Here is a 57,671-nt window from a genome sequence, read left to right as displayed (position 1 = left end):
TGGACCGGTTCGCGCTGGCCACCGTGCTGCTGGAGCTGGTGCGCAGCTGGGGCCGGCTGCCGCCGATCTCGCCGGTGGGTCCGGCGCCGGGGCAGCAGGGGCAGGTGCGGCGCCGGGAGGCGCGGGGCCCGGTCGCCGGGGAGCCGCGGATGCTGTCCCGGATCCGGGCGCTGCTGGCGAAGGCCGAGTCCACCGAGTACCCGGAGGAGGCCGAGGCGCTGACCGCGAAGGCGCAGCAGCTGATGGCGCAGCACAGCATCGACGAGGCGCTGCTGGCCGTCGACGGCGCCGACCGGAACGCGCCCGGCGCGCTGCGGATCGGCGTGGACAACCCGTACGAGGGCCCGAAGACGATGCTGCTGGACGCGGTCGCGGCGGCGAACCGGTGCCGGGTGGTGTGGGCGAAGGAGTTCGGCTTCTGCACCGTGATCGGCTTCGACGCCGACCTCGACGGCGTGGAGCTGCTGTACACCTCGCTGCTGGTGCAGGCGACGCACGCGATGCAGCAGGCCGGCGGCCGTCAGCACCTGGACGGGGCCTCGCGCACCAAGGCGTTCCGGCAGTCGTTCCTGGTGGCGTACGCGGCGCGGATCCGCGAGCGGCTGACCGAGGCGACCGAACGGACCACCAGTGACGCGGCGGCCGGCCGGCACCTGCGCGAGGACGGCACGGCCGAGCAGCTGACGCCGGACGAGCGGCTGCTGCCGGTGCTGGCGGCCCGTTCCGCCGCGGTGGACGACGAGGTGGGCCGGATGTTCCCGAAGCTGGTGTCGCAGCGGGTGCGGGTGAGCGACGGCGAGGGCTGGGCGGCGGGCCGCGCGGCGGCGGACCGGGCGGCCCTGCACGGCCGGGCCGGGGAGATCCGCCGCTGAGTTCCGGGCTACTGGTACAACAACCCGGGGTAGGACAGCGCACGGCGGGACGGCACGGGGCCGGAGAGCAGAGGGGCGGGCAGCGGTGGGCGAGGAGACGGGGTACCGGGACCGGGTGCGCGGGGCGCTGCTCGCCGGCGCGGTCGGGGACGCGCTGGGCTGGCCGGTGGAGTTCCAGCGGCTGGACCAGATCCGGGAGCGGTTCGGCCCGGACGGCGTGACCGGTCTGCCCGGCGGCGGCCTGGTCGCCGAGGTGACCGACGACACCCAGATGACGCTGTTCACCGCCGAGGGCCTGATCCGGGGCTTCGTCCGGGGCTGGTCGGGCGGCGGCGGTTCGGTGCCGGAGGCGGTGCACGGCGCCTACCGCCGCTGGCTGCTCACCCAGCAGCAGGGCGCGCCGGACCGGGAGCCGCTGGCCCGCCCGTACGACGGGTGGCTACTGCGCGAGCCGTTCCTGTACGCGCGGCGGGCGCCGGGCAACGCCTGCCTGACCGGGGTGAAGTACCACCCGGTGTTCGAGGCGCCGGTGGCGCTGGGCGGGCCGGGGCCGATCAACGCGCACTCGAAGGGCTGCGGCACGGTGATGCGGTCGGCGCCGTTCGGGCTGGGCCGGCTGGGGGTGGAGCAGTCGTTCGGGCTGGCCGCGCAGTGCGCGCAGCTGACCCACGGGCATCCGACCGGCTACCTGGCGGCGGGCGCGTTCGCGGCGCTGGTGGAGCGGCTGGCAGGCGGGACGGAGCCGTGGGCGGCGGTCGGCGAGACGGTGGAGCAGACCCGGGAGTGGCCGGCCTCGAAGGAGACCGTGCAGGCGCTGGCCCGGGCGGTGCGGGTGGCGCAGGAGGCGGAGCCCTCGGCGGAGGCCGTGGAGCGGGTGGGGCTGGGCTGGATCGCCGAGGAGTGCCTGGCGATCGCGGTGTACTGCCTGCTGGCGACGGCCGACCGGCCGGACCCGGCCCGGTCGGCGCTGCTGATGTCGGTGAACCACTCGGGCGACAGCGACTCGACCGGGGCGGTCTGCGGGAACCTGGTCGGCGCGGCGTACGGCGCCTCGGCGCTGCCCCTCGACTGGGCGGAGGCGGTGGAGGGCCGGGACACCCTGCTGCGGACGGCGGACGACCTGCTGGTGCTGTTCGGCAGCCGCGAGCCGGGCCATCCGGCGCTCGGGGACCGCTACCCCGCCTGGTGAGCGGCCCCGGCGCCTACCGCGCCGCCGGGTCGGTGACCTGGCCGAGGAAGAGCGGCCGCCCGGTGGCGGTGTCCCGGACCAGGAACAGGAACGGCCGGTCGACGTGCAGCTGGACGGGGCTCCTGGGCGCCTTCGCGGTCACCGCCTCGGCGACGACGCCGCTGCCGGCCGCCGCCACGGTGCCCTGCTCGTCGACCTGGACGGTGGCCTTCTGCCGCACGGTGGCGATCCGCAGGCGTTCGCCGGTGCCCGGCCCGGGGATGCCGGAGAGGTCGGCGTCGCCCTCGAACGCGGCCCGCACGCCGAGCGCCCGCAGGGCGGGCGTGAGTTCGTTCGCGGTGTCGAAGTGGAACTTCGGCAGGGTGAGGTCGACGGTCCGTTCGGCGAGCGAGCCCAGGATGAGGTCCAGCTGCGCCTGGTCGAGGCCCTTGCGGAACGCGTCGTAGCCGCCCTGCGCGGGCACCACCACGTCCATCGCCAGGGTGCCGCCCGCGTACGGGAGTTCGACGGCCTGCCAGGGCTGGCCGAGGATGCCGCCGAAGCCCTCGGCGTAGCGGAGCGGCTCGTTCTGGGCCATCGTGGGGACGGGCGCCTCGGTGCCGTCGAGGCGGTGGAACGGCCGGTCGGCGGTGTGCGCGGGCTTGAACGGGGTGGCCCAGTCCGCCTTGAGGTAGAGCGCGTCGGTGAGCACGAGCCGGGTGTCGGCGTTGAACTGCCCCTGGCCGAAGAGGTCCTTGATCCGGCCCTCGGTGGCCTTGGCGACCGCGGCGTTGACGGTCTTCCGGGCGTCCTCCGGGTCCTTGCGGAAGTCGACGGTGTGCACGCCGGTGTCGAAGGCGGCGGCGAGGACGCCGAGGTAGCGCTGGTCGAGCGGGAAGTCGCGCTGCGCCCACAGGTCGTCGGCCTGCCTGAGCACCGGCCCGCCCTTGCCCTTCCCGGCGCCGTTCCCGGCGCCCGCGCGGCGGAGGGCGCCGGTGGCGAGCGCGTACTGCTCGGGGGTGAGCCCGGTGTGCAGGGCCTTGGCGAGTTCGTCGGCGGTGGCGCCGCGCGCGCCGGGCAGCACCATGGCGAGCGCGGTGGCCAGGCCGGCCGGGGAGAGCACCAGGTTGCGGCCGGCGGCGGCCGGGTCGGCGGTCAGGGTGTGCAGCAGGTCGAGGCCGAAGGCGCCGGTGGCGGTGGCGGTGGCCGCGACCTGGGCGGGGTCGGCGGGCGGCAGCGAGGCGGGGGCGTCGGCCCGGACCACGGTCGCGGTGCCGGTGGAGCCGCAGGCGGTGAGCAGCGCCGCGCAGCAGAGCAGCGCCGCCGCGGGGCGTCGGGTACGGACGGGCATGGCTGACCTCGGCCCCTCGGGTCGCGGCGCGGGCCGGTGCCCGCGTCTCGGTGCCGGTTCGACGTGACGCGGACGGTACCGGTTCCCGGCGGGGCGACCGCGCACCGCCGCACGCCCGGGCGCGTCAGTCCCAGAGCGCGCCGAACTCCAGCAGCTCGTCCCGGTGCTCGATCCGCTCCACCCACTCGGCCGGCCAGGCCCGCGCGCCCAGGTGGGCCCCGGCGAAGGCGCCGGTGAGGCAGGCGATCGAGTCGGAGTCCCCGGAGGAGTACGCGGCCCGCCGGACGGCCGCCACCGGGTCCTCGGGCAGCAGCAGGAAGCAGAGCAGCCCGGTGGCGAGCGCCTCCTCGGCGATCCAGCCCTCGCCGGTGGCCAGGCACGGGTCGGCCTCGACGTCGGGCGCGGCCAGCGCGGCGGTGAGCCGGTCGAGGACGGCCAGGCAGTCGTCCCAGCCGCGGGCGATGAACGCCTCCGCCGTCCGGTACTGCGAGTGGTCGACGAGGTCGCCGAGCCAGAACCGGTCGTAGCGGGTGCGGTTGGCCAGCGCGTACGCCCGCAGCACGGCGGGCAGGCCGGCCGGCGGCAGGCCCTCGGCGAGCTTGCGGACGGCGTACGCGGTGAGGTCACTGGCGGCGAGCGCGGTGGGGTGGCCGTGGGTGAGGCCGGACTGGAGCTGGGCGGCGCCGGCGGCCTGGGCCGGCGTCAGGCCGCGGACCAGGCCGATCGGGGCGACCCGCATGTTGGCGCCGCAGCCCTTGGAGCCGACGTCGCTGGCGAGCTGCCAGCGGACCCCAGGCGAGCTGAGCCGCTGGCAGGACCGCAGACAGGTCATCCCGGGGGCGCGGGTGTTCGACGGCGAGCGCCACCAGTCGACGAACTCCTCGCGCACCGGCCGTTCCAGCCGCAGCGGGGTGAGCGGGCCGCGGTCCAGCGCGGTGCGCAGGCCACGGGCCAGCGCGAGCGTCATCTGGGTGTCGTCGGTGACCAGCGCGCGCTCCGGCAGCGGCAGCCGCCGCCAGTCCGGCCACTGCCACGCGATCGTCTCGACGTCCGAGAACTCGGTGCCCTTGCCCAGCGCGTCCCCGATCGCCAGCCCCAGCAGTGCCCCCGTCGCCCTGTCGCCCACGGCCCGGTCCCCCTTCGCGTCACACCTCGACCAGCAGCTCCTCCAGCCCCCGGATCACGTAGCCCGGGCGCCAGACCGGCTCGCGGACCAGGCGCAGGCCCGGGGCCCGGTGCAGCAGGGTGCCGAAGGACTCGACGAGCTCGATTCTGGCAAGCGGCGCGCCGAGACAGAAGTGGATTCCGGCGCCGAAGGTGATGTGCGGGTTGTCGGCGCGGCCGAGGTCGAGGCGGTCGGGGTCGGCGAAGCGCTCGGGGTCGCGGTTGGCGGAGCCGAACAGCAGGGCGACCTCGGAGCCGCGCGGGACGGTGACGCCGCGGACCTCGATGTCCTCCAGCACCCAGCGCTCGAACATCTGCAGCGGGGTGTCCCAGCGCATCAGCTCCTCGACGGCGGTGGGCAGCAGCCCGTCGACGTCGGCGCGCAGCCGGGCCAGCTCCCCGGGGTTGCGGAAGAGCGCCCACCAGCCGTTGCCGGTGGTGTTGACGGTCGCCTCGTGGCCGGCGTTGAGCAGCAGGACGCAGGTGGAGATCATCTCCTGCTCGCTGAGCGCGTCGGAGCCCTCCTGCGCCTGGATCAGCGCGGTGACCAGGTCCTCGCCGGGGGCGGCGCGGCGGGCCCGGATGAGCTCGCGCAGGTAGTCGGAGAACTCGATGCTCGCGGTGACGGCCCGGCGGGCGGTCTCCTCGCTCGGGTTGAGCTCGAACATCCCGGTGATGTCGGCGGACCAGGGGCGCAGCAGGTGCCGGTCGGACTCCGGGACGCCGAGCATCTCGGCGATCACCGCGACCGGCAGCGGCTCGGCGACGGTGGCGATCAGGTCGCCGCCGCCGTCCGCGAGCAGTCCGTCGACGAGTTCGCCGGCGAGCCGGTGGACGGTGGGGCGCAGGCCCTCGACCATCCGCGGGGTGAAGGCCTTGGCGACCAGCCGGCGGATCCGGGTGTGGTCCGGGGCCTCCAGGTCGAGCAGCCCGTGGTCGTTGAGGGTGTGGAAGGGCTCGTGGGCCGGGTCGGGCGCGGTCCGGCCGAACTCCTCGTGGCCGAACCGGTGGGTGTAGGTGCGGCCGAGCCGGCGGTCCCGGAGCAGCGCGCTGACGTCCTCGTGGCGCGAGACCAGCCACTGGTTCGTGGGCGCGTAGTAGGTCACCGGGGCCTGCTCGCGCAGTTCGGCGTACGCGTCGTAGGGGTGGGCCACGAAAGCCGCCGACCAGGGGTCGAACTTCGCCGTCGTCGTCATGGGTCGATCACTCCTGGCCGTGAGGGGGAGCCGGAAGGATCATCGTACGCATGCGCTCCGTCCGGCTCCGTCCGGTGTCTCGCACCCCGTCAGCTCGCGCTCCGGGAGGTCACACCCTGTCAGGTCGCATCCCGTCAGCTCGGGCGGTTCAGCCGGATGCTGCCGCGCGCCGCCCGGCCGTCGAACAGCCGCGGGTCGACCGGGCGGGGCGGCTGGGACGGCCGGGGCGGGACGGCGCCCGGCGGCGTCAGCGCGATCGCGTCCCGCCCTTCCAGCGCCGCCCGCCAGGTGTGCAGGTCCGGCCTGGTCCCGTACGCCCCGCCCGCCTGCTCCCAGACCCGGCGGACCATCGCCGCGCTCCGGTCCGCCAGCACCCCCGGCAGCGGCTCGAACGGCTGCCCGGGCGTCAGGTACGGGTCCTGCGCCAGGGTCCGGCCGATCAGCAGCGCCGCCTTGTAGCGGTCGCTGTCCACGGTGGCCGCGCTGCCGTGCGGGGAGAGCGGGTCCGCCCAGTCGGGCGTGTCCGCCTGCTCCAGCACCGGGGCCGCCCCGATCCGGCGGATGCCGTCGCAGTCCAGCAGGTACACGGCCGGCTCGGGCCGCACCGTCCACAGCACGTTGGCGTGCGAGAGGTCGCCGATCACCAGCCCCCGCCGGTGCAGCCGCCCGACCAGCCCCACCACCTCCAGCAGCAGGGCCAGCCGCTGCTCCGGGTCCGGGCGGAGCACGCCCTGGGTGGCGGCGCGCGGCGGGTAGAGCAGGTACTGCGCCTCGGTGAGCTTGCGCGCGCCGGCGCCGGTCAGCCAGGTCATGGCCGGCGGCGCCTCCCGCATCAGGAAGCCGACGCAGCGCGGGCCGTCGACCACCCGGCAGAGCGGCCAGGCGGTCTGCGCGTCCAGCCGATCCCGGTCGGCCGCGGGCAGCCCGTGCCGCAGGGCGACCAGTTCGGTCAGGGCCCGGCCGTTGACCTTCCCGGGGTCGAGGTAGTGCTTGAGCAGCAGGCCGGGGTAGCCGTCCAGCCGCTGCACCCGGCCCTGGCCGCCCCGGCCGGCCTCGTCGCCGAGGTTCAGCAGCGCCAGGTCGACGTCGAAGCCGTGGGCCAGCGCGGTGGCGATGTCGGGGGCCCGCTCCGGGGTGCTCATGCGGTGGCCTCCCAGAGGCAGACGACCGAGCGGTCGTCGTCGTAGCTGCGCACCCGGACCTGGGCCTGCCAGAGGAAGTCGGCCAGGCCGGGGATCTCCGCGCCGCCCCAGTGCGCCCGCAGGAAGTCCCGCAGCTCGCGCTCCTTGAGCACCGGGAGCGAGAGGCCGTCGGTGCAGAGCACCAGCAGGTCGCCGGGCAGGGTGTCGGCCAGCAGCCGGGCCCGGACGTGCTCGTACGCCTCGGGCAGGCAGTGCGTGCCGGTGCTGATCAGCGCGCCGTCCTCGTCGCCCGCGTCGAGGTCGGACCACTCGTCCTCGCGCAGCCGCAGCAGGCCGCCGTCGCCGACCGCGACGAAGCCCCGGACCCGCAGGTCCGGGTCGGCCGGGACCAGCAGGGCGCGCAGGGTGGTCGAGTAGGCCTTGGGCGGCAGGCCGCGCTGGGTGGCCTCCTGGGCGAGTTCCACCGCCGCGGCGGCGACGATCTGGCCCGTCAGCATGGCGAACTCGGCCTCGGCGCCGGCCCGCAGCTGGGCCAGCAGGGTCTCCGCGCGGCCGGCCACCTGCTTGGCCAGCAGCCGGACGATCCCGTTGGAGCCGTGGTGGGAGTACGGCTGGGAGCCGACGCCGTCGGCGACCGCGACCAGCAGCAGGTCGCCGATCCGGGTGACCAGGGCGGCGTCCTGGCGGCACTCGGCGGCGTAGCGGTGCGAGTCGCCGCGGACCGAGGCGGCGCGGACGGTGACCGGGCCGAACCGGCCGCCGTCCACCACGGTGTCGGGCAGCAGGGCGCCGAACAGGTCGGTGCCGACGGCGGGGATGTCGGTCGGCTCGGCCGGGTAGGCCGGGGGCTTGCGGCCGACGTGCGGCAGCGGGGTGCCCTGCTCCCGGGGCGAGGCGGGCCGGACGGCCGGCCCGGCGACGGACGGGTCGGCGCCGTACTGCTCGTCGCCGGACTGCTCGTCGCCGTACTGGTCGTTCGCGACGACGGCGGGCGGTGCGACGGCGGGCGGCTCGGCGCTGTACGGCTCGGTGACGCGCGGTGCCATGACGACCGACCCGACGGCGGACGGGTCGGTGACGGCCGCGGGCACGACCGGGCCGCCGACCGCCGGCACCGGATCGGCCCGGGGCCCGCGCGCGGCGGACGGCCCGGGGCCGACCGGGCGGGGCAGGAACCCGTCCGGCACGGTGGGCCCGGGCGCGGCCCGCCCCGCGGAGTCGCGGTCGACCGAGGCCGGCGGCGCCTCCAGCCCGTCCTCGTAGACGGACATGGCGAAGTCGATCGCGTCGCCGCTCCACCCCGCCCTGGGGTCCGCCGCCCCGCCGTGCGGCCCGCCGACCGGGTTGTCGTACTGGTTCATCCCGCGGCCCGGCTCAGAGCTTGTCGAGCGAGACGGCGGTGAACCCGGGCACGTGGTCGTCGACCTGGAGGCTCATGCCCTGCCCGGCCGCGGTCGCCCCGCTCACCGAGCGGACGATCGACCGGGTCAGGCTGGCCGCGAACTCGCGCAGCGCGGGCGCCGGGTCGGCGTTCCCGTCCTCCTGCATGAACGCCTTGAAGGTCGCGACCCGCGCGATCACCCCGCGGTCCGCCTGGCCGATGCCGAAGGCGATGATGTGCGGCCGGAACGCGGCGGCGAGCAGGTCCTGGTAGGGCTGCTCCCAGTCCTCGTCGGTCGGCACGCCGTCGGAGAGGAAGAACACCACCGGGCGGTAGACGTCGTGGCCCTCCGCCTTCAGCTGCTCGACGTCCCGCTCGATCGCCTGCCGGAGCAGGCCGAAGGCGTTGCCGAAGGAGGTCAGGCCGGAGGCCTCCAGGGCGGGCAGCTCGTCGAGGTCGCTGAGGTCGACCAGCGGCTGCAGCTCATTGGCGTCGGTGGAGAAGCCGATCAGCCCGAACCGGGTCTTGTCGGCGATGGTCGGGTTGGTGCTGATCTCCTGGTGGAGGGCGTACAGGGCCTTGTTGAGGGTGTCGATGTCGGCGCTCATCGACCCCGACTCGTCGCACACGGCGTAGAACGGGAGGATCTGCACTGCACTTCTCCATTCGTTGGGTCGGGTCAGCCGGGGTACCGGATCAGCCGGTGTAGAAGTAGATCTCCAGCGAGGCGTGCCGGGGGTTGTCCGCCAGCGAGATGAAGTCCCGGGTGGTCGTCCCCTGGAACATGTCCGGACGGGCCTGCGCGAGCAGCCCGTTGACGGCGTGGGCGTAGGCCTGGCCGACGCCCGGGTCGCGGTTGCTGCCGAAGGTGAGCACCACGGCGGCCTGCCGGCCGGCGTACCGCTCGGTGGCCTTGCGGATCTGCGCGGCCAGGCCGGCGGTGTCCGAGGAGTCCCCGGTCACGTCGACGGTGACCGGGTCGTGCTCGACGCCGCGCGGCGCGGTCGGGGTGGGGGTCGGCCGCGGCGTGGCGCTGGCGGTGGCGCTCGGGGTCGCGGTCGGGGTGGCGGCGGCCCGTTCGGCGGCCACCGGGTCGCCCTGGTCGCCCATCGCGACCAGGGCCAGCACCAGCAGCATGTCGGCGAACAGCCAGCCGGCCAGGTGCACGCCGCGCAGCCGCGGCCGCCCGGTCCGGAACCGGTCCCTCATCGGCCCTGCCCCCGGACCGGCACCTCGTCCAGCTCCAGCAGCGTCTGGTCGTCCAGGTCGACCGGCCCGGCCGCCGGGGCGGCGGGCGTCGGCCGGTCCCGGACCCCGCCGGCGTCCACCGGGGAGGTCTTCGCCATCACCACGCCCGGCGCCCCGGCCGGGCCGGCGAACGCCCGGGCGGCGTCCAGCCGGTCCGCCGCCGCGGTGGCCGCCGAGGCGGCGGCGGCCACCCGGTCGGCCATCGCCGCGACCTCGCGGGTCAGCCCGTCGATCCGCTCCAGCAGCCGGCCGCTGAGGTCGGCGACGGTCTCCGCGCCGGTGGTGAAGCCGCGCTGGGCGACCGCGAGGTCGCGCACCGCGTCCTCCACCCGCTCGCCCGCGCCGGCCAGTTCGGTGCCGACCCGGTCGGTGGCGGCGCGGACCAGCTCGGCCGCCTCGACCGCCTGCTTCCCGCTGCGGTGGACCAGGTCGCCGGTGGCCGCGGCGCCGTCCCGGACGGTCTCGGCGAGCCGGTCGCCGCCGTCCCGGACCGTGCCGGCGAGCCGCTCGCCGCTCTCCCGGACGGCCTGGCCGATCCCGTCGACCGCCTGCTCGATGCCGTCGACGGCGCGGCGCAGCGGGTCGACCGCCGCGCCCGCCTCGGCCAGCCGCTCCTTGGCGCCGGTCACCGACTGCTCGACCACCAGGGCGGCCGCGCCGAGGTCGCGCTGGGTGTCGGCGGCCTGCCGGCCGAGCCGTTCCAGGGTCTCCGCCGCGCCGGTGAGCTCGGCGACGAAGCGCTGCGGCGAGGCCCGGCGGCGCTCGTTCAGCACCACCTGGGCCCGGGTCAGCACCGGGGCCAGGGCGGCCAGCAGCTCCTCCGCCTCCCCGGCCGCCGCCGCCTCGCGGCGCTCGGCCCCGGCCTTGCGCAGGCCGTGCGCGACCGAGAACCCCAGCAGCAGCGCGATGAACACGGAGGCGGACAGCGCGATGTCGCCGAAGGTGGCCCAGCCGGGCAGCCGGCCCTCGAAGCCGGTCTGCCAGAGCTGGAGGAACGGGCGCCCCGCCTGCTTGGCGTCCGCGCCGATCAGCGCCTGGTAGGCGCTGGTGGCCTGCATCAGGCCGAGCCAGGTGACCAGCAGCGGGACGAACACCAGGCCGCCGAGGGCGACTTCGACCCAGGACCAGAACCGCTGCTCGGGCCGCGGCCGGACCGCCGCCCGGACGCTCTCCGGCCGGACGAAGCTGTGCACCAGGTCGAGGTCCGCCCACCGGTCCAGGTCGCCGGTGCCGGAGAGCGCCAGGCCCAGCTCCTTGAGCTCCTCCTGACGGTGCGCCAGGCCGGGCCGGTCCGCCAGGTCGCGCAGCTCGCCCCCGATCGCATGGCGGTCCAGCAGTCGGCCTGAGGTCATGAGGGCTCCTTCGTACGCGCCGCCGCGGGGAGTGGACGCCCGGGACCGGTGCGATGTGCGGGCGCGTCGCCCGTGCAGCCTCCCCCGGTGGCCGAATCCGGCCACGCCGCTCCGCGCGGCAGCGTAGCGCAGAACCGGCCACCGGGACCTGGCACTTCGTCCAGCGGATACCTATTCGTCACCGAACCGCGCGGCGGCGAACCGTGCGCCGCGGCCGCGCCCCGGGCGGTCAGACGTACCGGGCGACCAGCCGGCGGACCAGGGCCGGCAGGGCGGCCGAGATCGGCTCGCGGATCACCTCGTCGGCCGCCTCGTCGAACGGGGTCGGCTCGCCGTTGACCACGATCAGCCGGGCGCCGGTCTTCACCGCGTTGTACGGCAGCGCCGCCACCGGGAAGACCTGCAGGCTGGTGCCGACGGCGATGAACAGCTCGCACGCCTTGCTGATCGCGTCGGCCTGCTGGAGCACCTCCGGGTCCAGGTTCTCGCCGAACATCACGGTGCGCGGCCGCAGCACCCCGCCGCAGTCCCGGCACGGCGGGTCCGGCTCGCCCGCCGCCACCCGGTCCAGGACCTCCGTGGTCGGGCCGGTCGCCCGGCAGTCCACGCACTGCACCTGCCGTGCGGTGCCGTGCAGTTCGAGCACCTTGCGCGGGGTCTGGCCGGCCCGCTGGTGCAGCCCGTCGACGTTCTGGGTCAGCACCCGCAGCGGCAGCCCGGACCGCTCCAGGCCGACCAGCGCGCGGTGCCCGGCGTTCGGCTCGGCGGCCAGCGCGCCGGTCTCGGCGCGCATCCGCCAGGCCCGGCGGCGGACCTCCGGGTCCTCCAGGTACGGGCCGATGGTGACCAGGCGCTGCGCGTCCGGGTCGCGCTGCCAGAGGCCGTTCGGGCCGCGGTAGTCGGGGATGCCGGAATCGGTGGAGATCCCGGCACCGGTGAGCACGGCGATCAGCGGTCGCTTGGCGTTCATGGCCACGGACGGTACGGGCTCGCACCGTCCGGCCGCCACCGATAATCGTCCGGCGCTCAGGCCAGGGCCGGACGCCGGCCGGCGCCGAAGCCCGCCAGCGGGGCCAGCGCCAGCAGGTAGCAGACGGCGGCCACCGGGATGAACGCCAGGTCGGCCGCGGTCAGCACGGTCCCGGCGAGCATCAGCACCGGGCTCCACCAGCGCAGCACCCGCCCGGCCCCGACCGAGGCGGCCACCAGCAGCGCCAGCAGGCCCACGTAGAACAGCAGCGGGCCCACCGAGTAGAAGACCGGCAGCACCCCCGGCCGGCTCTGCAGCTCGTCGAACAGCCGGTGCTGGTCGGCCTTGTCCACCGCCACCGCCCCGACGTACAGGTCGATCCCGATCTGCCCCAGCGAGGCGGCCAGCCCCGCGAACGCCACCGCCAGCGCGGCCCGGAGCCCCGCCCGGCCCCCGGCCGTCCGGCGCGGCCCGGACGCCCGCCCCAGGGCGGCCAGCACCGGGGCGAACAGCGCCAGCCCGAGCAGCATCAGCGTGTGGCCGACCAGCCAGCCGGGTCCGGGTTCGCGCGATCCGTCCAGCAGCCGGATGCCGCCGTACAGCGCCATCAGCACGGGGGCGCCGACGACGGCGAGGGCGGTCAGGCGGGTGGGCTGCGAGGTGTCCATGGTGTGCTCCCGACGAAGGGCCCGCGAGTGCGGGGGTCCGTGATCCGACACCCCGGATCCTGTCCGCCGCACCCCTCGTCGCGGATCGCCCGTACCGGCGAACCCCGGGCCTCCCCCGCGCGGGGGAGCCGGCGAGGCGGGCGGGCTCAGCCCTCGCCCGCCACCACCGCGCCCGCCTCGTACGCGAACACCACCGCGTGCACCCGGTCCCGCAGCCCCAGCTTGGCCAGCACATTGCTGACGTGGGTCTTCACGGTGTGCTCGCTGACCACCAGCTCGGCGGCGATCTCCGCGTTGGACAGCCCGCGGGCGAGCAGCCGCAGGGTCTCCGCCTCGCGCCCGGTCAGCTGCTCCAGCAGCCGGGACGGCGCCCGCACCGCCCGCTCGGCGGTGCCCGGCCGGCGGGCGGCGAACTCGCCGATCAGCCGGCGGGTCACCGAGGGCGCCAGCAGGGCCTCGCCGGAGGCGACCATCCGCACCCCGTGCGCCAGGTCGTCCCGGCGGACGTCCTTGAGCAGGAAGCCGCTGGCCCCCGCGTACAGAGCGTCAAAGACGTAGTCGTCGATGTCGAAGGTGGTCAGCATGATCACCTTGGTGTCCGGGTACTCGGCGCAGACCCGGCGGGCCGCCTCCAGGCCGTCCATCACCGGCATCCGGACGTCCAGCAGCAGCACGTCCGGGCCGTGCGTCCGGACCGCCTCCACCGCCTCGACGCCGTCCGCCGCCTCGGCGACCACCTCGATGTCCGGCTGCGCGTCCAGGATCATCCCGAACCCGGCCCGCACCAGCTCCTGGTCGTCCGCGACGACCACCCGGATCGGCTTCATCCGCCCGTCCTCCCCGCCACCTCGTCCGTGCCCAGCGGCAGCCGGGCGCTCACCAGGAACCCCCGGCCCGCCGGTCCCGGACCGGCCTCGGCCCGGCCGCCGCAGGCCGCCGCCCGCTCCCGGATGCCGACCAGCCCGCGCCCGCCGGACCGGTCGCCCATCGTACGGTCCGAGCCCGTACGGTTCGGTCCCGTGCGCTCCGGCCGCACCCCGCGGCCGTCGTCGGACACCAGCACCGCCAGCTCCGCCCCCTCCCGGACCACCCGGACCGAGATCCGGGTCGCGTCCGCGTGCTTGACCGTGTTGGTCAGCGCCTCCTGCACGATCCGGTACCCGGCCGCCTCCACGTCGGCGGGCAACGGACCGGCCCCGCCGTCGAGTTCCAGCTCCACCCGGAGCCCGGTCCGGCGCACCCGCTCGGCCAGCGCGGGCAGTTCGGCCAGCCGGGGCTGCGGCGCCAGCTCCGGCGCGCTGCCCTCCTCCTTCAGCACGCCCAGCACCCGGCGCAGCTGGACCATCGCGTCGCGCCCCGAGTCGGCGATGGTGTCGAACGCCCGGATCGCCCGCTCCGGGTCGCCCCGCACCACCACCGGTCCCGCCTCCGCCTGGATCACCATCAGCGAGACGGCGTGCGCCAGGATGTCGTGCATCTCCCGGGCGATCCGGGCCCGTTCCTCGGCCACCGCGCGGGCCGCGTCGCTGGCCGCCCGCCGGCCGGCCTCCCGGGCCCGCTCCGCCTCCACCCGGGCCAGCCGGCGCAACTCCCGCACCAGGCAGCCGAAGACGAACGCGCCGACCGAGGTGAGCAGCGAGAACAGCGCGCCGTTGGGCGAGTGGGTGCCCACCACGTTGGCCGCCACCGTCACCGCGAGGACGGTCCAGCGCTGCCAGTCCCGGGCCCGGTCGGCGACCGTGTAAAGGCAGATCACCGCGTACAGCGGCAGCTGCGGCATCGCCGAGTGCGCGACCACCGAGAGCGCCGCCGACACCCCGCCGCTGAGCGTCATCACCGCGACCGGGGCGCGCCGCCGCCAGGGCAGCGGCAGGGCCGTCCCGGCCGCCAGCGCGTAGACCCACCAGCCCCAGGCGGTGTCGTCGTGGAACACCGCCCAGAGCGAGACCGCCGCCGAACCGGCCGCCAGCAGCCCGTCCACCAGGTACGGGTTGGCCCCGGCCACCCGCTCCCGCCAGTACTCCGCCGGTCCCGCCACGCGTCCTCCCCCGTACCCGGGGAGCCCTCCCCCGCGGAGAAGATCATGCCCGACCGGCAGCGACACCGGCAGGTCCGGCGGCGGCGCCGCCCGACGGACCGGCAGCCCGTCCCGGTCAGGCACCGGTGACCGCCACTCCCCCGGTCCGCGTCCGGGCCGCGATCGTGCGCGGCGCGCCGACCTGCCTGGGCACCGTCACCTCGACCCCGCCGCGGTCCGCCCCGGCGTCCACCGCGTACGGCTCCCCGCCCGGCACCCGGACCCGCACCCCGCCGGTGTCGGTCCGCGCGTCCACGGTGGTCGGGCTCGCCGCGAAGGCCAGGTCGATGCCGCCGGTCGCCACGGTCGCGGACACCTTCGCCGAGGTCAGCCCGGTCGCCGACACCCCGCCGCTGCCGACCTTCGCCCGCACCTCGCCGGCCAGCCCGGTCAGCCGGATCCCGCCGGTGTCGCTGCTCAGCCGCACCGCCGTCCCGGCCGGGACGGTCACCTCGTAGCCGACCCCGCAGTCCGAGCAGTCGTACGCCAGCCGCAGCGTGCCGTCCGTCACCTCGTGCCGGGTCCGCGGCGGGTCGCCCCGGTAGGACTGCTTCTCCACCACCCGCACCGCGTCCCCGGCGCGGACCTCGATGCCCCCGGTCAGCCCGTCGATCACCAGCTCCCGGACCGGTTCGGCCACCCCGTAGGAGACCGTCAGCCGCCGGTCGTCCTCCCAGGGGTACCCGGTGGCGTCCTCCCAGAGGTACCCCACCGACCCGAGCAGCACCGCGCCCGTGATCGCCACCGTCCCCAGAACTCGCTTCACACCCATGCCCGGCTCCTCGCGCCGCGTTTCCGACGGATCCGAGCCTCCCGCGCGCACCCCGGGCGGCACCTCCCGCGCCGGAGCGGTTTCCCGCCCTCCCCCGTACGACGGAGCCCGCCCCGCCGCCCGACCGGTCGGGGCCGGGAACGCCGAAGGGCCCGGAGGCTGATGCCTCCGGGCCCTTCGGTGCTACTGAGTAGCGGGGACAGGATTTGAACCTGCGACCTCTGGGTTATGAGCCCAGCGAGCTACCGAGCTGCTCCACCCCGCGTCGGTGAACACAACCTTACGCGACTCTTGCCGATACTCCTAATCGATTCCCGCGCGACGGCTTCGATCCGGTCCTCGGAGGCCCGACGGGGCTACGAAACCTCCGTGAACGCGGCGGCGTGGTCGGTGGCCCACCGGCGGAAGGTCCGCGGCGGCGTCCCGAGGATGTCGGCCACCGCGGTGGTGACGTACGCGGGCGGTCCGACCGCCGCGCCCCACGCGGCGAGCAGCATGTCGACGGCCGGGCCGGGCACCGTGCCCTCGCACAGCTCCCGGAAGCCGTCCGGCGTCAGCTCCTCGAAGGTGATCCGGCGCCCCAGGGCGGCGCCGATGGCCGCCACCTGCTCGGCCTGGGTCAGCGATTCCGGGCCCGTGAGGACGTAGTCGCCTCCGGCGTACCCGTCCCGGTGGAGCGTCCGCGCCGCGACGGCCGCGATGTCACGGTCGTCGACCGGTGCCGACGCGGCGGCGCCGTAGGGCCACCGGACGACGTCGCCGGCCCGGATCGCGGGCGCCCACCAGGCCAGCGCGTTCGACGCGAACATCCCCGGCCGGATGATCGTCGATTCGAGCCCGGTGGCCGCGATCAGCCGCTCGATGTCGGCGTGCAGCACCGCCATGGGATTGGGCTGCTGGAACAGGGGGTGCGGCGTCCGGTGCGGGGAGGAGAGGAAGACGACCCGCCGCACATGGGCCGCCAGCCGCTCGACGACCGCCGCGGCGGTCCGGGCCGGGGCGGTCCAGACCAGGAAGGCCGCACCGGCGCCCCGCAACGCCGGGTCGAGCGACTCGGGCACGGTGAGGTCGCCGGTGAAGACCTCGACCTCCGTCGGCAGCGTCGCCGCCGCCTCCGGGCGGCGGACGAGGGCCCGGACCGGCACGCCCGCGTCGAGGAGCCGGTCGATGACGACGCGGCCGACCCGGCCCGTCGCCCCGGTGACGAGCACAGGAGACATGTCCATCTGGTTCATGCCGCCCATGAAAACGTTACTCGGTTAAAAACGCAACCCGGTTACGACTGTTACGGTGGTCGGATGAGCGAGTCGACGGGACTGCGGGCCCGCAAGAAGGAGCGGACGCGCGACGCCATCGGCGACGCGGCCGTCTCGCTGTTCCTGGAACACGGCTTCGACAGCGTCTCGGTCAACGACATCGCCGCGGCGGCCGAGGTCTCCAAGCCGACCCTCTTCCGGTACTTCCCCACCAAGGAAGACCTGGTGCTGTACCGGTTCGCGGACCACCAGGGCGAGGCGGCGCGCGTCGTCCGCGACCGAGAGCCCGGCATCGAGCCGGTGCCTGCCCTGCACCGGCACTTCCGGGCCGGCCTCGACCGGCACGACCCCGTCACCGGCCTCAGCGACCATCCCGAGGTGGTGGCGTTCCACCGGCTGGTGTTCACCACCCCGAGCCTGGCCGGACGGCTCACCCGGTACCAGCTGGAGGACGAGGACGCCCTCGCGGACGCGCTCGGCGAAGGCATCCGGGCCCGCCTGCTGGCCGCCCAGATCCTCGCGGTCCAGCGGGTGCTCGCCCGCACCAACTGGCAGCGGATCGCCGACGGCCGGACCGCCCGGGACGTCCACCCCGAGGCCGTGGCCGACGCCGACCAGGCCTTCGACCGGCTGCGCTGACCGACGGCGCCGACCGACGGCGCGCCCGGGCGTCAGTCCTCGACGGAGCGGACCACGGCGTGCCCGCCGCCGTCCCGGCCCGCCGCGTACGCGATCTCCTCGCCCACCTCGGCCCAGAGCAGCGCCGCCCCGAGGTCGGTGTGCGGGGAGATCCGCGCGGCCTCCGCGGTCGGCAGCGCCGACACCAGGTAGCGGACCACCTCCGTCGCGCCCCGGTGTTCGAGGCCGACGACCGTGCCGGGCAGCACCACGCCGTTCCCGGCCAGCGCCGGGTCCGGGGTGACCAGGCTCAGGTAGTGGCGCAGGAACGCCAGCCGCTCCTCGTCCCGGGCCTCCGCCTCGGCACCGGCCGACGGACCGGCCAGCCGCTCGGCCAGCCCGGCCGCCTCCTGCCGGGCCCGCTCGTGGGAGGCGACCGACACCCGCCGCCGACCACCCCGCGGCGCGGTCGCGGGCAGGGGCGCGGGCGCGGCGAACACGACCGTCGGCGCCGGCGCGGGCGGGGTGAGCAGCACCGTCGGCTCGGGGACGGGCACGGTGAGCAGCACCGTCGGCTCGGCGGCGGGCGCGGGAAGCGCGAGCAGGACCGTCGGCTCGGGCGCCGGAAGGTCCACCGCCGGCGCCGTCCCCGCCCCCGGCTCGATCCCCAGCCGCGCCAGCTCCGCCCAGAGCGGCTCCAGCGCCCGCTCCGGCTCCAGGAAGAACCGGCTCCCCCGGATCCGGACGAAGGTCCACCCCACCCGCTCCAGCTCCCGCTGGCGCGCCGCGTCGGCGTCCGCGTTCTCCTCGGTGTGGAACGCGTCCCCGTCGCACTCGACCGCGAGCCGCCGGGTGCCGCCCTCCACCACCAGGTCGATCCGGTACCGCCCCACCGGGTACTGCGGCCGCACCCGGAACCGGCGGGCCCGCAGCGCCAGGAACACCCGCTGCTCGAAGAGGCTGTCGAAGGCCGGGTGCCGGACGTCCGGGCCGACGTCCTCCAGCCCCAGCCCGTCCTGCTCCTCGGCGGGCCGGGTGCAGTAGTCCAGGTACGCCCGCCGCAGGTCGGTGGCGCCCAGCTCGGTGGAGGTGAAGCTGTGGAACAGCCAGACCTGGTCCCGGGCGCGCGAGGCGGCGACGTTGAGCCGCTGCTGCATCGCCTCGCTGGAGAACGGGCCGATCCGGGTCGGGCCGTGCTCGTCGCTGGGGCTCACCACCAGGCTGATGAAGACGACGTCCCGCTCGTCGCCCTGGAAGTCCTCGGCGTTGCCGACCCGGATCCGGCGCTGCTGCCGCTCCTCCAGCGGGAGCCGCTCGGCCAGCAGGTCCTCGATCTCCTGCTTCTGCCGGCTGCCCAGCATGGTGATCACGCCCATGCTGCGGCCCTGGTAGGCCGGGTCGGCGCAGCAGGCGGCGAGCCGGTCGACCAGCAGCTCGGCCTCGGCCCGGTTGTGCTTGCGCTCGCCGGTGCCGGTGGTGAAGGCGCCGGCCGCGTACACGGTGCGGATCGGCGGCAGCCGGTCGGCGCCGTACTGGCGCAGCGGCTGGAGCCGGCCGTGGTAAGCGAGCTCGTTGGAGAAGCCGATGATCTCCGGCATGCACCGGAAGTGCTCCTGGAGCATCAGCTTGCCGCGTCCGCCGGCCAGGCCGCTGGCGATGTCGAAGAAGCTGGCGGTGGGGCTGAACAGGTTGCGGCGGGACGCGGGCAGCGCCTCCAGCAGGCGGTTCTGCAGCTGGAAGAGCTGGTCGTGGTCGAGGCCGATGTTGGCCGGGCTGACCTGCTTGTCGTCCCCGACCACGATGATCCGGCTGCCCAGCCAGGCGAGCATCAGCGCCTCCGGGCCGGACTGGCTCGCCTCGTCGATGATCACCACGTCGAAGCGGCCGGCCTGCTCCATCGGCACCGTCGCGGTCACCTGGTGGAGCGGCATGATCCAGGCCGGCACCGCGCTCTGGCACTCGCGCAGCGCGTCCCGGGCCTGCTGGCGGTACCGGTGCGCGTACTTGCCGGTGCCCTTGCCGATCCGGCCGACGCTCTGCTGGTACGAGGTGAGGGCGACCGTCTCGTGGTCGGTGAGCCGGCGCAGGCAGCCGTCCCAGGAGCGGTCGGCGGCCAGCTTCTCCAGGGTGATCCGGATCTCGTCGTCGGCCTCGGCAAGCAGGGTCCGCTGCTTCTCCTCGGCCCGCGGGTCGGTCAGCTCCCGCATCCGGGCCGACCAGACGGACCAGGCCCAGGCCTCGGCCAGCCGGGGCAGCCGCTCGTCCCAGGCCGGGTCGCCGGGCCGGTCGGTCAGCCGCTCGGCGAGGTCCGGCAGCGTGCCCCGGACCGGGCCGGCGGCCCGCTCGAAGACGGCCCGCAGCTCCAGCGAGGCGCGCAGCGCCGTCAGCTCGGCGTCGTGCCGGCCGTACGCCTCGACGTCCCGGTCCCGGACGGCGGTGAGCAGCGGCCGCACCGGCGCCCGGCCGGTGCCGGGGCGGTCCGCCCAGCCGACCAGCGCCGCCTCCAGCCGGACCAGCCGGGCCCGCGGCTCCTCGGCCCGGCGCAGCGCCCGCCGGGCGCGCAGCACGTCCCGGGCGGCCGCGCAGGTCTCCGGCCGCTGCCAGGGCCGGACGGTCAGCACCGGGGCCGGGGCGAGCGCGGTGATCAGCTCGGCCCGCCGGGCGGCGAGCTCGACCAGGCCGTTCAGCACGGCGGCGCTCGCCTCCAGCGCGGCCAGCCGCCGCGACTGCGCCTGCCAGGGCGGCGCCTCCTGGCCCCACTCCCGTTCGACCTCGCGCAGGTGCCGCTCGACCAGCACCTGCCGGAGCACCGCCTCGGCGGCGGCCGGGGTGTCGGCCGGCGCGCCGTCCACCCGGACCTGCTCCGGGAAGTCGCCGACCTCCTTGCGCAGCCTGGTCTTCAGCCCGAGCGGCCCGCGCAGCTTCTCGCCGGCCGCGAGGCCGTCCCGCAGCGCGGTGGCCAGGGTCAGCGCCCGCTCCGGGGTGTGGGCCGCCAGGCCGTCGACCCGGGCGCCGCCGAGTGCCCGGACGGCGGCGCGGGCGCCGTCCAGGGCCTGCGCGGTGGCCGCGTGCCGGCCGCGCAGCTGCCAGTCCTGCCCGGTCAGCGCCTCGTCCAGCAGGGGCGCGGCCCAGTCGGCGGCCCGGCTCTCGGCGGCGGTGCGGGCGGTGCCGAACGCCTCCAGCGCCGCCGCCAGGACGTCCTGCTGGGCGGGGGTGAGCCGGGCGATCTCCTCGTCCAGCGCGCCGGTCCGCTCGTGGCCGCGCAGGGTGGCGAGCCCCTCCTCGGCCTCCCGGACGGCCGTCACGTCCTGTTCGAAGGCGGCCGGGCCGGGCAGTTCGGCCCGCTCCGGCACGGCCTCGACGCCCTCGGTGGCGGCCCGGTGGGCGGGGTCGTAGGCGCGGGAGGCGGCGAGCAGGGCCAGCACCTCGGCGGCGCCGATCGGCGGCCGGTCGAGCGGGACCGGCCCCAGCCAGTCCCGCTCGGGCTGCTCGGCGGCGAGCCGGCGGGCGATCTCCTGGAGGGTGCCCTGGTAGTCGCCGATCCCGGCGGGGTGCCGGTAGGTCTCGCGTTCCCGGATGGCCCGCAGCTCGGCCAGGGCCTGCGCCTGCGCGCGGCGGGCCGCGGTGAGCCGGTGCTCCTGCTCGGCGATCCGGCGCGCGTAGGAGCGGGGCTCGTAGCGGCCGTGGCGCTCCAGGATCGCCTGGATCGAGCCGCGCAGCTCCTGCTGGGCGGCCAGACCGTCGTCGGTCCGGCTGACGCACAGTTCGCGGACGCTGGCGGGCAGCTTGTCCTTCAGCACCTTGAGGGCGCGGGCGGTGTGGCTGGTGATCAGGACCCGCTGGCCGTGCGCCAGCAGGTCGGTGACCAGGTTGGCGATGGTGTGGGTCTTGCCGGTGCCGGGCGGGCCCTGGACCACCACCATCCGGTTGCCGTGCAGGCGCTCGGCGATGGTGCGCTGCTCCTCGTTGGAGGGCAGCGCGAAGTACGTCTCCCGGTCGGCCCCGGGCCCGCCGGATCCGCCCGAGCCGTCGGCAACCGTCCCGCCGCCGTCCGCGCCGGCGATGAACCGGAGCAGCTCGGTGGGCGCCGCGCCCTGCTCGACCTGCCGGGCTATCCCGTGCAGCGCCTCGATGTTGGTCCGCTTGCTGCGCTCGCGCAGGATGACGGCCGGGGCGAAGCCGACCACCGGCCGGTCCTCACCGTCCGCCCGGTGCTGCCGCGGGTCGGGGCGGTAGGCGCCGCTCTCGTGGGCCGCGATGGTCCAGGCCTCCAGGGCCCGGTGGACCAGCTCCAGCCCGTCCGGCCCGGTGAGGCCGCCGGCCTCCTCCAGCAGGCCGAGGATGGTCTCCCGGGGCTCGCTGCGGATCTTCTGGCCGGCGTCGAGCATGCCCTCCTCCAGCGCCAGGCTCGGCTGGTCCGGATCGGCGGACAGGGTCAGGGTGCCGGTCTCCCGGTCCAGCGAGAGCACCGCCCGGGCGGTGAGCAGGTGGCGCCGGATCGGTTCGCCGCCGGAGGCCCAGGTGAGGTAGCCGAAGCCGAGGACGAGTTCGTAGCTCTCGCCGAGCGAGCCGGCCTCCTCGTGGATCCGGTAGAGCCGCTCGTACAGCCCGCGCAGCGGTGCGACGGCCCGCCGCCAGGTCGCCCACTTCTGCCAGCGCTCGACCCAGTCCAGGTGCGCGGCCGCCACCTTCGCGGCGCCCGGCCACCCGGCGCGGTCCACCGTCCGGACGGTCTGCCGGGCGGTGCCGTCGGGGCCGACCTCCCGGTGCGGGACCTCGGCGCTCTCGCGCAGGCCCGGCGGCTCGGCGCGCCGGTAGTCGGTGAGGTCACCGGCCAGCCAGCGCTTCAGCTCCTGGCCCGGCTCCGGCCACGGCTGCTGCTCGGGCCGCCGGACGGTCAGCCAGCCCGCCTCCTCGCCGTCGGCCGGGGTCTCCAGGAAGCTCCGCACCCCCGCGGTCTCGCGCGGCACCTCCGAGAGCCAGAGCACATGGGTGGCCTGGTCGAGGGTCCGGACCGGTTTCACCCGGCTCTCCCCCGCCTCGGCGAGGTACCGGAAGATCTGCCGGACCCTCAGGGCGTCGTCGGGGGTGCTGGTGCCATGGCTGGACAACGGGCCTCGCTCGGCGGTGGGAGGACGGGGAGGGTGATGGTGCCGGGCGCCAGCCTAGGGATCTCCGGTGTCCGCTTTGCGACGTGATCGGAACCGAGACCAGGTCGATACCGGAGCAAAAACGCCGCAGGGCGGCCACCCCGTGTCCGGGGTGACCGCCCTGCGATCAGGAACCTTCGACTCAGCCGGTGTACGGGCCGTAGTCGTAGTCGTCCAGCGGGACCGCCTGGCCGGAGCCGGCGCCGAAGGGCGACAGGTCGTAGTCGTCGTAGCCGACGGCCGAGTACATCGCGGCCTTGGCCTCCTCGGTCGGCTCGACCCGGATGTTGCGGTAGCGGGGCAGACCCGTACCGGCCGGGATGAGCTTACCGAGGATGACGTTCTCCTTGAGGCCCAGCAGCGGGTCCGACTTGGCGTGGATCGCCGCGTCGGTGAGGACCCGGGTCGTCTCCTGGAAGGAGGCGGCCGACAGCCAGGACTCGGTGGCCAGCGAGGCCTTGGTGATACCCATCAGCTGCGGACGGCCGGAGGCGGGGTGACCGCCCTCGGAGACCACGCGACGGTTCTCGGTCTCGAAGCGGCCGCGCTCGACGAGCTCGCCCGGGAGCAGCTCGGCGTCGCCCGACTCGATGATCGTCACGCGGCGGAGCATCTGCCGGATGATGATCTCGATGTGCTTGTCGTGGATCGACACACCCTGCGAGTTGTAGACCTTCTGGACCTCGGCGACCAGGTGGATCTGGACGGCGCGCTGGCCCATGATGCGCAGGACGTCGTGCGGGTTGGTGGCACCCATGGTCAGCTTCTGGCCGACCTCGACCGCCTCGCCCTCGCTGACGAGCAGCTTCACACGCTTCGAGACCGGGTAGGCGATCTCGTCGGTGCCGTCGTCCGGCGTGACGACCAGCTTGCGGGTCTTCTCGGTGTCCTCGATGCGGACCCGGCCCTGGGCCTCCGAGATCGGGGCCACACCCTTGGGGGTACGGGCCTCGAAGAGCTCGACGACACGGGGCAGACCCTGCGTGATGTCGTCACCGGCCACACCACCGGTGTGGAAGGTACGCATGGTCAGCTGGGTACCGGGCTCACCGATGGACTGGGCGGCGATGATGCCGACCGCCTCACCGATGTCGACCAGCTTGCCGGTGGCCAGCGAGCGGCCGTAGCAGAAGGCACAGGTGCCGACGGCCGACTCACAGGTCAGGATCGAGCGGGTCTTGACCTCGCTGATGCCGTGGCGGATCAGCTCGTCGATCAGCACGTCACCGAGGTCGGTGTTCGCGGTGGCCAGCAGCTTGCCGTCGACCGTGATGTCCTCGGCGAGCATGCGGGCGTAGACGCTGGTCTCGACGTCGTCCGTCTTGCGCAGGACGCCGTTCTCGACCGTGCCGATCGCCAGCTTCAGGCCGCGCTCGGTGCCGCAGTCCTCCTCGCGAATGATGACGTCCTGGGAGACGTCGACCAGACGACGGGTGAGGTAGCCGGAGTCGGCGGTACGGAGGGCGGTGTCCGCGAGACCCTTACGGGCACCGTGGGTGGAGATGAAGTACTCCAGCACGGAGAGGCCCTCACGGAACGACGCCTTGATGGGTCGCGCGATGGTCTCGTTCTTCGCGTTGGACACCAGACCACGCATACCGGCGATCTGGCGCATCTGCATCATGTTTCCACGAGCACCCGAGTCGACCATCATGAAGATGGGGTTCGTCTTCGGGAAGTTCTGGTTCATGGCCTCGGCGACCTCGTTGGTCGCCCGGGTCCAGATGCCGATGAGCTCCTGCTTGCGCTCGTCGTTGGTGATCAGACCGCGCTCGTACTGCTTCTGGATCTTCTCGGCCTGCGCCTCGTAGCCCTCAAGGATCTGGCCCTTGGTCGGCGGGACGACGACGTCGGAGATCGAGACGGTGACACCCGAACGGGTCGACCAGTGGAAGCCGGCCGCCTTCAGGTTGTCCAGGGTCGCCGCGACGGTGACCTTGGGGTAGCGCTCGGCGAGGTCGTTGACGATCGCGGAGAGCTGCTTCTTGCCCACCTCGTAGTCGACGAACGGGTAGTCCTCGGGCAGCAGCTCGTTGAAGAGCGCGCGGCCCAGGGTGGTCTTCAGGCGGAAGGACTCGCCCTCGAACCAGCTCGACTGACCGTCCTCGTCCAGCGGCGGGGTCCAGCCGCGCGGCGGGACGGTGCCGATCGGCAGGCGCAGCTCGATCGGGGCCTGGACGTCCAGGTCCCGGGCGTCGAACGCCATGATCGCCTCGGCGGTCGACGAGAAGGTGCGGCCGGCGCCCTTCACGTTGTCGCGGTCCGAGGTGAGGAAGAACAGACCGAGCACCATGTCCTGGGTCGGCATGGTGACGGGGCGACCGTCGGCCGGCTTCAGGATGTTGTTCGAGGACAGCATCAGGATGCGGGCCTCGGCCTGCGCCTCCGCGGAGAGCGGCAGGTGGACGGCCATCTGGTCACCGTCGAAGTCCGCGTTGAACGCGGTGCAGACGAGCGGGTGGATCTGGATGGCCTTGCCCTCGACCAGCTGCGGCTCGAAGGCCTGGATGCCGAGGCGGTGCAGGGTGGGCGCACGGTTCAGCAGGACCGGGTGCTCCGCGATGACCTCTTCGAGGACGTCCCAGACGACCGGGCGGGCGCGCTCGACCATGCGCTTGGCCGACTTGATGTTCTGCGCGTGGTTCAGGTCGACCAGGCGCTTCATCACGAACGGCTTGAAGAGCTCCAGCGCCATGGCCTTGGGCAGACCGCACTGGTGCAGCTTGAGCTGCGGGCCGACGACGATGACCGAACGGGCCGAGTAGTCGACTCGCTTGCCGAGCAGGTTCTGGCGGAAACGGCCCTGCTTGCCCTTCAGCATGTCGCTGAGGGACTTCAGGGGCCGGTTGCCCGGGCCGGTGACCGGACGGCCGCGGCGGCCGTTGTCGAACAGCGCGTCGACGGCCTCCTGGAGCATGCGCTTCTCGTTGTTCACGATGATCTCGGGCGCGCCGAGGTCGAGAAGCCGCTTCAGGCGGTTGTTGCGGTTGATCACGCGGCGGTACAGGTCGTTCAGGTCGGAGGTCGCGAAGCGGCCACCGTCCAGCTGCACCATCGGACGCAGGTCCGGCGGGATGACCGGGACGCAGTCCAGCACCATGCCGTTGGGCTTGTTGGTGGTCTGCAGGAACGCGGAGACGACCTTGAGGCGCTTGAGCGCACGGGTCTTCTTCTGGCCCTTGCCGGTGCGGATGATCTCGCGCAGGCGCTCGGACTCCTCCGCCAGGTCGAAGGTCTCGAGGCGGTCCTTGAGGGCCGCCGCGCCCATCGAGCCGGAGAAGTAGGTGCCGAAGCGGTCGCGCAGCTCGCGGTAGAGCAGCTCGTCGCCCTCGAGGTCCTGGACCTTGAGGTTCTTGAAGCGGGCCCACACCTCGTCGAGGCGGTCGAGCTCGCGCTGCGCGCGGTCGCGCAGCTGCTTCATCTCGCGCTCGGCGCCCTCGCGCACCTTGCGGCGCACGTCGGCCTTGGCGCCCTCGGCCTCCAGCTCGGCCAGGTCGGTCTCGGCCTTCTTGGCCCGGGCCTCGAGGTCGGAGTCGCGGCGGTTCTCGATCTGCTGGCGCTCGACCGAGACGTGCGCCTCCAGGGACGGCAGGTCGCGCTGGCGGCGCTCGTCGTCGACCCAGGTGATCATGTAGGCGGCGAAGTAGATGACCTTCTCGAGGTCCTTCGGCGCCAGGTCCAGCAGGTAGCCCAGGCGCGACGGGACGCCCTTGAAGTACCAGATGTGGGTGACGGGGGCGGCCAGCTCGATGTGGCCCATCCGCTCACGGCGCACCTTGGCGCGGGTCACCTCGACGCCGCAGCGCTCACAGATGATGCCCTTGAAGCGGACGCGCTTGTACTTGCCGCAGTAGCACTCCCAGTCCCGGGTGGGGCCGAAGATCTTCTCGCAGAAGAGCCCGTCCTTTTCCGGCTTCAGGGTGCGGTAGTTGATGGTCTCCGGCTTCTTGACCTCGCCGTGGGACCACTGGCGGATGTCGTCGGCGGTGGCCAGGCCGATGCGGAGCTCGTCGAAGAAGTTGACGTCAAGCACTGGTCGTCAAGCCCTCTTTCGTAAGTCGAGAGTCGTTCGTGTGGTCTGAGGGGGGCCTGGGGGCGGGCCGGCTGCCCACTGGGCAGCCGGCCCAACCTCCGTCAGACCTCTTCGACGCTGCTCGGCTCGCGCCGGGACAGGTCGATGCCGAGCTCTTCGGCGGCGCGGAAGACGTCCTCGTCGGAGTCCCGCATCTCGATGGACTGGCCGTCCGAGGACAGCACCTCCACGTTGAGGCAGAGCGACTGCATTTCCTTGATGAGGACCTTGAAGGACTCGGGAATGCCGGGCTCGGGGATGTTCTCGCCCTTGACGATGGCCTCGTAGACCTTCACACGGCCGAGAACGTCGTCGGACTTGATGGTGAGCAGCTCCTGCAGCGCGTACGCGGCGCCGTATGCCTCAAGGGCCCACACCTCCATCTCACCGAAGCGCTGACCACCGAACTGCGCCTTACCACCGAGCGGCTGCTGGGTGATCATCGAGTACGGGCCGGTCGAACGGGCGTGCAGCTTGTCGTCGACCAGGTGGTGCAGCTTGAGGATGTACATGTAGCCGACCGAGACCGGCATCGGGAACGGCTCGCCGGAGCGGCCGTCGAACAGCCGGGCCTTGCCGGTGGAGTTCACCAGGCGCTCACCGTCACGGGTGAGGGTGGTGTTGTCCAGCAGGCCGGTGATCTCGTCCTCGCGGGCGCCGTCGAAGACCGGGGTGGCGAGGTTGGTGCCGCCCTGGACGGTGTCGGCGCCGATCGCCTGCAGGCGCTGGGCCCACTCGTCGGCGAGGCCGGAGACGTCCCAACCCTGCTTGGCGAGCCACCCGAGGTGGATCTCCAGGACCTGTCCCGGGTTCATTCGGGACGGGACACCCAGCGGGTTGAGGATGATGTCGACCGGGGTGCCGTCCTCCAGGAACGGCATGTCCTCGACCGGCAGGATCTTGGAGATGACGCCCTTGTTGCCGTGACGGCCGGCGAGCTTGTCACCGTTGGTGATCTTGCGCTTCTGGGCCACGTAGACGCGGACCAGCTGGTTGACGCCCGGGGGCAGCTCGTCGCCCTCTTCGCGGTCGAAGACGCGGACGCCGATGACCTTGCCGGACTCACCGTGCGGCACCTTCAGCGAGGTGTCGCGGACCTCACGGGCCTTCTCACCGAAGATCGCGCGGAGCAGGCGCTCCTCCGGGGTCAGCTCGGTCTCACCCTTGGGCGTGACCTTGCCGACCAGGATGTCGCCGGTGACGACGTCGGCGCCGATCCGGATGATGCCGCGCTCGTCGAGGTCGGCGAGGACCTCCTCGGAGACGTTCGGGATGTCCCGGGTGATCTCCTCGGGGCCGAGCTTGGTGTCACGGGCGTCGACCTCGTGCTCCTCGATGTGGATCGAGGAGAGGACGTCGTCCTGGACGAGGCGCTGCGACAGGATGATCGCGTCCTCGTAGTTGTGACCCTCCCACGACATGAACGCCACGAGCAGGTTCTTGCCGAGGGCCATCTCGCCCTCGTCGGTGCAGGGGCCGTCGGCCAGCACCTGGTTGACCTCGACCCGGGCGCCCTCGTCCACGAGCACCTTCTGGTTGAAGGCGGTGCCCTGGTTGGAGCGGGTGAACTTGGCGGCGCGGTACGTGGTGTACGTGCCGTCGTCGTTCGCCACGGTGACGTAGTCGGCCGAGACCTCCTGGACGACACCGGCCTTCTCGGCGGTGATGACGTCCGCGGCGTCGACGGCGCAGCGGTACTCCATGCCGGTGCCGACCAGCGGAGCCTCGCTCTTCAGCAGCGGCACCGCCTGGCGCATCATGTTCGAGCCCATGAGCGCACGGTTGGCGTCGTCGTGCTCGAGGAACGGGATCATGGCGGTCGCGACCGACACCATCTGGCGCGGCGAGACGTCCATGTAGTCGATCTCGGTGCCGGGGATGTAGTCGATCTCGCCGCCACGGCGGCGGACCAGGACACGCGGCTCCGCGAAGGTCAGCTCCGCCGTCAGCGGGGCGTTGGCCTGCGCGATGACGTAGCGGTCCTCCTCGTCGGCGGTGAGGTAGTCGACCTGCTCGGTGACGACACCCTCGATGACCTTGCGGTACGGGGTCTCGATGAAGCCGAACGCGTTGACCCGGCCGTACGAGGCCAGCGACCCGATCAGACCGATGTTCGGGCCTTCGGGGGTCTCGATCGGACACATGCGGCCGTAGTGCGAGGGGTGCACGTCACGGACCTCGAAGCCGGCGCGCTCACGGGAGAGACCGCCGGGGCCGAGGGCGGACAGACGACGCTTGTGGGTCAGGCCCGACAGCGGGTTCGTCTGGTCCATGAACTGCGACAGCTGGCTGGTGCCGAAGAACTCCTTGATGGAGGCGACGACCGGCCGGATGTTGATCAGGGTCTGCGGCGTGATCGCCTCGACGTCCTGGGTGGTCATGCGCTCGCGCACGACGCGCTCCATACGGGCGAGACCCGTACGGACCTGGTTCTGGATGAGCTCGCCCACGTTGCGCAGGCGGCGGTTGCCGAAGTGGTCGATGTCGTCGACCTCGACCACGATGTCGCGGCCGGTCTCGTCACTCCACTCGACCTCGCCGGCGTGCAGCTTCACCAGGTACTTGATCGCACCGATGATGTCGGGCTCGGTCAGCACACCGGAGTCCAGCGACTCGGCGTTGCCGAGCTTGCGGTTCACCTTGTAGCGGCCGACCTTGGCGAGGTCGTAGCGCTTCGGGTTGAAGTACAGGTTCTCCAGCAGCGTCTGCGCGGCCTCGCGCGTCGGCGGCTCGCCCGGACGCAGCTTGCGGTAGATGTCCAGCAGCGCGTCGTCCTGGCCCTGGGTGTGGTCCTTCTCCAGGGTGGCGCGCATCGACTCGTACTCGCCGAACTCCTCGAGAATCATCTCGTTGGTCCAGCCGAGCGCCTTGAGCAGCACGGTGACGGACTGCTTGCGCTTGCGGTCGATGCGGACGCCGACCATGTCGCGCTTGTCGATCTCCATCTCCAGCCAGGCACCACGCGAGGGGATGACCTTGCAGGAGTAGATGTCCTTGTCGGACACCTTGTCCAGGGTGGAGTCGAAGTACACACCCGGGGAGCGGACCAGCTGCGAGACGACGACACGCTCGGTGCCGTTGATCACGAACGTGCCCTTGTGGGTCATGAGCGGGAAATCGCCCATGAAGACCGTCTGAGACTTGATCTCACCGGTCTCGTTGTTGGTGAACTCGGCGGTGACGAAGAGCGGGGCCGCGAACGTGAAGTCGCGGTCCTTGCACTCGTCAATGGAGTTCTTCGGCGGCTCGAAACGGTGGTCGCGGAAGGTCAGCGACATCGACCCACTGAAGTCCTCGATCGGCGAGATCTCCTCGAAGATCTCCTCCAGACCGGACTTGGTGGGGACGTCCTGACCACTCTCCAGGGCCGCCTCGACCCGGGACTTCCAGGCCGCGTTGCCGAGCAGCCAGTCAAAGCTCTCGGTCTGCAGGGCCAGGAGGTTCGGGACCTCGAGGGGCTCCTTGATCTTCGCGAACGAGACGCGGAGCGGGGCGGTGGATGCGGCGGAATTGTTCGAGGCGTTGCGCGGCGCGGCCAAGAGGGGGGTCCTTCCGAGGGCTCGGAGCTCACTACGCGCGTACCAGCCGGGCCTTCACGGGCTTGGTCCCGCCTCTCGCGCCGCCGGCCTCTGCCGGGAGTGAAACCCCTGGTCAGAGCCGCTTTGCGGAGGCGATGCCAGACCCCTTCAGGGCAACGCAAACTCCGGGCGACGAGTCACGGAGAAGCTAACAGGCAGCGCAAAGGGACAGTGTAGCCAAAGGCGACACTGCTGTCCAGCTCTGATTCGGAGACCGAATCGGAGACTCCTCCCGGTAGCCGTCGGACGCGGGCGCCCGCCGGGTACTGCATCGGCCCGGACTCGCCGGGCCCACGACTCACGTGGAGTCACTTCCCGCCGGAGCCACTGGTTATGCATCCAGCAGTGGACCAACCGGGGGCGGACTCGCGCCTTGAGAATCGCGCGCCGTGCCGGGTTCGTCAAGGGCCCGCCTCCGGCAGCGGACCTCGACCCGTCCATCGGTCCTGACCCCCTCGGCGTTACAGAAGCCGTGGTGGGGGCCGCGGGCCCGATGACAGCGATCACCATACCCGCCCGCACCGACAGTGCCGAGTGGGCGATCGGCCACACCGGTGTACCCGTCCGGCCGGGAACGCGAAAAGGCCGGGCCGACCACCCGCATGGGTGATCGGCCCGGCCTCAGGGCCCGGCCCCCTCAGAGGGGGCGTGGGGGCACCTCCCGGCCGCTAGGGCCGGGGGAAAGTCACTTGACGGTGACCTTGGCGCCAGCGGCCTCGAGGGCGGCCTTGGCCTTCTCGGCAACGTCCTTGGCAACCTTCTCCAGGACCTTGGCACCGGCGGTGTCAACGAGGTCCTTGGCCTCCTTCAGGCCGAGGGAGGTCAGGGTGCGCACCTCCTTGATGACCTGGATCTTCTTGTCGCCCGCGCCATCGAGGATGACGTCGAACTCGTCCTGCTCCTCGACGGCCTCGGCAACGGCGCCCGGGCCGGCGATGCCGGCAACGGCGACCGGAGCGGCAGCGGTGACGTCGAACTTCTCCTCGAAGGCCTTCACGAAGGCAGCGAGCTCGATGAGGGTGAGCTCCTCGAACTGCGCGAGCAGCTCGTCCTGGGTCAGCTTCGCCATGATTGGCGTCCTTCCACTAATTCGGCAGGTGGTGCCGTATGTACGGGGGTGGCGGGCGTACGGGCCCGCAGCGAGGCGTGAGCCTGCCGAATTACTCGGCGGCCTCGTCCTCGGCGGCGGGAGCCGGCGTACCGGCACCGCCCTGCTCGACCTTGTCGCGCAGCGCGTCCACAGTGCGGACGAGCTTCGACGGCAGGGCCTGGAAGAGCGCGGCAGCCTGGGACTGCTTGGCCTTCAGGGCACCCGCCAGCTTGGCGAGCAGCACCTCGCGGGACTCGAGGTCCGCGAGCTGCTTGATCTCGTCGGCGGACAGCGCCTTGCCGTCAAGGACACCGCCCTTGATGACGAGAGCGGGGTTCTCCTTGGCGAAGTCACGCAGAGCCTTCGCCGACTCCACCGGGTCACCGGTGACGAAGGCGACAGCCGTCGGACCGGTGAACTGGTCGTCGAGCTCCGTGATTCCGACCTCATTGGCCGCAATCTTGGTCAGCGTGTTCTTCACCACGGCGTACTGGGCGTTGGCGCCCAGCGAGCGACGCAGGGTCTTGACCTGCTTCACCGTGAGACCGCGGTACTCGGTCAGCACGGCCGCGTTCGAGCCACGGAACATCTCCGTGATCTCGGCGACGGCAGCAGCCTTGTCGGGCCTGGCCATAGGCTTACGCCTCCTTCCGTGATGTCGAAGTCCGGCCGACCGCGAGAGTCGACCATTCGCGCCTCGAACCACCGGAAGAAAGGAAAGCCCCTGCGGAAAAGCAGATGAGCCCCGGTGCGCAGGCGCACGGGGCTCGGCACGACCTCGACGGGATCACATGCGGACATGTGCGACCCGGAAGTCAAAGCTCCAAACAGTCCTGCGCGGGCTGCCTGCGCGTGAAGCGCAGATCCTTCGGTCACGGGCTCCCTCTCGGGCGCACTGCGACAACCAGCGGTCTTTGGCTTCCGCCACAGTAGCCGGACGCCGCCGTCCGGGGCAAATCGGGCCTCCAACCGCCCCCGCGGGCCCCGGCCTCCGGGCTCAGCGGGCTCAGCGGGCCAGCGGGGAGACGCTGCGGGCGCCCGCGTCCACGGTGTCCGCCTCGGCCGGAGCCTGCACCGAGAGCGCGCCGCCCGGCTCGGTGTAGAGCACCGAGTCGTCCAGCCGGCCGCTCTCCCCCGTCCCGGTCCGCTGGAGCCGGACCAGCTGGTCCTTGTCGTTCAGCCAGAGGTCCAGGGTGAGCGAGGCCGAGCCGCCGGGCGCCAGCGCCGTCCGCAGGCCCTCCCGGCGGACCGGGCTCAGCTGGGTCTGGGCCGCCGCGTAGCGGGCCGCGTCGGTGGTCACCCGGTAGTGCTCGACCGCGGCGTCGTCGAAGCGCTCCTCGCCGACGTACTGGGCGGTGATCCCGTCGGCGGTCGCGGCGGCCAGCGCCACCACCGGGTTGAGCAGGTCGATCAGCCCGGCGTACGGGATCTCCCGGTGGCCGTCCGGGCCGGGCGCCCCGGCGAACCGCTCCCAGTGCTTCCCGCCCAGCCGGGCGGCGGTGGCCTGGTCGCCGCCCTCGTAGGCGACGGTGTCCACGACGATCAGCTGCTCGGCCGCAGCCGGGGTGGAACGTTTGACCTGGAGCGCGGTCTTCGGCTGCCAGAACAGCGGGCCGGAGCCGGCGTCCGAACCCAGCCGGTAGCTCACCTTGGCCCGGCGGGCGGTCTGCATGGCCAGCTGGGCGGAGAGCAGCACGCCGTGCGGCGAGCGGTCGGTCGGCTTGGCCGGCCAGGTCGGCGAGGCGCTGCCGGGCGTCGGCGTCGGGGCGCCGGACGCGCTCGGCGAGGCGCTCGCGCCCGCGCTCGCGCCCGCGGCCTGGCCGTCCGCCCCGCCGCAGCCGCTCAGGCCGCCCGCCAGCACCGCGACGGCGACCACCGCCGCCACCCGCCGCCGCACCGCCATCCACGCCTCCCCTTCGCACCTCTGCTTCCCGCCACCATGCCACCCGCCCCCCGCGGACCCGGCGGCGGCCCCCTCCGAGTCGCAGGGCGCGCCGGTGCCGAAGGCGATGAGCGTCGGCATCGGACCCGAGCACCCGAAGACGACCGGGGCGGCCGCTTCTCGTCAGCCCGCCGCGGACGGCTCTGCCGGGGTGGGGTCGGGGGTCGGGTCGGTGCCGCCCTCGGTGACGTCGGTGGTGGTCACCACCATGCCCGCGGTCCCCTGGACGGTGGACCGCACGCGCAGCAGCCGGTCGCCGGGCGCCACCCAGAAGTCGTAGTCGACGGCGGCGACCCCCAGCCGGCGGTAGTAGTCGAGCACCGCCGCCAGCCGCTCGGGGCTCAGCCCCTGCTCGGCGCCGAAGAAGTCCTCCACCGGCGCGGTGCCCCGGTAGTGCGCGACCGTCCCGCCGTTCAGCTCCTCGCCGCCCAGCGGGGTGAGCTTCCCGGCCAGCGCCATCGCGTGGGCCGGTCCGCCCGGGTTGGCGACCAGCCCGGTGATCCACCCGCCGGCCCAGCCGCCCGGCCCGGCGGCGGCCGCGCGCGGGTCCAGCGACTCGGCCTCGGCCCGCTCCGCGCGGCGCGGCGCCGCCCCCGGGTAGCCGAGGTCCAGCACGCCGTCCCGGCCGCGCAGCTGTCCGGTGCCGAGCTCGTCGGTGACGGTCAGCTCGGCCGCGTCGCGGGAGCCCCAGGACAGCGTGCCGTGCGCGGCGCGCCGGCCGGCCGGGCCCTCCTCGACCACCTGGATCCGGGCGCCGCCGACGTCGTCCAGCCGCTGGGCGGCGGACAGCAGCACCTGCTTGGGCGGCCGGACGGCCGGCTTGTCGCTCACCGGGGTGCGGTCCCCGGAGACGGCCAGCACGCTGCACGCGGTGAGGCCGGCGGCGAGCAGCAGCAGGGCGGCCCCCTTGGCGGCGGGGCGAAGGGTCGGCACGGCGCTCTCCGGCGGTCGGGCGGGGCGGCCCCCGGACCGGGGGACGCGCGGGCGGTCCGGCCGAGCGTACGACGGACCGGGCACGGGTTCCCCACCGGCCGGGGTATCGATCGGGAAACGACGGCGGGCCCGCACCCCCGGTGAAGGGGGTACGGGCCCGTCGTACGGACTACGGCTGCGATCAGACCGCGGCCGGGTCCTCCTCGACGAGGAGGTTGCGGGTGCGGTTCGGGTCCACCTGGATGCCGGGGCCGATGGTGGTCGAGAACGCGGTCTTCTTGATGTAGCGGCCCTTGGCGGCGGACGGCTTGGCGCGGAGCACCTCGTCCAGCGCGGCGGCGTAGTTCTCGACCAGCTGCTCGTCGGTGAAGGAGGCCTTACCGATGATGAAGTGCAGGTTCGAGTGCTTGTCGACGCGGAACTCGATCTTGCCGCCCTTGATGTCGTTGACGGCCTTCGCGACATCGGGGGTGACGGTGCCGGTCTTCGGGTTCGGCATCAGACCACGGGGACCGAGCACGCGGCCGAGGCGGCCGACCTTGCCCATGAGGTCCGGGGTGGCGACGACGGCGTCGAAGTCCAGCTTGCCCTTGGCGACCTCGTCGATCAGCTCGTCGGCACCGACGATGTCGGCGCCAGCAGCACGCGCGGCCTCGGCACGCTCGCCGGTCGCGAAGACCAGGACCCGAGCGGTCTTACCGGTGCCGTGCGGGAGGATCACGGTGCTGCGGACCATCTGGTCGGCCTTGCGCGGGTCGACGCCCAGACGCATGGCGACCTCGACGGTGCCGTCGAACTTGCTGGTGCTGGTCGCCTTGGCGAGGCGGATGGCCTCGAGGGGGGCGTAAAGGCGCTCGCGGTCGACCTGAGCGTCCGCGGCCTTCAGAGCCTTGCTGCGCTTCACTGCTGCTCCTGAATGGTGATTGGAGTTGTGGTAGTCAACGGGCCTGCGCAGGCCCTACCACGGGGAACGGCTGAGCCGGTATGTCCCTGACGGGACGGGGGCTGGATCAGCCCTCGACGGTGATGCCCATCGACCGGGCGGTGCCGGCGATGATCTTCTCCGCCGCGTCCAGGTCGTTGGCGTTCAGGTCGGGCATCTTGGTGGTGGCGATGTCGCGGACCTGGGCGCTGGTGAGCTTCGCGACCTTGGTCTTGTGCGGCTCGCTGGAGCCCTTGTCGATACCGGCGGCCTTCAGGATGAGGCGCGCGGCCGGCGGCGTCTTCGTGATGAAGGTGAAGGAACGGTCCTCGTAGACCGTGATCTCCACCGGCACGATCATGCCGCGCTGCGACTCGGTCGCGGCGTTGTAGGCCTTGCAGAACTCCATGATGTTGACGCCGTGCTGGCCCAGCGCGGGGCCGACCGGCGGAGCCGGGTTGGCCGCACCGGCGTTGATCTGGAGCTTGATAAGCCCCGTGACCTTCTTCTTCTTGGGAGGCATGTCTCTCCGGGTCCTTCCGAGAGGTGATTGCTGGTGCGTGCGGAACCGGGGCGACACCCGGTCGCCAGCACACACATCGGACCAGGCTAACGCGTTCGCGCCGCTTGGCCAAAACGGATTCAGGGCAGGGCCCTCGGCCCCGCCCCGAATCCGAAGTCCGTATGACTAGTTCTTCTGGATCTGGTCGAAGGAGAGCTCGACCGGGGTCTCCCGGCCGAAGATCTCGACCAGGCCCTTGACCTTCTTCGAGTCGGGGTTGATCTCGTTGATGGTCGCCTGCAGGGTCGCGAACGGACCGTCGGTGACGGTGACCGAGTCGCCGACCTCGAAGTCCAGCACCTGGATCTCGCTCGGCTTGACCGGGGAGGGCTTGCCGGCCTCCTTGGCCGCCTGGCGCTCGACGTCCGGGGCGAGCATCTTGACGACCTCGTCCAGGGTCAGCGGGTACGGGTCGTAGGCGTTGCCCACGAAGCCGGTGACGCCGGGGGTGTTGCGGACGACGCCCCAGGACTCCGGGGTGAGGTCCATGCGCACCAGGACGTAGCCGGGGAGCTTGTTCTGGCGGATGGTCTTGCGGTCGCCGTTCTTGATCTGGACGACCTCCTCCTGCGGCACCTCGGCCTGGAAGATGTACTCCTCGACGTTGAGGGAGACCGCGCGCTGCTCCAGGTTCTGCTTCACCCGGTTCTCGTAGCCGGCGTAGGTGTGGATCACGTACCACTCGCCCGGCATGAAGCGCAGGTCCTCGCGGAACTTGGCGACCGGGTCGACCTCGACGGCCTCCTCCTCGGTCTCCTCCGCGGTCTCGACCTCGGCCTCGTCCTCGGCGGCCTCGTCGGCCTCCTCCGCGGCGGGCTCCTCGTCGGACTCCACGTGCAGCGCGGCCTCCTCGGCCGACTCCCCGGCCTCGGCCTCGTCGTACGCCTCGGCCTCGTCCTCGTCGGCGTCGACGGCGTCCACGATCTGCTGCTCGTCGGTCTCGACGTCGACAGCCAGCTCGGCCGCGTCCAGCTCGGCGGCGACATCCGCCTCGCGGACGGTCTCGTCGGCGTCGTACAGGGGGGACTCAGACACGGTGGCTGCTTCTTTCCTGGAGATGGTGAAGGTGGCGCGCTCCGTGACGGCACCGGCGCCCTCCGCTCACGCGGTCGCCGGAAGTTCGCCTCGGAGACTTCAACAGTACCGAGTCCACGGTAGCGGCCGCGTACCTCCGACGCAGACAGCTCGACCCGGGCCGAGGACCGGCCCGGGTCGGGAAGCTGTTTTCAGGTGCGACGGATCCGTCAGCCGAAGATCCAGAGGCTCGCCTTGGAGAGGCCGTAGTCGAGGCCCGACACGAAGGCCATCACGACCACGACGAACGCGACCACGACGGTGGTGTAGCTCATCAGCTGGTTGCGGGTGGGCCAGACGACCTTGCGCAGCTCGGCGATGATCTGGCGGTAGAACAGCGCGAGCCGAGCGAAGGCGCCCTTCTTGGCCCGCTTGCCCGACTTCTTCTCGCCAGAGCGCTTGCGGCGCGACTCGCCCTCCGCGGGCGTGGTCTCGGCAGCGCCGTCGGTCCCCTCGGGGTTGCCGCTCTCAGGCGTTGCGGTGGAGCCCGTGGTCTCCGTCACTCGTCCTCACCTGAATCCGGGTCCTGCCGAGCATCACCTGCGTACCCGATCGGGCACGAGCGGCCGGCTAAAGCGGTGCTGTTCGGTGCCCTCTCCGCATCAAGCCCGCTCACTCCAGTGGAGCGAACGGGCTGATAACGGATCAAGCAGCAGGGCAAGAGGGACTTGAACCCCCAACCGCCGGTTTTGGAGACCGGTGCTCTACCAATTGAGCTATTGCCCTACGGAGCCTCGCGGCTCCAGTAGCGACCACCAACCTACCGCATCTCCCGGCCCTGTCTGCAACAGTGTCGGAGGCTCCGGTTCGTTCGGTTGCCGTCGAGCAGTGAGTGTACGTGGTCGGGGGGTGTTTGGTCGAACCTCTTTTGACGCGGGCCCGGATCGGGTCCGGATCAGGTCGGGTTCGGGCCCGGACCGGGTCGGGAACGGGCCGAGATGTGGACCGTCCCGTACACATGCTGAAACCGCCATGACCCGGCCTTGCGCGGTCTGCGACCATGCAGGCATGAGCGCTTCCACCCCGCAGCCCGACAGTTCCGTCCGTCCCGCCGACCGCCGCGTCTCCGCCCGGATCGGCGCGATCGCCGAGTCCGCCACCCTCGCCGTGGACGCCAAGGCCAAGGCCCTCAAGGCGGCCGGCCGGCCGGTCATCGGCTTCGGCGCCGGCGAGCCCGACTTCCCCACTCCGGACTACATCGTCGAGGCGGCCGTCGAGGCCTGCCGTGACCCGAAGAACCACCGCTACACCCCGGCCGGCGGCCTGCCGGAGCTGAAGGAGGCGATCGCGGCCAAGACGCTGCGCGACTCCGGCTACGCGGTGGACGCCTCCCAGGTGCTGGTGACCAACGGCGGCAAGCAGGCGATCTACGAGGCGTTCGCGGCGATCCTCGACCCGGGCGACGAGGTCATCATCCCGGCCCCGTACTGGACCACCTACCCGGAGTCGGTCCAGCTGGCCGGCGGCGTGCCGGTGGAGGTCGTGGCCGACGAGACCACCGGCTACAAGGTCTCGGTCGAGCAGTTGGAGGCCGCCCGCACCGAGCACACCAAGGTGGTGCTCTTCGTCTCGCCGTCCAACCCGACCGGCGCGGTGTACACCCGGGCCGAGGCCGAGGCGATCGGCCGCTGGGCGCTGGAGCACGGCCTCTGGGTGCTCACCGACGAGATCTACCAGCACCTGGTCTACGGCGACGCGGAGTTCACCTCGCTGCCGGCCCTGCTGCCCGAGCTGGCCGACAAGTGCATCGTGGTCAACGGCGTCGCCAAGACCTACGCCATGACCGGCTGGCGGGTGGGCTGGCTGATCGGCCCCAAGGACGTCGTGAAGGCCGCCACCAACCTGCAGTCGCACGCCACCTCGAACGTCTCCAACGTGGCCCAGCGCGCCGCCCTGGCCGCCGTCGCCGGCGACCTCTCGGCCGCCCACGAGATGCGCACCGCCTTCGACCGGCGCCGCCGCACCATCGTGCGGATGCTCAACGAGATCGACGGCGTGCTCTGCCCCGAGCCCGAGGGCGCGTTCTACGTGTACCCGTCGGTCAAGGGCCTGCTGGGCAAGGAGATCCGCGGCAAGCGCCCGCAGACCTCCGGCGAGCTGGCCACGCTGATCCTGGACGAGGCCGAGGTCGCGGTCGTCCCCGGCGAGGCCTTCGGCACCCCGGGCTACCTGCGGCTCTCCTACGCGCTGGGCGACGCCGACCTGGCCGAGGGCGTCGGCCGGATGCAGAAGCTGCTGGGCGAGGCCCGCGACTGACGCCTCCCCCGGCGGGCTTCGTCAACCACGCTTGACCGGACCGCCCCCTTTCCACCCCTTCGGGGGTCGGGAAGGGGGCGGTTCCCGTGCGGGCCCCCGATGCGGCAGGATTCGTGAATGGAACGCCTGCTGAATCCGCGAGACGTCAGGGACCTTCCGAAGGCCCACCTGCACCTGCACTTCACCGGCTCGATGCGCCCGGCCACCCTGCTGGAACTGGCCGACAAGCACGGGGTCCGGCTGCCCGAGGCGCTCAGCTCCGGCGAGCCGCCCAAACTGCGGGCCACCGACGAACGCGGCTGGTTCCGCTTCCAGCGCCTCTACGACACCGCCCGCTCCTGCCTGCGCGACGAGGACGACATCCGCCGGCTGGTCCTGGAGACCGCCGAGGACGAGCGGCGGGACGGCTCCCGCTGGCTGGAGATCCAGGTCGACCCGACCTCCTACGCGCCCCGGCTCGGCGGCCTCATCCCCGCCTTGGAGCTGATCCTGGACGCCGTCGAGCAGGCCGCCGCCGCCACCGGCGTCGGCATCCGGGTCCTGGTCGCCGCCAACCGGATGAAGTCCCCGATGGACGCCCGGACGCTGGCCCGGCTCGCCGTCCGGTACACCGACCGGGGCGTGGTCGGCTTCGGCCTCTCCAACGACGAACGGCGCGGCCTGGCCCGCGACTTCGACCGGGCCTTCGACATCGCCCGCAAGGGCGGTCTGCTGGCCGCCCCGCACGGCGGCGAGCTGGCCGGCCCCGAGTCGGTCCGGGACTGCCTGGACGACCTCGGCGCGGGCCGGATCGGGCACGGCGTCCGGGCCGCCGAGGACGAGCGGCTGATGCAGCGGCTGGCCGACCGTCAGATCACCTGCGAGGTCTGCCCGTCCTCCAACGTCTCGCTGGGCGTCTACGAGCGCCCCGAGGACGTCCCGCTGCGGCGGCTCTTCGACGCCGGGGTGCCGCTCGCGCTCGGCGCCGACGACCCGCTGCTGTTCGGCACCCGGCTGGCCGCCCAGTACGACCTGGCCCGCGAGGTGCTGGGCTTCTCCGACCCCGAGCTGGCCGAGCTGGCCCGGCAGTCGGTGCGCGGCTCGTGCGCGCCGGACAGCGTCCGGAAGGAGCTGCTGGCGGACATCGACGCCTGGCTGGTGGGCTAGGGCCTGTCTCTTGGATCCTTGCCGGGGCCGCTAGAGGCTGACGCCGACCATCACCGGCTCGTTCACCAGCTCCACCCCGAAGGCCGCCCGCACGCCGTCCCGGATCTCCCGGGCGAGCGCGAGCAGGTCCTCGGTGGTGGCGGCGCCCCGGTTGGTGAGCGCCAGGGTGTGCTTGGTGGAGAGGGTCGCCGGGCCGCTGCCGTAGCCCTTGCCGAAGCCCGCCTTGTCGATCAGCCAGGCGGCGGAGGTCTTGGTGCGGCCGTCCGGCGCCGGGTAGGCGGGGGCGGTCAGCTCGCGCCCGGCGGCCAGCGCCAGGAAGGCCGCGTACTGCTCCGGGTCCAGCACCGGGTTGGTGAAGAAGGAACCGGCCGACCAGGTGTCGTGGTCCGCCGGGTCCAGCACCATGCCCTTGCCGGACCGCAGGCCCAGCACCGCGTTCCAGGCGTCCGCCAGGCCGACCCGCTCGTCCTGGGCCACCCCGAAGTGCTTGGCGACCTCGGCGTAACGGACCGGGGTGGAGCGCCCGCCGGCGTCCTCCAGCGCGAACCGGACCCGGAGCACCACGTAGCGGTCCGGCTCCGCCTTGAAGCGGCTGTGCCGGTAGGAGAACGCGCACTCGGCGTTCGCGAGGGTGACCACCTCGTCGGCCCGGCGGTCGTAGGCGACCACCTCGGTGATCGTCTGGGCGACCTCCTGGCCGTACGCGCCGACGTTCTGCACCGGGGTGGCGCCGGCCGAGCCGGGGATGCCGGCCAGGAACTCGACACCGGCCAGGCCGTGCGCCACCGTGCGGGCCACCGCCTCGGCCCAGACCTCGCCGGCCGCCAGCTCCAGCGCGGTGCCGTCGAGCGCGAAGCCCTCGGTGGCGATCCGCAGCACGGTGCCGGCGAAGCCGGCGTCGCCGATCACCAGGTTGGAGCCGCCGCCGAGGATCAGCAGCGGCTCCCCCGCCGCGTCCGCGGCGCGGACGGCGGCGATCACCTCGTCATCGGTGTGCGCGGTCACCAGGCGGCGGGCCGGGCCGCCGAGCCGCAGCGTGGTCAGCGGGGCGAGGGGGGCGTCGAGTTCTTCCAGCACGCCCCCCAGGGTACGGGGACCCCGTACGCCGCCCGCCGCTCAGGCCAGCCGGACCACGGCCCGGGACATGCCCAGCACCTTCTGGCCCGCGTAGGTCGCCACCAGGTCGACCTGCACCCGGCGGTCGTCCAGCAGCTTGGCCACCTTGCCGGTGACCTCGATCACGGAGCCGACCCCGTCGTTGGGCACCGGCACCGGACGGGTGAAGCGGACGCCGTACTCGACCACCGCGCCCGGGTCGCCGACCCAGTCGGTGACCACCCGGACGGCCGAGGCCATGGTGAACATGCCGTGCGCGATGACGTCGGGCAGGCCGACCTCCAGGGCGAACTTCTCGTTCCAGTGGATCGGGTTGAAGTCGCCGGAGGCGCCCGCGTACTGCACCAGCGTGGCGCGGGTCACCGGGAAGGACTGGGCCGGCAGCTCGGTGCCGACCGCGACCTCGTCGTAGTTGATCGTCGCCATCGGACTCACTCCCCCGTCGTCTCGTCGGCGGCCCGGGCCACCAGGGTCATGACCGACGTCACCACGTGCTCGCCGGTCTCGTCCGACACCTCGCCGCGCACGGTGAGCACGTCGTTGCCGGCCAGCGACTTGATGGCGTCGATGGTCACCACGACGCTCAGCCGGTCGCCGGCCCGCACCGGGCGGGTGTAGGCGAACTTCTGGTCGCCGTGCACCACCCGGCTGTAGTCCAGGCCCAGCTCCGGGTCCTGGACGACCTGGGCGGCGGCCTGGAAGGTGAGCGCGAACGGGAAGGTCGGCGGGGCGATCACGTCCGGGTGGCCGTACGCCTTGGCGGCCTCGGGGTCGGTGTACGCCGGGTTGGCGTCACCCACCGCGACCGCGAACTCGCGGATCTTCTCCCGGCCGACCTCGTACGGGGCGGTGGGCGGGTAGGTCCGCCCGATGAAGGAGGGGTCCAGTGCCACGGGGCAACTCCTCGGAAAGAGGTGGATACGGAAAAAGCTCCGGGCCGCAACCCAGTGAGGGGTGCGGCCCGGAGCCGATAAACCTGTTCACACAGGCCCGATGCCCTACGACAGGGTCAGCGGGTCTCGCGGTGCGCGGTGTGCGAGTTGCAGCGGGGGCAGTGCTTCTTCATCTCAAGACGGTCCGGGTCGTTACGCCGGTTCTTCTTGGTGATGTAGTTCCGCTCCTTGCACTCCACGCAGGCCAGCGTGATCTTCGGGCGGACATCGGTGGCAGCCACGGGAGTGCCTTCCTTGGACAATGAATAAGAACACAGACAAGAGTAGCCGACCGGGAGTGTGATCCCCCGACCGACTACGCGGGGTAGCGGTGACCGGACTTGAACCGGTGACACAGCGATTATGAGCCGCTTGCTCTACCAACTGAGCTACACCGCCACAGTGATCGGAAACCAGCCGAGGCCGACCTCTTCTCACCAGAGCCCCCATGCGGAATCGAACCGCAGACCTTCTCCTTACCATGGAGACGCTCTACCGACTGAGCTATAGGGGCGAACGAGGAAGAGATTACACGCTTCGCGCCCAGAGGTGAAATCCGTATCCCGCGGCGAAGTCCGCAGGTCCACGGCACGGACGGGCGAGCGATCGAAGGCCGGGCGTTCGACCGGCCCCGGCGGGCGCGGCCCGACCCGATACGACTATTGCCCGCCTCCCGGCGCCCCGTGCCCGCCCGCCGTACGCTCGACGCTCATTGACGCGAGCAAGGAGCCGGGCGATGGACAGCGCAGCCGCCGACGGGCCGCACCCCGGACCCGGCCCGGCCGCCAACCCCCTCGGGCACGGCCCCGTCCTCCTGCTCACCGGCGCCCGGCTGGCCGACGGCCGGGTCGTGGACGTGCGGATCAGCGGTGACCGGATCCAGGCGGTCGGCACCGCCGGCGGGCTCGGCCCGCTGCCCGCCGTGCCGGGCGGCCCCACCGTCACCACCGGCGCCCGGATCGACCTGCGCGGCTACCTGCTGCTCCCGGCCCCCGCCGAGGCGCACGCCCACTACGATGTGGCCTTCTCCGCCGCGCTGCCCACCCCGCCGCCGGAGACCGCCGCCGACCTCACCCGGCGGGTCACCGAGGCCGCGCTGACCTCGCTCGGCTACGGCGCCACCGCCCAGCGCACCCATGTCCGGATCGGCGACGTGCACGGGCTGCGCCGGCTGGAGGCGGTGCTCACCGCCCGGCAGGCGCTGCGCGGCCTCGCCGACCTGCAGGCCGTCGCCATGCCCCGGCTGCTCACCGGCCTGGCCGGGGCGGACGGCCGGGCCCAGCTGCGGGACGCGCTCAAGCTCGGCGCCACCGCGGCCGGCGGCTGCCCCGAGCTGGACCCGGACCCGGCCGGCTACGTCCAGCTGCTGCTGGAGGCCGCCCGGGAGGCGGACTGCCCGGTGGACCTGCACACCACGGCCGCCGACCCGGTCCAGCTGGCCCGGCTGGCCGGGGCGCTCGCGCCGCTGCGGCCCCGGGTGACGCTGGGGCCCTGCGGGTCGCTGGCGCCGGGCGCCTCGACGGTGCTGGCCAGCAGCGGGATCCGGGTGGTCTGCCTGCCGCAGAACGGCGGCTGCGCCGGGCTGGAGGGCCGGGCGGCGGGGCTGCGGCCGGGGCTGCTGCGCGAACTGGTGGAGGCCCGGGTGCCGCTGACGGCCGGCAGCGGCTCGCTGCGGGACGGGGCCAACCCGGTCGGGCGGGCCGATCCGCTGGAGGGCGCGTACCTGCTGGCGGCGGGCGGGGTGCTGGCGCCCGAGGCGGCCTACGACGCGGTGTCCAACCAGGCGCGGCTGGCGCTCGGGCTGCCGCCGGTGCGGGTGGACGCCGGGTTCCCGGCGGAGCTGCTGGCGGTGCGCGGGGACAGTCTGGCCGGGGCGCTGGCGGGCGGGCACAGCCGGCTGGTGGTGCACAGCGGGCGGGTGGTCAGCCGGACCAGCGCGGTCCGCGAGTTCGCCGACACGGTGGCCCTGGCGCTGCCCCGGCAGTCCGGCAGCGCGGGCGGGGGCTGACCGCTCGTCCGGTCGGCCGTCCCTCATTCGATCAGGTGACGGGGGCGCGCCGCCGTGAGTGACGCGCCCCCTCCCCCACCTACTGGCCGCCGAGGCGGCGAAGCGGTCCCAGGGCTCCCCCACTGGAGCGGGGCCGCTTTCTCACCGCTGACGCTACGCCCCCGAACGGGTGGTTCCGGCGGCTCTTGACGGGCTGTTGTCGCCCGGGGCGCCGCTCTTGACGGCTCGTTGACGGCTCGTTGGCGGACGGCCGCCGCCCCGGCCCGCTCAGGGCTCGTAGCGGTAGCCGATCCCCGGCTCGGTGATCAGGTGGCGCGGCCGGGCCGGGTCCCGTTCCAGCTTCCGGCGCAGCCCGGCCAGGTAGACCCGCAGGTAGTTGCCGCGCTGCTCCTGGGCCGGCCCCCAGACCTCGCGCAGGATCTGCCGGCCGGGCACCAGCCGGCCCGGGTGGGCCAGCAGCAGGGCGAGGATCCGCCACTCGGTCGGGGTGAGCCGGACCGGCCCGTCCGGCCCGGTCACGGTGGTGGCGACCAGGTCCACGGTGTGGTCGCCGATCACCGGCGGGGGCGGCGGTGGGCCGGTCGGCGGCCCGGTCGGCGGGCGGCGCAGCACCGCGCGCAGCCGGGCCAGCAGCTCCTCCATCAGGAACGGCTTGGTGAGGTAGTCGTCGGCGCCGGCGTCCAGCGCGGTCACCTTGTCGGCGGCGCCGGAGCGGCCGGAGAGCACGATGATCGGCACCGCGCTGCGGCTGCGCAGGCCGCGGATGACCTCCATGCCGTCGAGGTCGGGCAGGCCGAGGTCGAGCAGGACGGCGTCGGGGGCGGTGTGCGCGGCCCGGTCCAGCGCCTCGCCGCCGGTGGCGGCGGTGCGGACGGCGTACTGCCGGGCGCTGAGGTTGATCCGCAGGGTGCGCAGCAGCGCGGGCTCGTCGTCGACGACCAGGATCTCGCTCATGCGGGCGCCTCCCCCGGGTGCGTGCCGACCGGATGCGGCCCCGCCGGGTGGGCGGCGGGCAGGGTGAGCAGCATGGTGGTGCCGCCGCCGGGGGTGTCCTCGACCTCCAGGCTGCCGCCCATCGCCTCGGCGAGGCCCCGGGAGAGCGCGAGGCCCAGGCCGACGCCGGTGGTGTTGTCGGTGTCGCCGAGGCGCTGGAAGGGCAGGAAGACCCGGTCGCGGTCCTCCGGGGCGATGCCGGGCCCGCGGTCGATCACCCGCAGTTCGACGCGTTCGGCGTGGTGGCTGGCGGTGACCAGGACGGGCGCGCCGGGCGCGTTGTGGCGCAGCGCGTTGGTGATGACGTTGGCGAGGACGCGTTCCAGCAGCGGCGGGTCGACCAGGACGGGCGGCACGGTCTCCAGGTCGAGCGGCTGGATCGGCGCGTACGGGTCGGGCAGGGTGTCGAGGGCGCGCGGCAGGATCTCGTCGAGGTGGGTCTCGGCGAGGTGCAGGGTGAGCGCGCCGGCCTGGAGGCGGCTCATGTCGAGCAGGTTGTCCACCAGCCGGGTGAGTTTGACCAGCGATTCGTCGGCGGTGGCCAGCAGTTCGGCCTGGTCCTCGGGCGAGAACTCGACGTCCGGGCTGCGCAGCGAGCCGACCGAGGCGAGGGCGGCGGCCAGCGGGGTGCGCAGGTCGTGGCTGACGGCGGCGAGCAGGGCGGTGCGCATCCGGTCGGCGGCCTTGATCGGCTCGACCTCGGCGGCGACCACGGCGAGCCGGTCGCGTTCCAGGGCGGCGGCGACGTGCGCGGCGAAGGCGGTGAGTACCCGCTGGTCGGCGGCGGGCAGCCGGCGGCCGGTCAGGACGAGGACGGCGTCGGCGCCGACCGGGACCTCGGTGGTCTCGGCGGGCTGTCCCGGTTCGGGTTCGCCCTCGCCGTCGCAGGCGGCCAGCACCTCGCCGCCGGTGCGTTCGAGCAGGGCGACGGCGTGCATCCCGAAGGCGGTGCGGGACTTCTCCAGCAGGGCGGGCAGCGCGTCGGCGCCGCGCAGCACGCTGCCGGCCAGGGTGGAGAGGGTCTCGGCCTCGGCGGTGGCCCGGGCGGCCCGGGCGGTGAGCCGGTTGGCGTGGTCGACCACGGTGGAGACGGTCAGCGCGACGGCGGCGAAGACCACCAGGGCGATGATGTTGTTGGTCTCGCCGATGGTGAAGGCGTGGACGGGCGGGATGAAGAAGTAGTTGAGCAGCAGCGAGGCGACCATCGAGGCCACCAGGGCGGAGGTCGCGCCGCCGAGCAGCGCCACCACGACGACGCCCAGCTGGAAGATCAGCGCGTCGGTGGTGAGGTTCACCGTCTCGTGGAACTGCGAGAGCACGACGGTGAGCAGCGAGGGCACCACCAGGCCGGCGAGGAGGCCGGCGACGGTGCGCCGCGGGGAGTGGCGGCGGCCCAGCGAGGGCAGCCGGCCGCGGCCGGTGAACTCGTGGGTGACCATGTGGACGTCGATGTCCTCGGAGGCGTCGACGGTGGTCTCGCCGATGCCGGGGCCGGTGAGGAAGCGGGTGATCCGGCCGCGCCGGCTGGTGCCGAGGACGAGCTGGGTGGCGTCGTGGGCGCGGGCGAAGGCGAGCAGCGCGGTGGGGATGTCGTCGCCGACCACCACGTGGTAGCCGCCGCCGAGGGTCTCGACCAGCTGCCGCTGCTGGGCGAGCGCGCCGGAGGAGGCGCCGGCCAGGCCGTCGCTGCGGGTGATGTGGACGGCGAGCAGGTCGCCGCCGGCGGTGCGGTCGGCGATCCGGGCGGCGCGGCGGATCAGGGTCTCGCCCTCGGGGCCGCCGGTGAGGGCGACCACGACGCGTTCCCTGGTCTCCCAGACCCGGTCGATGTCGTGGCTGGCGCGGTAGTCGCGCAGGCCCTCGTCGACCCGCCCGGCCACCCAGAGCAGGGCGAGCTCGCGCAGGGCGGTGAGGTTGCCGACCCGGAAGTAGTTGGAGAGCGCGGCGTCCACCTTCTCCGCCTTGTAGACGTTGCCGTGGGCCATCCGGCGGCGCAGCGCCTGGGGGGCCATGTCGACGAGTTCGAGCTGGTCGGCCCGGCGGACCACCTCGTCCGGGACGGTCTCGCGCTGCGGGATGCCGGTGATCTTCTGGACGACGTCGTTCAGCGATTCCAGGTGCTGGATGTTGACGGTGGTGATGACGTCGATCCCGGCGTCGAGCAGCTCCTCGACGTCCTGCCAGCGCTTGCCGTTGCGCCCGCCGGGGATGTTGGTGTGGGCGAGTTCGTCGACCAGGACCACGGCGGGCCGGCGGGTGAGCAGGGTGTCGAGGTCCATCTCCTCGAAGTCGGCGTCCCGGTAGGAGCGGTGGACCCGGGGCAGCACCTCCAGACCGGTGAGCATGCCCTCGGTGTGGCGGCGGCCGTGGCACTCGATGTAGCCGACCACCACGTCCGCGCCGCGGTCCCGTCTGCGGCGGGCCTCGTCCAGCATCCGGTAGGTCTTGCCGACACCGGGGGCGGAGCCGAGGTACACCCGCAGGCGGCCGCGTCGGTGCGCGCTGCCGGGGGTGAGGTCGCGGGCCATGGGCGCTGCTCTTTCGTCTGCTGCTCTGCTGCTTCGGACGGGGACGGACGGCGGCCGACCCGGGCCGGGGAGGTGCTCCCCGGCCCGGGCCGGCCCGTCTCATGTGCTCAGCCGGTCGGCTGTCACTTCTGTTCCAGCAAGGCCTTGTTGAGCTGGACGACGTTGACGCCCGGCTGGCCGAGGAAACCCAGCGAGCGGCCGTCGGTGTGCTCGTCGACCAGCCTGCGGACGGTGTCCGCCGGCAGGTTGCGGGCCTTGGCGACCCGGTCGACCTGCTGTGCGGCGTAGGCCGTCGAGATGTGCGGGTCGAGGCCGGAGCCGGAGGCGGTGACCGCGTCCACCGGGACGCTCGCCGGGTCGACGCCGTCGAACTCGGCGACGGCCTTGCGGCGGTCCTCGACGCTCTTGGTGAGGTCCTCGCTGTTGGGGCCGAGGTTGGAGGCGCCGGAGGACTTGCCGTCGTACTTGCCGGCGGCGGGGCGCGGCTGGAACCACTTGGGGTCCGGCTTGGCATCCTCCTCCGGGTCGTCGGGGTTCTGCTTGGGCAGGTCGAAGTTCTGGCCGAGCAGGCCGGAGCCGACCTCCTTGCCGTCGGCGGTCTTCACGATCGAGCCGTTGGCCTTCTCAGTGAAGGCGACCTGGCTGATGCCGGTGACCAGCAGCGGGTAGGCCAGACCGAGGATCACCGTCATCACCAGCAGCATCCGCAGTGCGGTGAAGTACGTGCGCACGGAGGTGGGCAGGGGCTTGGACATCTGGATTCTCCTCTCTCAGCTCAGGCCGGGGACGAACTGGACGACCAGGTCGATCAGCTTGATCCCGACGAAGGGCACCACCAGTCCGCCGAAGCCGTACAGGCCGATGTTCCGGCGGAGCAGCGAACTGGCGTCGGACGGACGGTACTTGACGCCGCGCAGGGCCAGCGGGATGAGGCCGACGATGACCAGGGCGTTGAAGATGATCGCCGAGGTGATCGCGGACTGCGGGCTGTGCAGCTGCATGATGTTGAGCTTGTCCAGGCCCGGGTAGACCGCGGCGAACATGGCCGGGATGATCGCGAAGTACTTCGCGACGTCGTTGGCGATGGAGAAGGTGGTCAGCGCGCCGCGGGTGATCAGGAGCTGCTTGCCGATCTCGACGATCTCGATCAGCTTGGTCGGGTTGGAGTCCAGGTCGACCATGTTGCCGGCCTCCTTGGCCGCCATGGTCCCGGTGTTCATCGCGACGCCGACGTCGGCCTGGGCGAGGGCGGGGGCGTCGTTGGTGCCGTCGCCCGTCATCGCGACCAGCTTGCCGCCGGCCTGCTCCTTCTTGATCAGGGCCATCTTGTCCTCGGGGGTGGCCTCGGCGAGGAAGTCGTCCACGCCGGCCTCCTCCGCGATCGCCTTGGCGGTCAGCGGGTTGTCGCCGGTGATCATGATGGTCTTGATCCCCATCCGGCGCAGCTCGTCGAAGCGCTCCCGCATGCCCTCCTTGACCACGTCCTTGAGGTGGATGACCCCGAGCACGCGGGCCGGCGCGGTGCCGATCCGGGTGGCGACGACCAGCGGGGTGCCGCCGGCGCCGGAGATGCCGTCGACCAGGGCGGAGACCTCGTCGGTGACGGTGCCGTCGTTGGCGGTGACCCAGGTGGCGACGGCCGCGGCCGCGCCCTTGCGGACCTGGTGGACTCCGTCGGCCTCGTCCAGGTCGACGCCGGACATCCGGGTCTGGGCGGTGAACGGCACCCAGGTGGCGTGGGTCAGCTCGCCCTGGGCGCGGGCCCGCAGGCCGTACCCGGTCTTGGCGAGGACGACGATCGAGCGGCCCTCGGGGGTCTCGTCGGCCAGCGAGGAGAGCTGGGCCGCGTCGGCCAGTTCGTCGGTGGCGACGCCGGTGACCGAGAGGAACTCGGCGGCCTGGCGGTTGCCGAGGGTGATGGTGCCGGTCTTGTCGAGCAGCAGGGTGTTGACGTCGCCGGCGGCCTCGACGGCACGGCCGGACATCGCCAGCACGTTGCGCTGGACCAGCCGGTCCATGCCGGCGATGCCGATCGCCGAGAGCAGCGCCCCGATGGTGGTCGGGATGAGCGCCACGATCAGCGCGACCAGGACGATCATCGACTGCGGGGCGCCCGCGTAGCTCGCCATCGGCTGGAGCGTGACGACCGCGATCAGGAAGACGATGGTCAGCGAGGCCAGCAGGATGTTGAGCGCGATCTCGTTCGGCGTCTTCTGCCGGGCGGCGCCCTCGACCAGGGCGATCATCCGGTCGATGAAGGTCTTGCCGGGCTCCGAGGCGATCTTCACCACGATCCGGTCGGACAGCACCTTGGTGCCGCCGGTCACCGCGGAGCGGTCGCCGCCCGACTCGCGGATCACCGGCGCGGACTCGCCGGTGATCGCCGACTCGTCCACGGACGCGACGCCCTCGACGACGTCGCCGTCACCGGGGATGATCTGGCCGGCCTCGACCACGACGTGGTCGCCCAGCCGGAGGGCGGTCCCGGAGACCTCCTCCTCGGCCTGGCTCTTCGGCCAGTCCAGCAGACGGCGGGCCATGGTGTCGGACTTGGTCTTGCGCAGGGTGTCCGCCTGCGCCTTGCCGCGGCCCTCCGCGACGGCCTCCGCCAGGTTGGCGAAGACCGTGGTCAGCCAGAGCCAGACGGTGATCGACCAGGCGAACACGCTCGGGTCGGCTATCGCGGCGACCGTGGTGACGACCGAGCCGACCTCGACCACGAACATGACCGGGTTCTTGACCATCACCCGGGGGTCGAGCTTCTTCACCGCGTCCGGCAGGGAGGCGACGATCAGCTTCGGGTCCAGCAGACCGCCGGACACTCTGTGCGGAGCCTCGGCGGGCGCCGTCTCCGGCCGCGGGGCCGGCTTCTCGGTAAGGGTGGACGACATCAGGAGAGACCTTCCGCGATCGGCCCGAGAGCCAGGGCCGGGAAGTAGGTGAGACCGACGACGATCAGGACGACGCCCGACAGCAGGCCCACGAAGAGCGGCTTGTGGGTGGGCAGGGTGCCCGGGGTGGCGGGGACCGGCTGCTGCTGCGCGAGCGCGCCGGCCAGGGCGAGGACGAAGACCATCGGCAGGAACCGGCCGAACACCATGGCCAGGCCGATCGCGGTGTCGTACCAGTCGGTGTTGACGGTGATGCCGCCGAACGCCGAGCCGTTGTTGTTCGCGCCCGAGGTGAAGGCGTACAGCACCTCGGAGAAACCGTGGGCGCCCGAGTTGAGCATCCCGGCCCGCTGACCCGGCAGCGCCATCGCCACACCCGTGCCGACCAGCACCAGGGTCGGCGTGGTCAGGATGTACAGGGAGGCGAACTTCATCTCCCGGCCGCCGAGCTTCTTGCCCAGGTACTCGGGGGTGCGGCCGACCATCAGACCGGCCACGAAGACCGCGACGATCGCCAGCACCAGCATCCCGTACAGGCCCGAGCCCACCCCGCCGGGCGCGATCTCGCCCAGCATCATGTTGAACATCGTCAGGCCGCCGCCGAACGCGGAGTACGAGTCGTGGAAGGAGTTCACCGCGCCGGTCGAGGTCAGCGTGGTCGAGGCGGCGAACAGGCCGGAGGCCGCGATGCCGAACCGCTGCTCCTTGCCCTCCATCGCCCCGCCGGCCGCCTGCATGGCGGTGCCCGCATGGTGCGACTCGGAGAGGGTGATCAGCGCCACCGAGGCGACCCAGAACAGGCCCATCACCGAGACGATCGCGTAGCCCTGGCGGTGGTCGCCGACCATCCGGCCGAAGGCGCGCGGCAGCGCGAACGGGATCAGCAGGATGAGGAAGATCTCGACCAGGTTGGAGAGCCCGGTCGGGTTCTCGAAGGGGTGCGCCGAGTTGGCGTTGTAGAAGCCGCCGCCGTTGGTGCCGAGCAGCTTGATGACCTCCTGGGAGGCCACCGGCCCGCCCGGGATCGCCTGCGGGTCGCCGACCAGCCCGGCCACCTCGTGGAAGCCGTGGAAGTTCTGCACCACGCCGCTCGCCACCAGGACCAGCGCGAAGACGATCGAGACCGGCAGCAGCAGCCGCAGGCTGATCCGGGTCAGGTCGACCCAGAAGTTGCCGACCCGGTCGGTCCTGTTGCGGGTGAAGCCGCGGATCAGGGTCGCGACGACGGCGATGCCGACGGCCGCGGAGACGAAGTTCTGCACCGCCAGGCCGGCCATCTGGGCCAGGTGGCCCATCGCGGCCTCGCCGCTGTAGGACTGCCAGTTGGTGTTGGCGACGAAGGAGATCGCGGTGTTCCAGGCCTGGTGGCCCGGCATCTGCTCGACGCCGAGGCCCAGCGGCAGCCACTGCTGGACGCGGATCAGGCCGTAGAGGAAGAGGACGGACACGGCCGAGAAGGCCAGCACCGAGCGCAGGTAGACCGGCCAGCGCTGGTCGGCGTCGGCGTCCACGCCGATCACCTTGTAGACCACCCGCTCGGCTCTGAGGTGCTTGGAGGTGGTGAGGATGCGGGCGATGTAGTCGCCCAGGGGGCGGTAGCACAGGGCCAGGGCGCCCACCAGGGCGAGGACCTGCAGCCAGCCCGCGAGAGTCGAGCTCATGTCAGAACTTCTCCGGGTAGATCAGCGCCACGACGAGGTAGCCGACCAGGGCGACGGCCACGATGAGACCTGCGACGTTCTCGACGCTCACAGCTTCTCCACCCCCCGCGCGATCAGGGCGATGACGGCGAACACGGCGACCGTGACACCGACGTAGATGAGATCGGACATGGGCTCCACCACAGTGGCTCGGGGTGGCCGCGGCCTGCGTTCGGACGCGAGGCACGGCGCCGGCGGCGGGCCGGCTAGGCCAGCCAACCGTCCGTCAGGGGCCCCGACGCCGTTCTTGACGCCCTCCATACGGCGCCCGTTCGATTGTTGACGGGCTCCATACGGGGGTCCCCGGCCGGATGCGGCGAGGCCCCGGACGGCATGCCGTCCGGGGCCTCGTGGCCTGCCCTCGCTGGTTACGCGTTCTCGGGCGCCGGGAGCTTCTCGCGCTCCGAACGCACCGTCGGCTCCCCGCGCCGCACCGCGCCCGGGGCCCGCCGGGAGGCCCGGTCCGCCTTGCCGGCCGAGGTCAGCTGCCACGGCACGCTGATCACCATCACGCCCGAGGTGAACAGCAGCCGGCTCTTCAGCCAGAGCGCCGACTGGTTGTGCAGCAGGTGCTCCCACCAGCGCCCGACCACGTACTCGGGGATGAACACCGCCACCGCGTCCCGCGGACTGGTCCGCCGGTACTCGCGCACGTACTGGACCACCGGCTTGGTGATCTCCCGGTACGGCGAGTCCAGCACCTTCAGCGGCACCGCCACGCCCAGCTCCCGCCACTGCCGTTCCAGCTCGCCGGTGGCCTCCTCCTCGACCGCGACGGTGAGCGCCTCCAGCGAGTCCGGCGCGAAGGCCTGCGCGTAGCCGAGCGCCCGCAGCGTCGGCTTGTGCACCTTGGAGACCAGCACGATGCCGTGCACCTTGGACGGCCGCACCGAGTCGGCGTCCGCGTCGTCCACCGCGAGTTCCTCGGCCACGCTGTCGTAGTGCCGGCGGATGCCGCGCATCATCACCCACAGCACCACCGCCGCGACCACGGCCAGCCAGGCGCCCTGGGTGAACTTGGTCAGCAGCACGATCACCAGCACCAGCGCGGTGGTGACCGCACCGGCGAAGTTGATCACCCGGGAGCGCTGGGCGGCGCCCCGGACCGCCGGGTCGCGCTCGGCGGCCAGCGCGCGGTTCCAGTGCTTCACCATGCCGATCTGCGACAGCGTGAAGGAGGTGAAGACGCCCAGGATGTAGAGGTGGATCAGGCTGGTGACGTCCGCGTCGTACAGCCAGAGCAGGCCGCCGGCCACCACCGCGAGCGCGATGATGCCGTTGGAGAAGGCCAGCCGGTCGCCGCGGGTGTGCATCTGCCGGGGCAGGTAGCGGTGCTCGGCCAGGATCGAGGCCAGCAGCGGGAAGCCGTTGAACGCCGTGTTGGCCGCCAGGATCAGCACCAGCGCGGTCACCGCCTGGATGAAGTAGAACAGCACGCTCTGGTCGCCGCCGAAGACCGCCGCCGCCAGCTGGGCGATCACGGTCTGCTGCGGCGCGCTCGCGCAGTCCCCCGGGAAGCCGGTGAGGTGGCAGGCGTTGTCGGCGATGTGCACCTTGGAGATCAGCGCCAGCGCGGTGATGCCGACGAACATGACCACGGCCGTGGTGCCCATCACGGCCATCGTCGCGGCGGCGTTCCTCGACTTGGGCGCCCGGAACGCCGGCACCCCGTTGGAGATCGCCTCCACCCCGGTCAGCGCCGTGCAGCCGGAGGCGAACGCCCGCAGGCCCAGCATCAGCAGGCCGAGGCCGGCCAGCGCGTCCTTGCCGTCCTCCGGCACGATCCCGTACGCGGCGCTGGACGCCACCGGCGCGTCGCCCAGCGCGACCCGGATCAGCCCGGTGACCACCATCAGCAGGATGCCGCCGATGAACAGGTAGGTCGGCGCGGCGAAGGCCTTGCCGGACTCCCGGACCCCGCGCAGGTTCATCGCCATCAGCAGCACGACGAAGCCGACCGCCAGCTCCACCCGGTGGTCCGCGAGCGAGGGCAGCGCCGAGATGATGTTGTCCACGCCGGAGGCCACCGAGACGGCGACCGTCATCACGTAGTCGACCAGCAGCGAGGCGGCCACCACCAGGCCGGAGTTGGCGCCCAGGTTGCGGGAGACCACCTCGTAGGAGCCGCCGCCGCTCGGGTAGGCGTGCACCACCTGGCGGTAGGACATCACCACGACCGCCATCAGCGCGACCACGCCGGCCGCGACCCACGGGGTCAGGTAGAGGAAGGCGGCGCCACCGACGGTGAGCACCAGCAGGATCTCCTGGGTCGCGTAGGCGACCGAGGAGAGCGGGTCGGAGGCGAAGATCGGCAGCGCCAGCCGCTTGGGGAGCAGCGTCTCGCCCAGCTCCTCGCTGCGCATGGCTCGGCCGATCACTAGGCGCTTGAGCGCCTGGGGCAGGTTGAACACATGGGCGAGCGTAAGGGCGCGCGCCGGGCGCGCAATGGGCCGCAGCGGCGTGCCCGAGGCGCCCGGCACGCCCAACGGGCGGGATGTTCCCGCAGGTCGGAGCCGCTATGGGCGAGGCGTGCCGGGCGGGTCGGGAGCGTTTCGACCGCGTTAAGGGGGGCCGTTAAGACATCGTCAAGATATGACGATCGACTAGGACATATCGCCCTTATTGGCACCAATCCCCTGGGCCTCCCCGGTCGTCACATCCGCATCCGCAGCCGGCAGACCACCGCGTCCGTGTGCCGCCGCAGCGCCCGGTCGATCACCGCGCCCCGCCGGTTCTGCAGCGCCCGCTGCCAGGGCCGGACCGGCTCCACCTCGGGGATCAGCACGGTCAGCCGGTCGTACGCGTGCTCGGCGGCGAGCCCGTTCACGAAGGCGGCGATCGGCTGCCCCAGCCGGCGGCGCCCGTCCGGGATCTCCACCAGCGGCACCCCCGGCCGCCACAGCTCCCAGTCCCGGCGCAGCGCCTCGGCCTCCGCCGGGTCGTGCACCACCGTCACCGCCAGCACCTCGTCGCCCAGCGACAGCGCCGCGGACAGCCCGTCCCGGGTCAGCCGGGTGATCGCGGTGACCGGGACCACCACCACACTGCGCTGCGGGGTCACCGCGCCCGGTATCCGGCCCAGCTCCAGCCGCTCGCCGATCCGGGCGTAGCCGCGGTGCACCGCCTCGAACAGCAGGACCAGCAGCGGCAGCGCCAGGCAGATGCCCCAGGCGCCCTCGGTGAACTTGGTGCCGGTCACGACGACGGCCGCCACCCCGGTGAGCAGCGCCCCGAAGCCGTTCAGCGCCGCCCTGCCACGCCAGCGGGCGGGCTTTTCCACGGCCCAGTGCCGGACCATGCCCACCTGGCAGATGGTGAAGCCGACGAACACGCCGATCGCGAAGAGCGGCACCAGGCTGTTGACGTCGCCACCCGAGCCGACCAGCAGCACCGCCGAGACGGCCGCCAGGAAGAGGACGCCGTGCCGGTGCACCTGGCGGTCGGCGCGCAGCGCGAAGACGTGCGGCAGGTGGTTGTCCCGGGCCAGCAGGTGGAGCAGCACCGGCAGGCCGCCGAAGGAGGTGTTGGCGGCCAGCCCGAGCAGGACCACGGTCGCGAACTGGACCAGGTAGAAGCCGGCCCCGTGGCCGAGCGAGGCGTCGGCCAGCTGGGCGAGCACGGTGACGCCCTCGACCGGCTGGAGGTGGAAGCGGCCGATCAGCACGGCCAGTCCGATCAGCATCACGCCGAGCAGCGCGCCCAGCGCGACCTCGGTGCGCTGGGCCCGCTTCACGCCGGGCGTGCGGAAGGACGGGACGGCGTTCGCCACCGCCTCCACGCCGGTCAGCGCCGAGCAGCCGGCCGCGAAGGCCTTGAGCAGCAGCAGCGCGCCGACCGCGGTCGCGTCGTCGGCCAGGGCGGAGGCGTGCCCGGCGGCGGCGGCCGTGCTCACCGGCGCGTCCCGGAACAGGCCGACCACGATGATGGTCAGGATCGACAGCACGAAGACGGCGGTCGGCGCCATGAACCAGCGGGCCGACTCGGCGATCCCGCGCAGGTTGACGGCGGTCACCAGGGCGAGCACGCCCAGGCAGAGCCAGACCCGGTCCCCGTACAGGCCCGGCACGGCCGAGGTCAGCGCGGCCACCCCGGCCGTCACCGACACCGCGACGTTCAGGACGTAGTCGATCACCAGCGAGGCCGCGGCGGTCAGCGCTGTGCGCCGGCCCAGGTGCGCCTTGGCCACCGCGTAGGAGCCGCCGCCGTCCGGGAAGGCCGCGATCACCTGCCGGTACGAGGCCACCAGGACCGCCAGCAGCACGGCGATCGCCGCCGTGACCGGGAGCGTGAACCCGAGCCCGTACGCGCCGGCCGCGGCCAGCACCAGCACGATCGACTCCGGCCCGTACGCGACCGAGGCCATCGCGTCCAACGAGAGCGCCGCCAGCCCGCCGAGCGCCGTCAGCCGGTGCCGCTCGTCGGAGCCGGCCCCGGTATCGGGCGGCTGGGGCTCGGCGGTGACGCTCGTGGTGACGAGGCTGGACATCGGACGGGACCTCCGCAGTCGATCGGTTGCTCCGATCCTGCGGGCGGCGCCGCGCGCCGTCCCCCGCCCTGTACGCGTTCCTGACGCCCCGTCCTCGGCCTTTGACGCGCTCTTGACGCTCGCTCGGCGCGTCCGGCGACGGGGCTGGGCCGGGGTGGGCGGACCGCTGTCCCGGCGGGCGCCGGTTGGGAAGACGATCAGCTCGTACGGAGGACCCCCGGCGCGCTTCCGCACGTCCGGGACTGCTCAGCGGGGAGGCTGAACGGCCCGACCCCACCCCTGCCCCACCCACTGTGCTGCCTGCCCCAAGTAATTGCAACTCCTTCGCAATAACTCACCGCCCCTTTTCCACTACCCTCCGCAGATGCCTCACCACCCTCCGCACTCACCCTCCCTCCCCCCTTCCCCCTCCTCTCCCCTCCTCCTCATCGACCTCGACCACACCCTGGTCGAACGCGACGGCGCCGCCGACGCCTGGACCCCCGCCTTCTGCGCCACCCACGGCCTCCCCGCCGAAGCCGCCCCCACCGTCTTCGCCCTCCACCGCGCCGACCGCTCCCCCGCCGGCTTCGCCCGGATCGCCGCCCACTACGGCCTCCCCCACTCCGGCAGCACCCTCTGGGAGGAACACGTCGCCCAGGAAGCCGCCCGCACCCACGTGCTCCCCGGCGTCCCCGAAGCCCTCGCCACCCTCCGCGAGGCCGGCTGGACCATCGCCGTCGTCACCAACGGCTGCACCGACATCCAACGCGCCAAACTCGCCCGCACCGGCCTGCTCCCCGCCGTCGACGCCGTCTGCGTCTCCGAAGAGGCCGGCGCCCGCAAACCCGCCCCCGCGATCTTCCACCTCGCCGCCGCCCGCCTCGGCCGCACCCTCACCCCCGCCGACTGGATGGTCGGCAACAACCCCGCCACCGACCTCCTGGGCGCCCACGCCACCGGCCTGCGCTCCATCTGGATCAGCGCCCCCCCCCCCCCCCGCGGCCCCCCCCCCCCCCCCGCGCGCCCCCCCCCCCCCCCCCCCCGCGCCCCCCCCCCCCCCCCCCCCCCCCCCCCC

General features: G+C 73.1%; 44 protein-coding genes and 4 tRNA genes (1 of these 48 running past the window's edge). 7 read left to right on the top strand and 41 right to left on the bottom strand.

Annotated features, from left to right (window positions below; genetic code table 11):
- A protein-coding gene (locus AB0N76_RS05460) for a DUF2786 domain-containing protein (RefSeq protein WP_363553427.1) crosses the window boundary here: on the top strand, positions 1-872 show its 3' portion. It extends 427 nt beyond the left edge of the window; the window shows 872 of its 1,299 coding nt (coding positions 428-1,299); its start codon lies beyond the left edge, outside the window; it ends in the stop codon at positions 870-872.
- A gap of 85 nt (positions 873-957) precedes the next feature.
- A complete protein-coding gene (locus tag AB0N76_RS05455; RefSeq protein WP_363553425.1) occupies positions 958-2,061 on the top strand; it encodes an ADP-ribosylglycohydrolase family protein in 1,104 nt (367 codons plus the stop codon).
- Between the two features lie 13 nt (positions 2,062-2,074).
- Here AB0N76_RS05455 and AB0N76_RS05450 read toward each other — a convergent pair whose 3' ends face one another.
- The 15 genes from AB0N76_RS05450 to AB0N76_RS05380 all read right to left on the bottom strand — a co-directional run bounded on the left by AB0N76_RS05450 (position 2,075) and on the right by AB0N76_RS05380 (position 16,596).
- Positions 2,075-3,391, bottom strand: coding sequence for a serpin family protein (locus tag AB0N76_RS05450; protein WP_363553423.1), 1,317 nt, complete (start codon positions 3,389-3,391; stop codon positions 2,075-2,077).
- A 124-nt stretch (positions 3,392-3,515) separates the two neighbouring features.
- Complete coding sequence (locus tag AB0N76_RS05445) at positions 3,516-4,517, bottom strand: ADP-ribosylglycohydrolase family protein (protein WP_363553421.1); 1,002 nt, start codon at positions 4,515-4,517, stop codon at positions 3,516-3,518.
- Between the two features lie 19 nt (positions 4,518-4,536).
- Complete coding sequence (locus AB0N76_RS05440) at positions 4,537-5,751, bottom strand: cytochrome P450 (protein ID WP_363553419.1); 1,215 nt, start codon at positions 5,749-5,751, stop codon at positions 4,537-4,539.
- A gap of 134 nt (positions 5,752-5,885) precedes the next feature.
- Positions 5,886-6,893 carry a hypothetical protein gene (locus tag AB0N76_RS05435; protein ID WP_363553417.1) on the bottom strand — a complete coding sequence of 336 codons (1,008 nt, stop codon included), beginning with the start codon at positions 6,891-6,893 and terminating at the stop codon, positions 5,886-5,888.
- Positions 6,890-8,254, bottom strand: coding sequence for a protein phosphatase 2C domain-containing protein (locus AB0N76_RS05430; protein WP_363553416.1), 1,365 nt, complete (start codon positions 8,252-8,254; stop codon positions 6,890-6,892). Before AB0N76_RS05430 ends, AB0N76_RS05435 begins: the two co-directional genes overlap by 4 nt.
- A gap of 13 nt (positions 8,255-8,267) precedes the next feature.
- Positions 8,268-8,927, bottom strand: a complete 660-nt coding sequence (locus AB0N76_RS05425) for a VWA domain-containing protein (RefSeq protein ID WP_363553414.1) — start codon at positions 8,925-8,927, stop codon at positions 8,268-8,270.
- A gap of 43 nt (positions 8,928-8,970) precedes the next feature.
- Positions 8,971-9,483, bottom strand: coding sequence for a hypothetical protein (locus AB0N76_RS05420; protein WP_363553412.1), 513 nt, complete (start codon positions 9,481-9,483; stop codon positions 8,971-8,973).
- Positions 9,480-10,874 carry a methyl-accepting chemotaxis protein gene (locus AB0N76_RS05415; protein ID WP_363553410.1) on the bottom strand — a complete coding sequence of 465 codons (1,395 nt, stop codon included), beginning with the start codon at positions 10,872-10,874 and terminating at the stop codon, positions 9,480-9,482. Before AB0N76_RS05415 ends, AB0N76_RS05420 begins: the two co-directional genes overlap by 4 nt.
- Before the next feature lie 229 nt (positions 10,875-11,103).
- On the bottom strand, positions 11,104-11,844 hold the full coding sequence (locus tag AB0N76_RS05410) for a Sir2 family NAD-dependent protein deacetylase (RefSeq protein WP_363553408.1): 741 nt from the start codon (positions 11,842-11,844) through the stop codon (positions 11,104-11,106).
- Between the two features lie 56 nt (positions 11,845-11,900).
- Entirely contained in the window at positions 11,901-12,512 is a 612-nt protein-coding gene (locus tag AB0N76_RS05405) for a hypothetical protein (RefSeq protein ID WP_363553406.1), read from the bottom strand.
- Between the two features lie 146 nt (positions 12,513-12,658).
- Positions 12,659-13,339 carry a response regulator transcription factor gene (locus AB0N76_RS05400; protein WP_363553404.1) on the bottom strand — a complete coding sequence of 227 codons (681 nt, stop codon included), beginning with the start codon at positions 13,337-13,339 and terminating at the stop codon, positions 12,659-12,661.
- The gene (locus tag AB0N76_RS05395; RefSeq protein WP_363553402.1) at positions 13,336-14,550 is read right to left on the bottom strand and encodes a histidine kinase; all 1,215 of its coding nucleotides are present in this window, start codon (positions 14,548-14,550) and stop codon (positions 13,336-13,338) included. Before AB0N76_RS05395 ends, AB0N76_RS05400 begins: the two co-directional genes overlap by 4 nt.
- A 115-nt stretch (positions 14,551-14,665) precedes the next feature.
- A complete protein-coding gene (locus tag AB0N76_RS05390) occupies positions 14,666-15,361 on the bottom strand; it encodes a hypothetical protein (protein ID WP_363553400.1) in 696 nt (231 codons plus the stop codon).
- A gap of 191 nt (positions 15,362-15,552) precedes the next feature.
- Positions 15,553-15,626, bottom strand: a tRNA-Met gene (locus AB0N76_RS05385).
- A gap of 91 nt (positions 15,627-15,717) precedes the next feature.
- Positions 15,718-16,596, bottom strand: coding sequence for an NAD(P)H-binding protein (locus tag AB0N76_RS05380; RefSeq protein ID WP_363553398.1), 879 nt, complete (start codon positions 16,594-16,596; stop codon positions 15,718-15,720).
- A gap of 63 nt (positions 16,597-16,659) precedes the next feature.
- Here AB0N76_RS05380 and AB0N76_RS05375 point away from each other — a divergent pair, with 63 nt between their 5' ends.
- On the top strand, positions 16,660-17,256 hold the full coding sequence (locus AB0N76_RS05375; RefSeq protein ID WP_363553396.1) for a TetR family transcriptional regulator: 597 nt from the start codon (positions 16,660-16,662) through the stop codon (positions 17,254-17,256).
- A 32-nt stretch (positions 17,257-17,288) separates the two neighbouring features.
- Here the strand turns inward: AB0N76_RS05375 and AB0N76_RS05370 are convergent, their stop codons facing one another.
- The 12 genes from AB0N76_RS05370 to AB0N76_RS05315 all read right to left on the bottom strand — a co-directional run bounded on the left by AB0N76_RS05370 (position 17,289) and on the right by AB0N76_RS05315 (position 37,284).
- The gene (locus tag AB0N76_RS05370; protein ID WP_363553394.1) at positions 17,289-22,346 is read right to left on the bottom strand and encodes an AAA domain-containing protein; all 5,058 of its coding nucleotides are present in this window, start codon (positions 22,344-22,346) and stop codon (positions 17,289-17,291) included.
- A gap of 181 nt (positions 22,347-22,527) precedes the next feature.
- Positions 22,528-26,418: a DNA-directed RNA polymerase subunit beta' gene (locus tag AB0N76_RS05365; RefSeq protein WP_363553392.1), complete on the bottom strand. Its 3,891-nt coding sequence runs from the start codon at positions 26,416-26,418 to the stop codon at positions 22,528-22,530.
- 101 nt (positions 26,419-26,519) lie between these two features.
- Positions 26,520-29,996, bottom strand: a complete 3,477-nt coding sequence (gene rpoB / locus AB0N76_RS05360; protein ID WP_363553390.1) for a DNA-directed RNA polymerase subunit beta — start codon at positions 29,994-29,996, stop codon at positions 26,520-26,522.
- A gap of 724 nt (positions 29,997-30,720) precedes the next feature.
- On the bottom strand, positions 30,721-31,104 hold the full coding sequence (gene rplL, locus AB0N76_RS05355; protein WP_363553388.1) for a 50S ribosomal protein L7/L12: 384 nt from the start codon (positions 31,102-31,104) through the stop codon (positions 30,721-30,723).
- A 91-nt stretch (positions 31,105-31,195) separates the two neighbouring features.
- A complete protein-coding gene (rplJ, locus tag AB0N76_RS05350) occupies positions 31,196-31,759 on the bottom strand; it encodes a 50S ribosomal protein L10 (protein ID WP_363553386.1) in 564 nt (187 codons plus the stop codon).
- 372 nt (positions 31,760-32,131) lie between these two features.
- On the bottom strand, positions 32,132-33,028 hold the full coding sequence (locus AB0N76_RS05345; RefSeq protein ID WP_363553384.1) for a hypothetical protein: 897 nt from the start codon (positions 33,026-33,028) through the stop codon (positions 32,132-32,134).
- Between the two features lie 162 nt (positions 33,029-33,190).
- The gene (locus AB0N76_RS05340; protein WP_363553382.1) at positions 33,191-34,000 is read right to left on the bottom strand and encodes a hypothetical protein; all 810 of its coding nucleotides are present in this window, start codon (positions 33,998-34,000) and stop codon (positions 33,191-33,193) included.
- Between the two features lie 181 nt (positions 34,001-34,181).
- A complete protein-coding gene (rplA, locus tag AB0N76_RS05335) occupies positions 34,182-34,904 on the bottom strand; it encodes a 50S ribosomal protein L1 (RefSeq protein ID WP_355358252.1) in 723 nt (240 codons plus the stop codon).
- 106 nt (positions 34,905-35,010) lie between these two features.
- Entirely contained in the window at positions 35,011-35,445 is a 435-nt protein-coding gene (gene rplK / locus AB0N76_RS05330) for a 50S ribosomal protein L11 (RefSeq protein ID WP_360226157.1), read from the bottom strand.
- A gap of 165 nt (positions 35,446-35,610) precedes the next feature.
- Positions 35,611-36,519 carry a transcription termination/antitermination protein NusG gene (gene nusG, locus AB0N76_RS05325; protein ID WP_363553380.1) on the bottom strand — a complete coding sequence of 303 codons (909 nt, stop codon included), beginning with the start codon at positions 36,517-36,519 and terminating at the stop codon, positions 35,611-35,613.
- A gap of 209 nt (positions 36,520-36,728) precedes the next feature.
- Positions 36,729-37,061: a preprotein translocase subunit SecE gene (gene secE / locus AB0N76_RS05320; RefSeq protein ID WP_363553378.1), complete on the bottom strand. Its 333-nt coding sequence runs from the start codon at positions 37,059-37,061 to the stop codon at positions 36,729-36,731.
- 150 nt (positions 37,062-37,211) lie between these two features.
- Positions 37,212-37,284: transfer RNA gene (locus AB0N76_RS05315), tRNA-Trp, on the bottom strand.
- 282 nt (positions 37,285-37,566) lie between these two features.
- Between AB0N76_RS05315 and AB0N76_RS05310 the strand changes: the two genes are divergently transcribed.
- Together AB0N76_RS05310 and AB0N76_RS05305 are read left to right on the top strand one after the other, a co-directional pair.
- Positions 37,567-38,814 carry a pyridoxal phosphate-dependent aminotransferase gene (locus AB0N76_RS05310; RefSeq protein ID WP_363553376.1) on the top strand — a complete coding sequence of 416 codons (1,248 nt, stop codon included), beginning with the start codon at positions 37,567-37,569 and terminating at the stop codon, positions 38,812-38,814.
- Positions 38,815-38,931: 117 nt separating this feature from the next.
- A complete protein-coding gene (locus AB0N76_RS05305) occupies positions 38,932-39,960 on the top strand; it encodes an adenosine deaminase (protein ID WP_363553374.1) in 1,029 nt (342 codons plus the stop codon).
- Positions 39,961-39,990: 30 nt separating this feature from the next.
- Here the strand turns inward: AB0N76_RS05305 and AB0N76_RS05300 are convergent, their stop codons facing one another.
- The 6 genes from AB0N76_RS05300 to AB0N76_RS05275 form a co-directional block, all read right to left on the bottom strand.
- Positions 39,991-41,034: a UDP-N-acetylmuramate dehydrogenase gene (locus AB0N76_RS05300; RefSeq protein WP_363553588.1), complete on the bottom strand. Its 1,044-nt coding sequence runs from the start codon at positions 41,032-41,034 to the stop codon at positions 39,991-39,993.
- 42 nt (positions 41,035-41,076) lie between these two features.
- Positions 41,077-41,502, bottom strand: a complete 426-nt coding sequence (locus AB0N76_RS05295) for a MaoC family dehydratase (protein WP_363553372.1) — start codon at positions 41,500-41,502, stop codon at positions 41,077-41,079.
- Positions 41,503-41,507: 5 nt separating this feature from the next.
- Complete coding sequence (locus tag AB0N76_RS05290) at positions 41,508-41,969, bottom strand: MaoC family dehydratase N-terminal domain-containing protein (RefSeq protein WP_363553370.1); 462 nt, start codon at positions 41,967-41,969, stop codon at positions 41,508-41,510.
- Positions 41,970-42,085: 116 nt separating this feature from the next.
- Positions 42,086-42,250, bottom strand: coding sequence for a 50S ribosomal protein L33 (rpmG, locus tag AB0N76_RS05285; RefSeq protein ID WP_006604855.1), 165 nt, complete (start codon positions 42,248-42,250; stop codon positions 42,086-42,088).
- 84 nt (positions 42,251-42,334) lie between these two features.
- Positions 42,335-42,407 (bottom strand) — tRNA-Met (locus AB0N76_RS05280).
- 42 nt (positions 42,408-42,449) lie between these two features.
- Positions 42,450-42,522 (bottom strand) — tRNA-Thr (locus AB0N76_RS05275).
- A gap of 222 nt (positions 42,523-42,744) precedes the next feature.
- Between AB0N76_RS05275 and AB0N76_RS05270 the strand changes: the two genes are divergently transcribed.
- Positions 42,745-44,016 carry a hydrolase gene (locus tag AB0N76_RS05270; RefSeq protein ID WP_363553368.1) on the top strand — a complete coding sequence of 424 codons (1,272 nt, stop codon included), beginning with the start codon at positions 42,745-42,747 and terminating at the stop codon, positions 44,014-44,016.
- 267 nt (positions 44,017-44,283) lie between these two features.
- Here AB0N76_RS05270 and AB0N76_RS05265 read toward each other — a convergent pair whose 3' ends face one another.
- The 8 genes from AB0N76_RS05265 to AB0N76_RS05230 all read right to left on the bottom strand — a co-directional run bounded on the left by AB0N76_RS05265 (position 44,284) and on the right by AB0N76_RS05230 (position 56,614).
- Positions 44,284-44,970, bottom strand: a complete 687-nt coding sequence (locus tag AB0N76_RS05265) for a response regulator (protein ID WP_363553366.1) — start codon at positions 44,968-44,970, stop codon at positions 44,284-44,286.
- Positions 44,967-47,537, bottom strand: coding sequence for an ATP-binding protein (locus tag AB0N76_RS05260; protein WP_363553364.1), 2,571 nt, complete (start codon positions 47,535-47,537; stop codon positions 44,967-44,969). The genes AB0N76_RS05265 and AB0N76_RS05260 overlap by 4 nt, the downstream gene beginning before the upstream one ends.
- Positions 47,538-47,659: 122 nt before the next feature.
- Positions 47,660-48,292, bottom strand: a complete 633-nt coding sequence (gene kdpC, locus AB0N76_RS05255; protein ID WP_363553362.1) for a potassium-transporting ATPase subunit KdpC — start codon at positions 48,290-48,292, stop codon at positions 47,660-47,662.
- A gap of 15 nt (positions 48,293-48,307) precedes the next feature.
- Positions 48,308-50,428: a potassium-transporting ATPase subunit KdpB gene (kdpB, locus tag AB0N76_RS05250; protein ID WP_363553360.1), complete on the bottom strand. Its 2,121-nt coding sequence runs from the start codon at positions 50,426-50,428 to the stop codon at positions 48,308-48,310.
- The gene (kdpA, locus tag AB0N76_RS05245) at positions 50,428-52,089 is read right to left on the bottom strand and encodes a potassium-transporting ATPase subunit KdpA (protein ID WP_363553358.1); all 1,662 of its coding nucleotides are present in this window, start codon (positions 52,087-52,089) and stop codon (positions 50,428-50,430) included. Before kdpA ends, kdpB begins: the two co-directional genes overlap by 1 nt.
- A gap of 1 nt (position 52,090) precedes the next feature.
- Complete coding sequence (kdpF, locus tag AB0N76_RS05240; RefSeq protein WP_363553356.1) at positions 52,091-52,180, bottom strand: K(+)-transporting ATPase subunit F; 90 nt, start codon at positions 52,178-52,180, stop codon at positions 52,091-52,093.
- Between the two features lie 316 nt (positions 52,181-52,496).
- Positions 52,497-54,491: an APC family permease gene (locus AB0N76_RS05235; protein WP_363553587.1), complete on the bottom strand. Its 1,995-nt coding sequence runs from the start codon at positions 54,489-54,491 to the stop codon at positions 52,497-52,499.
- Between the two features lie 290 nt (positions 54,492-54,781).
- Positions 54,782-56,614 (bottom strand): APC family permease, encoded by a 1,833-nt coding sequence (locus AB0N76_RS05230; protein ID WP_363553354.1) that lies wholly within the window; start codon positions 56,612-56,614, stop codon positions 54,782-54,784.
- Between the two features lie 364 nt (positions 56,615-56,978).
- Between AB0N76_RS05230 and AB0N76_RS05225 the strand changes: the two genes are divergently transcribed.
- A partial coding sequence (locus AB0N76_RS05225) for an HAD family hydrolase (protein WP_363553352.1) occupies positions 56,979-57,671 on the top strand: 693 nt, incomplete at its 3' end.

The organism is Kitasatospora sp. NPDC093806, assembly GCF_040683335.1.
Lineage (GTDB): Bacteria > Actinomycetota > Actinomycetes > Streptomycetales > Streptomycetaceae > Kitasatospora.
This window is presented reverse-complemented; position numbering and strand designations above follow the sequence as displayed.

What these genes read in the sequence shown, in the direction of transcription:
- kdpC (WP_363553362.1), bottom strand. Translation starts at nt 48,292, where the DNA reads ATGTCCAAGCCCCTGCCCACCTCCGTGCGCACGTACTTCACCGCACTG.
- AB0N76_RS05400 (WP_363553404.1), bottom strand. Translation starts at nt 13,339, where the DNA reads ATGAAGCCGATCCGGGTGGTCGTCGCGGACGACCAGGAGCTGGTGCGG.
- AB0N76_RS05345 (WP_363553384.1), bottom strand. Translation starts at nt 33,028, where the DNA reads ATGGCGGTGCGGCGGCGGGTGGCGGCGGTGGTCGCCGTCGCGGTGCTG.
- AB0N76_RS05390 (WP_363553400.1), bottom strand. Translation starts at nt 15,361, where the DNA reads ATGGGTGTGAAGCGAGTTCTGGGGACGGTGGCGATCACGGGCGCGGTG.
- rplL (WP_363553388.1), bottom strand. Translation starts at nt 31,104, where the DNA reads ATGGCGAAGCTGACCCAGGACGAGCTGCTCGCGCAGTTCGAGGAGCTC.
- AB0N76_RS05270 (WP_363553368.1), top strand. Translation starts at nt 42,745, where the DNA reads ATGGACAGCGCAGCCGCCGACGGGCCGCACCCCGGACCCGGCCCGGCC.
- AB0N76_RS05295 (WP_363553372.1), bottom strand. Translation starts at nt 41,502, where the DNA reads ATGGCGACGATCAACTACGACGAGGTCGCGGTCGGCACCGAGCTGCCG.
- AB0N76_RS05420 (WP_363553412.1), bottom strand. Translation starts at nt 9,483, where the DNA reads ATGAGGGACCGGTTCCGGACCGGGCGGCCGCGGCTGCGCGGCGTGCAC.
- rplK (WP_360226157.1), bottom strand. Translation starts at nt 35,445, where the DNA reads ATGCCTCCCAAGAAGAAGAAGGTCACGGGGCTTATCAAGCTCCAGATC.
- AB0N76_RS05380 (WP_363553398.1), bottom strand. Translation starts at nt 16,596, where the DNA reads ATGAACCAGATGGACATGTCTCCTGTGCTCGTCACCGGGGCGACGGGC.
- AB0N76_RS05235 (WP_363553587.1), bottom strand. Translation starts at nt 54,491, where the DNA reads ATGCGCAGCGAGGAGCTGGGCGAGACGCTGCTCCCCAAGCGGCTGGCG.
- AB0N76_RS05440 (WP_363553419.1), bottom strand. Translation starts at nt 5,751, where the DNA reads ATGACGACGACGGCGAAGTTCGACCCCTGGTCGGCGGCTTTCGTGGCC.
- AB0N76_RS05305 (WP_363553374.1), top strand. Translation starts at nt 38,932, where the DNA reads ATGGAACGCCTGCTGAATCCGCGAGACGTCAGGGACCTTCCGAAGGCC.
- AB0N76_RS05265 (WP_363553366.1), bottom strand. Translation starts at nt 44,970, where the DNA reads ATGAGCGAGATCCTGGTCGTCGACGACGAGCCCGCGCTGCTGCGCACC.
- AB0N76_RS05430 (WP_363553416.1), bottom strand. Translation starts at nt 8,254, where the DNA reads ATGAACCAGTACGACAACCCGGTCGGCGGGCCGCACGGCGGGGCGGCG.
- kdpA (WP_363553358.1), bottom strand. Translation starts at nt 52,089, where the DNA reads ATGAGCTCGACTCTCGCGGGCTGGCTGCAGGTCCTCGCCCTGGTGGGC.
- AB0N76_RS05405 (WP_363553406.1), bottom strand. Translation starts at nt 12,512, where the DNA reads ATGGACACCTCGCAGCCCACCCGCCTGACCGCCCTCGCCGTCGTCGGC.
- AB0N76_RS05410 (WP_363553408.1), bottom strand. Translation starts at nt 11,844, where the DNA reads ATGAACGCCAAGCGACCGCTGATCGCCGTGCTCACCGGTGCCGGGATC.
- AB0N76_RS05230 (WP_363553354.1), bottom strand. Translation starts at nt 56,614, where the DNA reads ATGTCCAGCCTCGTCACCACGAGCGTCACCGCCGAGCCCCAGCCGCCC.
- AB0N76_RS05435 (WP_363553417.1), bottom strand. Translation starts at nt 6,893, where the DNA reads ATGAGCACCCCGGAGCGGGCCCCCGACATCGCCACCGCGCTGGCCCAC.
- kdpB (WP_363553360.1), bottom strand. Translation starts at nt 50,428, where the DNA reads ATGTCGTCCACCCTTACCGAGAAGCCGGCCCCGCGGCCGGAGACGGCG.
- AB0N76_RS05375 (WP_363553396.1), top strand. Translation starts at nt 16,660, where the DNA reads ATGAGCGAGTCGACGGGACTGCGGGCCCGCAAGAAGGAGCGGACGCGC.
- AB0N76_RS05450 (WP_363553423.1), bottom strand. Translation starts at nt 3,391, where the DNA reads ATGCCCGTCCGTACCCGACGCCCCGCGGCGGCGCTGCTCTGCTGCGCG.
- AB0N76_RS05260 (WP_363553364.1), bottom strand. Translation starts at nt 47,537, where the DNA reads ATGGCCCGCGACCTCACCCCCGGCAGCGCGCACCGACGCGGCCGCCTG.
- AB0N76_RS05415 (WP_363553410.1), bottom strand. Translation starts at nt 10,874, where the DNA reads ATGACCTCAGGCCGACTGCTGGACCGCCATGCGATCGGGGGCGAGCTG.
- AB0N76_RS05310 (WP_363553376.1), top strand. Translation starts at nt 37,567, where the DNA reads ATGAGCGCTTCCACCCCGCAGCCCGACAGTTCCGTCCGTCCCGCCGAC.
- rplJ (WP_363553386.1), bottom strand. Translation starts at nt 31,759, where the DNA reads ATGGCCAGGCCCGACAAGGCTGCTGCCGTCGCCGAGATCACGGAGATG.